At 35.7% G+C, this 57,671-nt stretch carries 62 protein-coding genes and 2 other annotated features (1 of these 64 only partly in view); all 62 genes read right to left on the minus strand.

Annotation, left to right across the window (positions count from 1 at the left end; genetic code table 11):
• A protein-coding gene (gene frr, locus EJN67_RS03480; RefSeq protein WP_129722443.1) for a ribosome recycling factor crosses the window boundary here: on the minus strand, window positions 1–531 show its 5' portion. Its footprint begins 27 nt before the window's first position; 531 of the gene's 558 nt are visible here — the first part of the coding sequence; its start codon is at window positions 529–531; its stop codon lies off the left edge, out of view.
• Window positions 532–568: 37 nt separating this feature from the next.
• Window positions 569–1,294, minus strand: coding sequence for a UMP kinase (gene pyrH, locus EJN67_RS03485; RefSeq protein WP_129722446.1), 726 nt, complete (start codon window positions 1,292–1,294; stop codon window positions 569–571).
• A 93-nt stretch (window positions 1,295–1,387) separates the two neighbouring features.
• Complete coding sequence (tsf, locus tag EJN67_RS03490; protein ID WP_129722449.1) at window positions 1,388–2,035, minus strand: translation elongation factor Ts; 648 nt, start codon at window positions 2,033–2,035, stop codon at window positions 1,388–1,390.
• Window positions 2,036–2,137: 102 nt separating this feature from the next.
• On the minus strand, window positions 2,138–2,839 hold the full coding sequence (gene rpsB, locus EJN67_RS03495) for a 30S ribosomal protein S2 (RefSeq protein ID WP_129722452.1): 702 nt from the start codon (window positions 2,837–2,839) through the stop codon (window positions 2,138–2,140).
• 142 nt (window positions 2,840–2,981) lie between these two features.
• Window positions 2,982–3,479 (minus strand): hypothetical protein, encoded by a 498-nt coding sequence (locus tag EJN67_RS03500; protein ID WP_129722455.1) that lies wholly within the window; start codon window positions 3,477–3,479, stop codon window positions 2,982–2,984.
• Between the two features lie 10 nt (window positions 3,480–3,489).
• A complete protein-coding gene (locus EJN67_RS03505) occupies window positions 3,490–3,825 on the minus strand; it encodes a hypothetical protein (RefSeq protein WP_129722458.1) in 336 nt (111 codons plus the stop codon).
• Window positions 3,826–3,838: 13 nt separating this feature from the next.
• Entirely contained in the window at window positions 3,839–5,395 is a 1,557-nt protein-coding gene (locus EJN67_RS03510; RefSeq protein WP_129722461.1) for a FapA family protein, read from the minus strand.
• Between the two features lie 101 nt (window positions 5,396–5,496).
• Window positions 5,497–6,261: a FliA/WhiG family RNA polymerase sigma factor gene (locus EJN67_RS03515; RefSeq protein ID WP_129722464.1), complete on the minus strand. Its 765-nt coding sequence runs from the start codon at window positions 6,259–6,261 to the stop codon at window positions 5,497–5,499.
• Window positions 6,262–6,285: 24 nt separating this feature from the next.
• Window positions 6,286–6,780 (minus strand): chemotaxis protein CheD, encoded by a 495-nt coding sequence (locus EJN67_RS03520; RefSeq protein WP_129722467.1) that lies wholly within the window; start codon window positions 6,778–6,780, stop codon window positions 6,286–6,288.
• On the minus strand, window positions 6,781–7,398 hold the full coding sequence (locus EJN67_RS03525; RefSeq protein ID WP_129722470.1) for a chemotaxis protein CheC: 618 nt from the start codon (window positions 7,396–7,398) through the stop codon (window positions 6,781–6,783). It lies immediately after the preceding gene.
• A 3-nt stretch (window positions 7,399–7,401) separates the two neighbouring features.
• Window positions 7,402–7,821 carry a chemotaxis protein CheW gene (locus EJN67_RS03530; protein ID WP_129722473.1) on the minus strand — a complete coding sequence of 140 codons (420 nt, stop codon included), beginning with the start codon at window positions 7,819–7,821 and terminating at the stop codon, window positions 7,402–7,404.
• Window positions 7,822–7,834: 13 nt separating this feature from the next.
• The gene (locus EJN67_RS03535; protein WP_129722475.1) at window positions 7,835–9,823 is read right to left on the minus strand and encodes a chemotaxis protein CheA; all 1,989 of its coding nucleotides are present in this window, start codon (window positions 9,821–9,823) and stop codon (window positions 7,835–7,837) included.
• A gap of 32 nt (window positions 9,824–9,855) precedes the next feature.
• Window positions 9,856–10,518, minus strand: a complete 663-nt coding sequence (locus EJN67_RS03540) for a flagellar brake protein (RefSeq protein ID WP_129722479.1) — start codon at window positions 10,516–10,518, stop codon at window positions 9,856–9,858.
• A gap of 22 nt (window positions 10,519–10,540) precedes the next feature.
• Window positions 10,541–11,416, minus strand: a complete 876-nt coding sequence (locus EJN67_RS03545; RefSeq protein ID WP_129722481.1) for a MinD/ParA family protein — start codon at window positions 11,414–11,416, stop codon at window positions 10,541–10,543.
• A gap of 3 nt (window positions 11,417–11,419) precedes the next feature.
• Window positions 11,420–12,490, minus strand: coding sequence for a flagellar biosynthesis protein FlhF (gene flhF, locus EJN67_RS03550; protein ID WP_129722484.1), 1,071 nt, complete (start codon window positions 12,488–12,490; stop codon window positions 11,420–11,422).
• A gap of 4 nt (window positions 12,491–12,494) precedes the next feature.
• Complete coding sequence (gene flhA, locus EJN67_RS03555) at window positions 12,495–14,519, minus strand: flagellar biosynthesis protein FlhA (protein ID WP_129722487.1); 2,025 nt, start codon at window positions 14,517–14,519, stop codon at window positions 12,495–12,497.
• A 34-nt stretch (window positions 14,520–14,553) separates the two neighbouring features.
• Complete coding sequence (gene flhB, locus EJN67_RS03560) at window positions 14,554–15,633, minus strand: flagellar biosynthesis protein FlhB (protein ID WP_207207957.1); 1,080 nt, start codon at window positions 15,631–15,633, stop codon at window positions 14,554–14,556.
• 17 nt (window positions 15,634–15,650) lie between these two features.
• The gene (gene fliR, locus EJN67_RS03565) at window positions 15,651–16,436 is read right to left on the minus strand and encodes a flagellar biosynthetic protein FliR (protein WP_129722490.1); all 786 of its coding nucleotides are present in this window, start codon (window positions 16,434–16,436) and stop codon (window positions 15,651–15,653) included.
• Window positions 16,437–16,443: 7 nt separating this feature from the next.
• Window positions 16,444–16,716, minus strand: a complete 273-nt coding sequence (gene fliQ / locus EJN67_RS03570) for a flagellar biosynthesis protein FliQ (RefSeq protein ID WP_129722493.1) — start codon at window positions 16,714–16,716, stop codon at window positions 16,444–16,446.
• A 15-nt stretch (window positions 16,717–16,731) separates the two neighbouring features.
• On the minus strand, window positions 16,732–17,505 hold the full coding sequence (gene fliP, locus EJN67_RS03575) for a flagellar type III secretion system pore protein FliP (protein ID WP_129722496.1): 774 nt from the start codon (window positions 17,503–17,505) through the stop codon (window positions 16,732–16,734).
• Entirely contained in the window at window positions 17,498–17,929 is a 432-nt protein-coding gene (gene fliO / locus EJN67_RS03580; RefSeq protein WP_129722499.1) for a flagellar biosynthetic protein FliO, read from the minus strand. The genes fliP and fliO overlap by 8 nt, the downstream gene beginning before the upstream one ends.
• A gap of 4 nt (window positions 17,930–17,933) precedes the next feature.
• Window positions 17,934–18,296, minus strand: a complete 363-nt coding sequence (locus EJN67_RS03585) for a response regulator (protein WP_129722502.1) — start codon at window positions 18,294–18,296, stop codon at window positions 17,934–17,936.
• A 24-nt stretch (window positions 18,297–18,320) separates the two neighbouring features.
• Window positions 18,321–19,487, minus strand: a complete 1,167-nt coding sequence (gene fliY, locus EJN67_RS03590) for a flagellar motor switch phosphatase FliY (protein ID WP_129722505.1) — start codon at window positions 19,485–19,487, stop codon at window positions 18,321–18,323.
• Entirely contained in the window at window positions 19,480–20,484 is a 1,005-nt protein-coding gene (fliM, locus tag EJN67_RS03595) for a flagellar motor switch protein FliM (RefSeq protein WP_129722507.1), read from the minus strand. Before fliM ends, fliY begins: the two co-directional genes overlap by 8 nt.
• Before the next feature lie 29 nt (window positions 20,485–20,513).
• A complete protein-coding gene (locus EJN67_RS03600; RefSeq protein WP_129722510.1) occupies window positions 20,514–20,948 on the minus strand; it encodes a flagellar basal body-associated FliL family protein in 435 nt (144 codons plus the stop codon).
• Window positions 20,949–20,958: 10 nt separating this feature from the next.
• A complete protein-coding gene (locus EJN67_RS03605; protein WP_129722513.1) occupies window positions 20,959–21,744 on the minus strand; it encodes an OmpA family protein in 786 nt (261 codons plus the stop codon).
• Window positions 21,737–22,534: a flagellar motor protein gene (locus tag EJN67_RS03610; protein WP_129722516.1), complete on the minus strand. Its 798-nt coding sequence runs from the start codon at window positions 22,532–22,534 to the stop codon at window positions 21,737–21,739. The genes EJN67_RS03605 and EJN67_RS03610 overlap by 8 nt, the downstream gene beginning before the upstream one ends.
• Before the next feature lie 12 nt (window positions 22,535–22,546).
• Entirely contained in the window at window positions 22,547–22,759 is a 213-nt protein-coding gene (locus EJN67_RS03615) for a flagellar FlbD family protein (RefSeq protein ID WP_129722519.1), read from the minus strand.
• 13 nt (window positions 22,760–22,772) lie between these two features.
• On the minus strand, window positions 22,773–23,996 hold the full coding sequence (locus EJN67_RS03620; RefSeq protein ID WP_129722522.1) for a flagellar hook protein FlgE: 1,224 nt from the start codon (window positions 23,994–23,996) through the stop codon (window positions 22,773–22,775).
• Window positions 23,997–24,021: 25 nt separating this feature from the next.
• The gene (locus EJN67_RS03625; protein WP_243641221.1) at window positions 24,022–24,453 is read right to left on the minus strand and encodes a flagellar hook capping FlgD N-terminal domain-containing protein; all 432 of its coding nucleotides are present in this window, start codon (window positions 24,451–24,453) and stop codon (window positions 24,022–24,024) included.
• A gap of 13 nt (window positions 24,454–24,466) precedes the next feature.
• Window positions 24,467–25,822: a flagellar hook-length control protein FliK gene (locus EJN67_RS03630; protein WP_129722525.1), complete on the minus strand. Its 1,356-nt coding sequence runs from the start codon at window positions 25,820–25,822 to the stop codon at window positions 24,467–24,469.
• A gap of 16 nt (window positions 25,823–25,838) precedes the next feature.
• Window positions 25,839–26,393, minus strand: a complete 555-nt coding sequence (locus EJN67_RS03635; RefSeq protein ID WP_129722528.1) for a magnesium transporter MgtE N-terminal domain-containing protein — start codon at window positions 26,391–26,393, stop codon at window positions 25,839–25,841.
• Entirely contained in the window at window positions 26,386–26,841 is a 456-nt protein-coding gene (gene fliJ / locus EJN67_RS03640) for a flagellar export protein FliJ (RefSeq protein ID WP_165000709.1), read from the minus strand. Before fliJ ends, EJN67_RS03635 begins: the two co-directional genes overlap by 8 nt.
• A gap of 19 nt (window positions 26,842–26,860) precedes the next feature.
• On the minus strand, window positions 26,861–28,180 hold the full coding sequence (gene fliI / locus EJN67_RS03645) for a flagellar protein export ATPase FliI (protein ID WP_129722535.1): 1,320 nt from the start codon (window positions 28,178–28,180) through the stop codon (window positions 26,861–26,863).
• A gap of 11 nt (window positions 28,181–28,191) precedes the next feature.
• On the minus strand, window positions 28,192–28,977 hold the full coding sequence (locus EJN67_RS03650; RefSeq protein WP_129722538.1) for a FliH/SctL family protein: 786 nt from the start codon (window positions 28,975–28,977) through the stop codon (window positions 28,192–28,194).
• On the minus strand, window positions 28,970–29,986 hold the full coding sequence (gene fliG, locus EJN67_RS03655) for a flagellar motor switch protein FliG (protein ID WP_129722541.1): 1,017 nt from the start codon (window positions 29,984–29,986) through the stop codon (window positions 28,970–28,972). Before fliG ends, EJN67_RS03650 begins: the two co-directional genes overlap by 8 nt.
• Before the next feature lie 18 nt (window positions 29,987–30,004).
• Complete coding sequence (gene fliF / locus EJN67_RS03660) at window positions 30,005–31,549, minus strand: flagellar basal-body MS-ring/collar protein FliF (protein WP_165000710.1); 1,545 nt, start codon at window positions 31,547–31,549, stop codon at window positions 30,005–30,007.
• A 141-nt stretch (window positions 31,550–31,690) separates the two neighbouring features.
• On the minus strand, window positions 31,691–31,984 hold the full coding sequence (gene fliE, locus EJN67_RS03665) for a flagellar hook-basal body complex protein FliE (protein ID WP_243641222.1): 294 nt from the start codon (window positions 31,982–31,984) through the stop codon (window positions 31,691–31,693).
• 13 nt (window positions 31,985–31,997) lie between these two features.
• Window positions 31,998–32,438, minus strand: a complete 441-nt coding sequence (gene flgC, locus EJN67_RS03670; RefSeq protein WP_129722547.1) for a flagellar basal body rod protein FlgC — start codon at window positions 32,436–32,438, stop codon at window positions 31,998–32,000.
• A 2-nt stretch (window positions 32,439–32,440) separates the two neighbouring features.
• Window positions 32,441–32,851, minus strand: coding sequence for a flagellar basal body rod protein FlgB (flgB, locus tag EJN67_RS03675; RefSeq protein WP_129722550.1), 411 nt, complete (start codon window positions 32,849–32,851; stop codon window positions 32,441–32,443).
• A gap of 140 nt (window positions 32,852–32,991) precedes the next feature.
• The gene (locus tag EJN67_RS03680) at window positions 32,992–33,255 is read right to left on the minus strand and encodes a DUF1292 domain-containing protein (RefSeq protein ID WP_129722553.1); all 264 of its coding nucleotides are present in this window, start codon (window positions 33,253–33,255) and stop codon (window positions 32,992–32,994) included.
• Between the two features lie 5 nt (window positions 33,256–33,260).
• Window positions 33,261–33,689, minus strand: coding sequence for a Holliday junction resolvase RuvX (ruvX, locus tag EJN67_RS03685; RefSeq protein WP_129722746.1), 429 nt, complete (start codon window positions 33,687–33,689; stop codon window positions 33,261–33,263).
• Between the two features lie 119 nt (window positions 33,690–33,808).
• Complete coding sequence (locus EJN67_RS03690; protein ID WP_129722556.1) at window positions 33,809–34,078, minus strand: IreB family regulatory phosphoprotein; 270 nt, start codon at window positions 34,076–34,078, stop codon at window positions 33,809–33,811.
• A 99-nt stretch (window positions 34,079–34,177) separates the two neighbouring features.
• Window positions 34,178–36,817: an alanine--tRNA ligase gene (gene alaS, locus EJN67_RS03695; protein WP_129722559.1), complete on the minus strand. Its 2,640-nt coding sequence runs from the start codon at window positions 36,815–36,817 to the stop codon at window positions 34,178–34,180.
• A gap of 232 nt (window positions 36,818–37,049) precedes the next feature.
• Window positions 37,050–38,093 carry an AI-2E family transporter gene (locus EJN67_RS03700; protein WP_129722562.1) on the minus strand — a complete coding sequence of 348 codons (1,044 nt, stop codon included), beginning with the start codon at window positions 38,091–38,093 and terminating at the stop codon, window positions 37,050–37,052.
• Window positions 38,094–38,141: 48 nt separating this feature from the next.
• Window positions 38,142–38,303 carry a hypothetical protein gene (locus EJN67_RS13980; protein ID WP_165000711.1) on the minus strand — a complete coding sequence of 54 codons (162 nt, stop codon included), beginning with the start codon at window positions 38,301–38,303 and terminating at the stop codon, window positions 38,142–38,144.
• A gap of 16 nt (window positions 38,304–38,319) precedes the next feature.
• Complete coding sequence (locus EJN67_RS03705) at window positions 38,320–38,853, minus strand: PRC-barrel domain-containing protein (RefSeq protein ID WP_165000712.1); 534 nt, start codon at window positions 38,851–38,853, stop codon at window positions 38,320–38,322.
• 133 nt (window positions 38,854–38,986) lie between these two features.
• A complete protein-coding gene (gene serA, locus EJN67_RS03710; protein WP_129722567.1) occupies window positions 38,987–40,570 on the minus strand; it encodes a phosphoglycerate dehydrogenase in 1,584 nt (527 codons plus the stop codon).
• Window positions 40,571–40,595: 25 nt separating this feature from the next.
• Window positions 40,596–41,750, minus strand: coding sequence for a pyridoxal-phosphate-dependent aminotransferase family protein (locus EJN67_RS03715; RefSeq protein WP_129722569.1), 1,155 nt, complete (start codon window positions 41,748–41,750; stop codon window positions 40,596–40,598).
• Between the two features lie 54 nt (window positions 41,751–41,804).
• Window positions 41,805–42,021, minus strand: a binding site (T-box leader).
• Window positions 42,022–42,142: 121 nt separating this feature from the next.
• Window positions 42,143–43,438 carry a replication-associated recombination protein A gene (locus tag EJN67_RS03720; protein ID WP_129722572.1) on the minus strand — a complete coding sequence of 432 codons (1,296 nt, stop codon included), beginning with the start codon at window positions 43,436–43,438 and terminating at the stop codon, window positions 42,143–42,145.
• On the minus strand, window positions 43,435–44,688 hold the full coding sequence (locus EJN67_RS03725; RefSeq protein WP_129722574.1) for a serine hydroxymethyltransferase: 1,254 nt from the start codon (window positions 44,686–44,688) through the stop codon (window positions 43,435–43,437). Before EJN67_RS03725 ends, EJN67_RS03720 begins: the two co-directional genes overlap by 4 nt.
• Window positions 44,689–44,839: 151 nt before the next feature.
• Window positions 44,840–45,169 (minus strand): thioredoxin, encoded by a 330-nt coding sequence (gene trxA / locus EJN67_RS03730; RefSeq protein WP_129722577.1) that lies wholly within the window; start codon window positions 45,167–45,169, stop codon window positions 44,840–44,842.
• Complete coding sequence (locus EJN67_RS03735; RefSeq protein WP_165000713.1) at window positions 45,159–45,611, minus strand: SoxR reducing system RseC family protein; 453 nt, start codon at window positions 45,609–45,611, stop codon at window positions 45,159–45,161. Before EJN67_RS03735 ends, trxA begins: the two co-directional genes overlap by 11 nt.
• Window positions 45,612–45,638: 27 nt before the next feature.
• Window positions 45,639–46,355, minus strand: a complete 717-nt coding sequence (locus EJN67_RS03740; RefSeq protein WP_129722583.1) for a tRNA threonylcarbamoyladenosine dehydratase — start codon at window positions 46,353–46,355, stop codon at window positions 45,639–45,641.
• 83 nt (window positions 46,356–46,438) lie between these two features.
• Window positions 46,439–48,220, minus strand: a complete 1,782-nt coding sequence (gene aspS, locus EJN67_RS03745; protein ID WP_129722586.1) for an aspartate--tRNA ligase — start codon at window positions 48,218–48,220, stop codon at window positions 46,439–46,441.
• 6 nt (window positions 48,221–48,226) lie between these two features.
• Window positions 48,227–49,498, minus strand: coding sequence for a histidine--tRNA ligase (gene hisS / locus EJN67_RS03750; RefSeq protein ID WP_129722589.1), 1,272 nt, complete (start codon window positions 49,496–49,498; stop codon window positions 48,227–48,229).
• A gap of 65 nt (window positions 49,499–49,563) precedes the next feature.
• Window positions 49,564–49,783: a binding site (T-box leader), on the minus strand.
• A gap of 34 nt (window positions 49,784–49,817) precedes the next feature.
• Window positions 49,818–51,299 carry a coproporphyrinogen dehydrogenase HemZ gene (hemZ, locus tag EJN67_RS03755; RefSeq protein WP_129722591.1) on the minus strand — a complete coding sequence of 494 codons (1,482 nt, stop codon included), beginning with the start codon at window positions 51,297–51,299 and terminating at the stop codon, window positions 49,818–49,820.
• A gap of 17 nt (window positions 51,300–51,316) precedes the next feature.
• Complete coding sequence (locus tag EJN67_RS03760; RefSeq protein WP_129722594.1) at window positions 51,317–51,937, minus strand: MBL fold metallo-hydrolase; 621 nt, start codon at window positions 51,935–51,937, stop codon at window positions 51,317–51,319.
• An 11-nt stretch (window positions 51,938–51,948) separates the two neighbouring features.
• Complete coding sequence (dtd, locus tag EJN67_RS03765) at window positions 51,949–52,398, minus strand: D-aminoacyl-tRNA deacylase (protein ID WP_129722597.1); 450 nt, start codon at window positions 52,396–52,398, stop codon at window positions 51,949–51,951.
• 11 nt (window positions 52,399–52,409) lie between these two features.
• Window positions 52,410–54,566, minus strand: a complete 2,157-nt coding sequence (locus EJN67_RS03770) for a RelA/SpoT family protein (protein WP_129722600.1) — start codon at window positions 54,564–54,566, stop codon at window positions 52,410–52,412.
• 42 nt (window positions 54,567–54,608) lie between these two features.
• Entirely contained in the window at window positions 54,609–55,121 is a 513-nt protein-coding gene (locus EJN67_RS03775) for an adenine phosphoribosyltransferase (protein ID WP_129722602.1), read from the minus strand.
• Between the two features lie 18 nt (window positions 55,122–55,139).
• Window positions 55,140–57,617 carry a single-stranded-DNA-specific exonuclease RecJ gene (recJ, locus tag EJN67_RS03780; protein WP_165000714.1) on the minus strand — a complete coding sequence of 826 codons (2,478 nt, stop codon included), beginning with the start codon at window positions 57,615–57,617 and terminating at the stop codon, window positions 55,140–55,142.
• Window positions 57,618–57,671: the final 54 nt, after the last annotated feature.

The following is a 57,671-nucleotide window of genomic DNA, read 5'->3' on the forward strand; positions in this document are numbered from 1 at the left end:
TTCCTTTAGCACATCGTCTATTTTATCTATGGCTTCATCCGTTATCTTTTGAACGTCTTTTTCAGCCACCTTTTGTTCGTCTTCTGATATCTCAGAACTCTTTTTCATTTTCTTCAATTGCTCCATAGTATCTCTTCTAATAGAACGAATAGAAATTTTACTTTCTTCTCCCATTTTATTTATAAGTTTTACCAATTCTTTCCTGCGTTCCTCTGTCAATTCTGGAAACACCAAGCGTATTATATGCCCATCATTGGTTGGCGTTATCCCCAAATCAGATTTAAGTATTTCCTTTTCTACTGCGGGTATTAACTTTGTATCCCATAAGGCGATAGTTAATAATCGAGGTTCTGGAGTACTTATATTTCCTAGCTGATTTAAAGGAGTCATCACCCCATAGTAATCAACCATAATCTTATCCAGTAGTTTTGAATTAGCCCTTCCTGCCCTTATACCAGCTAAATCGGATTTTAATACCTGTACAGTCTTATTCATCTTTTCCCTGGTTTCGTTTAATAAATCGCTAATCATTACCACAACCTCCTTTTATTATTTATGTTTATTAAAATCATTCTATTGTCGTTCCAATCTTTTTGCCTAAAACAGCATCTCTTATACTATGGTTATCGGCTAAGCCAAATACTATTATAGGTATCTTGTTGTCCATACATAGAGAAATAGCTGTAGTATCCATGACATTTAAACCTCTGTTTAAAACATCTATATAACTTATATAGTCTAGTTTTTTTGCATTTGGATTCTTTCTTGGATCATCATCATATACGCCATCTACATTCTTTGCAAGTAGTATTACCTCTGCATCTATCTCTGCTGCCCTCAAAGCCGCCGTTGTATCTGTCGAAAAATAAGGGTTACCAGTACCGCAGGCAAATATCACAACTCGACCTTTTTCCAAATGTCTCATTGCCTTCCTACGAATATAAGGTTCAGCTATCTGTCTCATCTCTATGGCTGTCTGTACCCGAGTCTGAATGTCTTTATTCTCCAAAGCATCTTGTAATGCCAGTGCATTTATAACAGTTGCCAACATCCCCATATAGTCAGCAGTACTTCTGTCCATTCCTATGCCGCTTCGTCCGCGCCATATATTTCCTCCACCTACTATTACTGCTACCTGTAATCCCATATTATATACTTCTATTATTTGGTCTGCCACCATATCCAACACATCATTATCTATTCCAAAACCTTTTGATCCTGCTAGCGCTTCCCCGCTTAACTTTATAACAACTCTATTATATACGGCTTTGCTATTTGAGTTATTATCGCCCATGTAGTTTACCTCCACATATATAAATATTTAATTCTACAAAAAAGACAAATATCCTGCCTTTTCAAAAAAAGAGAACACAAACGTGTTCCCTTTTTAGCCCTTAATCTGTTCCATAACCTCGCTGGCAAAATCACATTCACGCTTCTGCAAACCTTCACCTTTTTCATATCGTACAAAGCGTCTAATAGATATATTTTCTCCAATAGTAGCTATTTGTTCATTTACTATATCCTGAACTGATTTATCCGGATCCTTTATAAACGGTTGATCCAAGAGACAAATCTCCTTATAGTACTTTTCAATACGACCTTCTACCATCTTATCAACTATTTTTTCAGGTTTTCCTTCATTTAACGCCTGGGCCCGTAATACTTCTTTCTCCCTATCAATAATCTCTTGAGGAACTTCTTCCCGATTTACATATTGAGGATTAGATGCAGCTATTTGCATAGCAATATCCCTAACGAAATCCTTAAACTGATCTGTTTTAGCCACAAAATCCGTTTCACAATTTACCTCTACGAGTACGCCTATTCTTCCATTACCGTGAATATAGGAATCTACAATACCTTCTGCTGCAATTCGACTTGATTTTTTAGCAGCAGCGGCTAATCCTTTTTCTCTTAAAACATCAATTGCCTTTTCTAAATCGCCCTGAGTTTCTTCAAGCGCTCTTTTACAATCCATCATACCTGCACCGGTACGTTCCCTTAGTTCTTTTACCATCGATGCTGAAATCATATTGTATTCCTCCTTCTTATTTCTTGATTTATAATAACTACAAGATAGAAATCGTAAAATAAAGGGAAGAATGGGGTGCGCCCCCTTTCTTCCCCCTTTTTCTTACTCTTCGCTTAATTGCTCGCCTTGTTTGCCTTCAAGCACGGCATCTGCCATCTTAGACGTAATCAGTTTAACTGCCCTAATTGCATCGTCATTTCCAGGTATTACGTAATCAATTTCATCTGGATCACAATTAGTATCAACAATAGCAATAATCGGAATACCTAAAATCTTGGCTTCAGATACGGCTATACGCTCTTTCCTAGGATCAATTATAAATATAGCTGATGGTAAATTGTGCATATCCTTTATACCACCCAAGTTTTTCTCTAACTTTTCTTTTTCTAGTTTAAGCTGAATAACCTCTTTCTTGGGCAATACATCGAAAGATCCGTTTTCTTCCATTTCATTTAGCTCATTCAACCTGTTTATACGTGTACGTATTGTTGAAAAATTTGTCAACATACCACCCAACCATCTCTGGTTAACATAAAACATACCGCATCTTTTAGCTTCTTCCTCTATTGATTCCTGCGCCTGTTTCTTAGTACCTACAAAAAGTATGTCTTTACCATCCATAGATAGTTCACGCACAAAATCATATGCTTCTTCTATTTTCTTTACAGTCTGTTGTAAGTCTATTATATATATACCATTTCTTTCAGTAAATATATAAGGGGCCATTTTAGGATTCCATCGGCGAGTCTGATGTCCAAAATGTACTCCTGCTTCCAAAAGCTGCTTCATTGAAATAACTGACATATCTACACCTCCTTAGTTATTACCTCCCCTATCTTCATCTTGATATACCACCAATCTTGGCACCAGCATATCAATCAAAAAGGGTGTGTTTTCACCGTAAGTAGTATATCATACCTATTTTGTTTAAGCAACACATTGTTTATTATTTTTTCCCCTTAAATTTGCTTAATTCTGCAATAAATCTTACTTCTGCCATATTCATATCCATTTCTTTTGCAATATCTTTTAAATTCCAGCCCTTTTCAATAAGGTCTATAGCATAATCTTGCCTTGTAGCCGATATTTCTTTATTATCTTTAGCATTATCTTTTTCTTCAGGTGTACTAAATGTTTCAGTCTTCTGGTCAAAACATGGATTTTCATTATACACAACATCTAATTTTTCACGTGCACTTATTTTGCCATTACTGTTATGTTCTACATTTAACTGATTATATTGCTCAAGAATTTGATAATATATATTTTGCATCTGCTCCATTAGATTTTCTAAGTCGTCATACAGATTATAAGCATTATTTTCTTTCTCTTCCAGTCTTCTTTCAAACTCTAAAATACGCATACGGTCTATTATAGCTATAATTATACCTACAACTAATCCGATTAGCGTCAATATAAAAAAGATTAATATCTTATGTTCCATGTTGCACTCCTTAAACTCTAATATCTATATTATGACCTTTACCAGATAGACTTTTCTCTACCGTTTCCAATGACTTATTTTTGTTATTTTCCTCTTCTTTATCTTGGTTATTGTCTCTTTTTTTGTCTCCAAAACTTGTATTTCTACCCTGATCATGCTCTATTTTATTATAGATACTTTCATGAGTAGAAGTTACGTTTGTATCTTCCTTTTTTATCTGTTGTTGCAGTTGGTGTGCAAATTGTTGTTGCTCTATATCTGGCTTTAATTTAACTTTATATGCTTCCTGAATATATTCATTGCTTTTGTTTACCACAATTTGCAAATCTATCGGTTTTATAGACATATCAATCACCCCATTAACCTTCGAATGAAGTATGTACTATCTCCCCGTTTACATTTTTAAAGGTTACAAACTCTATATCATCTCGAACATGTAATGACGTATTCCCAATTGATATGATAACCCCAGGGTACACCATTTTTCTAACATTTATTTTGGCATTTCCAGTTCCAATCATTGCATCTTCTAATTTAGATAATTTGTATTTCAAATCATCGATCTTACTTTTGCTTTCGTTTTTTATATTTAATGCCTTTAGTTTTATAACTTGTTTTTTAGGAGGTAAACTGCCCTCCCCATTCATCTTTTCCAAGCTTTCTATAATCGATAAAGCTTGTTGCGCTTTATTATAACCAGTTATATTCTCATCTAGACTTTTTTTTATTAATAAATACTCTTCCTTTATAGATGGATCTACTCCAACTTCCATAACTGTAGACGTAGCCATTGGGGACCCTACAGTCATGGCTGTTATTCCACTAGTTGCTTTTACTTGTCCTCCTACTATTAATCCCTTTCTTCCTCCTACCTGTATCCGTCCCCCACTCTTTATATTACTATGCATTATGGCTTCAGATAGTACATTACCGCGGGATACTACAGTACCATTTTCAATGAATCTCGATACTACATTCCCTTCGGCCTGTATATATCCCTTTCCCATACCCTGCATACCATTTTTTAGTACAATATCACCTCTGGCAATCAACGTAGCACCTTCAACTACCCCGTTTACCTTTATATTTCCTCCCGCCTTTACGGAAAAACCCGAGAGTACATTGCCAGATATTATTACATTGCCTACAAAATCTATATCGCCTGTTGAATTGTCAACATTCCCTTTCACCTCATAAACACTATAGACATGCAGCTTATTATTGATAAGTTCAACTTTACCATCTATAGCAGCAAATAGACTAAGCTCATCGTCCGATGTATAGACGTTTTTACCCTTCGATAACCTAACTGGTTTGCCTGGTCTAGAATTTATGTCCTGTCCTAAAACATTTTTACCTGGTATCCCCGGAGTTGGCGGAATTATGGTCGCCAAAAGCTGCCCTTGATTCACATTTTCTATTAAATCAAGATGATAATAGTCTACACTCCCATCATCATTTATTTTTGGGGTAGCCTTTTTATCGATTTCTATATAATATTTTATATCTCCATCTTGTCCATTTTGCACAGGCTGACCTTGGGCTATCAGTATCTCCCTATTATATTCCCTATTATCTAACATTTGCTTAATCGCATCATAATCTATCCCAAATATTATGCCTTTTTTTTGTAGTATATCCAAAACATCCTTATAAGTTAAAGAATTTCCTCCAATTGCAGGGATCAATTTTCCATAAGCCTGCATCTTATTTTCAGTTACGTATATATCTAATACTTCATCTTGTTTAGCTTTAATAAGAAGCTTATATGGTTTTAGCACCACATCCATTACACATTGACCTTCTTCTATAACCTCTACTATTACATCATTCCGTGTAACGCCTAACAACTCAACCCCCTTCTCCAATGCTTGATCATAAGTATCACCATGCACCACAACACTCTTAATATCCATTTATATTCCCCCTCCTTTTATAGCTAGTAAAAGCTATAATTCAATAGCAAATTCCACCCTATTAATTCATAATTATATAGGATATTTTTATATAATACTAATTAATTATATAATAACTCATTTTTAAACCTTAGTAATCTATTTTTTAACTTCATAAGAGCTCTTGTGTGCAATTGTGATACTCTAGATTCTGAAATATTAAGTATGAGTCCTATTTCTTTCAATGTTAATTCTTCATAATAATATAGACTTACAATAGTTTTTTCCTTTTCGGTTAGTTGGTCAATAGCTTCTGAAAGTACCCTTCTTAAATCATTTAATTCAGCCATATCCTGTGGATTATCGCATTTATCTACTAGATGGTTATCAACTAATATAGTATCTGCTATATATTGATCTAATGATACTACCATAAAATAATGTAATTGTTCTAATACATGGTTTAATTGTCCTTTTGAAATATTCAGTTCCTTTGCTAATTCACTTTCCGTTGGCGAACGACCCAATCTTTCTTCTAGCCTCATCATTTCCTGTTCAATAATTTTCGACTTTTGCCTTAAGTTTCTGGGAATCCAATCCTGCTTTCTGATTTGATCTATTATAGAGCCCCTTATTCGAATAGTGGCATATGTTTCAAACTTTATGCCCCTGTTTTCATCAAACTTTTCAATTGCATCTATAAGACCGAAATTACCATAACTTATTAAATCTTCAACTGATATGTATGGAGCATAACTGGCGCTCATTCTACCAACAACCTGTTTTACTAAGCTGCTATAATGTACTATAAGTTCATTTCTCTTATTTATATCTCCGCTATATTTATAGCTCTTCCATAGATTATTAACTTTATCAGCACTCTCCATGTTTTAGCTGTCTCCTCCCATATCCTAAAGTTCTTTTATCCCATAAGCTATGGTTTTTATTATAAAAGCACCATTTTCAGCATATAGCTCCACAGTTCTACCATAGTTGCCCCCTGTATCCTGTGCCAATATGGGAATATTTAATTTATTTAAACACTCTATAGTGGATTCTACATTTCTTTGTCCAACCTTTAGGATATCGCTATTAGGCTTGTTTTTAAAGGAAAACATCTGAGCTCCACCTGCAATTTTAGCCGTGATATCTTCCTGCCTTGCCCCTAATCGCAGCATTTGTTCAATCAACGCATCAATGCCAGTATCAGCAAATTTAGCGTAATTTACATTTACATCCTTTTGTCTGTTATATGGTAACATTATGTGTGCCAAACCGGCTATTTTTCTTCTACTATCGTATAATCCTATACCAACACACGAACCTAGTCCTAATGTAGTTAAAACACCTGGGCTGATAGTAACATTTAAATCTGCCATTCCAACTTTTATTACCTGATAATCCATTTAAACAACTCCTAAAGATTTAAGCATTATGGGATAAGATTTTATATCTGGTATAAGGAAAAAATGACCTTTTATACTCTTTAAACCTTCAACAAAATCTGTTTCTATAAACAAAGATGTATCTCCCATCTCCCCAAACTCTATCATAGGCACACTTAATATGGCACCTACCATATCAAAAACCAGTTGTGGAACAGAATGCTTTATAGTAAGATTAGTTAACTTGGATAAAGCAGATAAATAGGCGCCTGCTAGAATATTACCTACTTCTTGAAGAGCCGATATTTCTATGTCTGAGAATGACTCGTTTTCTATATACATATCTTCTAACAAAAGCCTGGAAAGATTCTTAGCAGATTTAATATCCATAACAAATACAATAGTACCACTTATATCACCATAAAACTCCAGATATATACCAGCTACTAGGGTATCAGCACCTCCTATAACAGTTTCTATTTTATTGAATGGAATAATATTAACTTGGGGAACATTCATACCAATGGGCTTATTTATCAATTGATAAAGGGATGTAGCAGCACTTCCAGCCCCTATATTTGCAACTTCCTTCAAGATATCTATATACATATTACTTGGTTTGTCTATATTAAAAGGCATGTTCTATTTTACTCCCAATAAACTTTTTGTGTTTAATTTAAAAAATAGTTTGTCCTGCTGCTTTATAACACCGTCTATGAATGTTCCGTCATAATTTTCCAGCACATCGGAAGCTGGTTGGATAATATCGTCTGGGATATCTAAAACTTCCCTTACTCCATCAACTATAATCCCAATTTTATGTTCTTCATGCTGGGCGATTATAATACGGGTATCATCATCATATTCCTTGCTATCCATCTTTAATCGCTTACGCAGACTCATAACAGGAATAATTTCTCCCCTTAAGTTTATAACTCCTAATATATATGAAGTACTATAAGGCACCCTAGTTATATCTGCCATTCTTTCTATCGATTGAACATTCAAAACATTTAATGCATAGATCTTGTCATCTATATAAAAAATTATAAAGGTTCCCATATGAATACCTCCTTTAATTCAGATGGTTTATATCCAATATCAAGGCAACACTACCATCACCTAAAATAGTGGCACCGGAAAAGATATCTATATCGGATAGATATTTTCCCAAAGATTTTATAACTATTTCCTGCTGTCCTATTAAGTCGCTAACCGCTAAGGCTATAAACTTGTCGCCTTTAGTAGCTATAATAGTAGTTATATCCCCATCATATGAAATATCTTCACATAGTCCAAGTTTTTTGCTTAAGTCAATAAATGGTATTACTTTTCCCCTGTAGTTTATTATCTTTTGCCTATCAATTAACTTCAAATCATCAGATGAAAATTCTAAAACTTCTTTTACAGATGATAGAGGTATGGCATAGATTTCTCCTTCAATATCAACCAACAATGCCTGTATTATTGATAATGTAAGGGGCAATTTTAGAATAAAGCTAGTACCAAGACCCTTTTTTGTTTCAACCTGCACAATTCCTCCCAAAGATTCAATCTTTGTCTTTACTACATCCAATCCTACGCCTCTACCTGATATATCGGATACTTTTTGTGCCGTGCTAAACCCTGGATGAAACAAGTATTCTATAATTTGATTATCATTTAATTTTTCCAACTCTTCAGCAGTAATTAATCCTAGAGATAATATTTTTTCAGATACCTTTTCTGTATCTATACCCCTTCCATCATCCTTAACCTCTATAACTACATTATTTCCGTCATGATAAGCTTCTAAATATATATTCCCTTCTTCGGGTTTTCCTTGCTCTAACCGCTCCTCCGGAGTTTCCAAACCATGATCTACACAATTACGTATCAAATGAATAAGTGGATCTCCAATCTCATCAACTATGGTTCGGTCTACCTCGGTTTCCTCTCCTGAAATATTGAGTTTAATATTTTTATCTAGTTTTTTTGCAAGATCCCTTACTACCCTAGGAAATCTATTGAATACTGTAGATACTGGTATCATCCTAACTTTCATTACTGCATCATGCAAATCAGTAGTAACTCTACTGAGATACTCCATATGTTGAGACATATTTGGTGTTCTTGAAACTTCTTCTAAGCCTTGTATGCTATTTTTTACTATGATAAGCTCACTAACTAAATTCATAAGTGTATCTAGCCTGTCAACATCTACCTTTATACTTCTAGTTATGTGTTTATTGCTATTACCACTAGAGGTGCTAGTTGCCTTTTTCTGATTATTAGAAGTATTCTTTACCGATTTATTCGTAGATGTTGCTATTTTATCAGGGTCAAATTCAATTATTGATATATCGGAAATTTCAGATATGCTATTTATGCTACTTAAAACAATATCTTTTTTTGATTGTGTAAGCAGTATAACAGAAAACCAATCATCAAAATTTTCATTTTCCAAATCTTGAGCTGATGGAGTACTCTGAACAATTTCCCCAAGTTGCTCCAATGCTTTAAACACCATATATGCCCGTACAGTTTTCATAATACATGATTTATCCAAAGTTACTTTTATCAAATAGGAATTAAGTCCTTGTTCTTTGCCCTGGTTTATAATAGAAATCTGATATTGATCCAATTTAGGCATATATTTATCATCTTTAACTTTTATATTTCCATTTGAAGTACTAACAGCTTTGCCTCCTATGAAACTCTGAAGCCTACTTTGTACCTCTGATGTATCATTATCGCCTTCCTGGCCAGTTTGTATTATGTTTTGTACAAAATCTTCCAGGAGATCTAAGCATTTAAATAATGTATCCACTATGGCCGTATCGATAGATAGCTGACCATTGCGAACTTTATCTAAAACATTTTCCATTGTATGGGTTAACTCTGCCATAGTATTAAATCCCATAGTGGCAGCCATACCTTTTAATGTATGGGCAGAGCGAAAGATCTCATTTACTATATTAGTATCTTCTGGATTTTGCTCAAGCTCTAATATGTTCTGATTTAAATTCTGTAAATGTTCCTCCCCTTCTTCGATAAACACTTCTAGATATTGATTGTTATCCATATATGACACCCCCACCAAAAATTTTTCTAACTTTATGCTAAACCGCTCCTCCTAAGACGCATTTGCTGCTGAAATATATATTGTACTATGCTATCCCTGTTCATCTCAGAAATATTTAAAAAACATATGCCTATTTTATATTTTTCTATTGAATCTTCTATTACTTTATTACATCTTAATACCTTGCCTTTAACGACAATTTGTCTATCATCGTGTAAACTTATTTGGCAATTTATCAGTGAGCCTTTATTTATCTCTTGATTTAGTAAGACCTTTACCCCTCCACCGCTTATGTCGATAGTAGTTCCTTTTACAGGGCCATTATCCAGTGGCTCCCCATATTGGTCAAGTAAAAATATAGAAATAGGTGCTGTAGTTTTTAAACGATAGAAATTGCGCCTTTGTGATTTGATAATATTGGATTTTGGGCTTATCCGTACCAAATAGACTGCATCATGCTTGATAATTGCCTTTACCTCTGCTACAAATGAAAATTGTCCATTGGGACGGAAAAAAATTACTGTAATTACATCTCCCGCCTTCAATACAACAGGGTATCTATTTAAAACAGGCATATTGATAACTATATCGCCATCTTCCAGTATGTCCTGTATCATACTATAAGAAGTCTTTGAACCTGTATTTTGATTTATAACTACTTCTATTTTTTCTCCAATGTTAACAATTTTCTTCACCTTGATGCAACTCCTTTATAAGTTATTTGTTTCGGCTACCAAAAAGCCTTAGGAGATTATTGATATAAGAAAACATTCCTATATGCTGAGACTTGTAGCCTCCCTCTCCTTTTAATAATATACCTTCCGCAATCGCAATTATCTGTCTGGATATTTTACTATCAGGAGAGCTCAAAACAAAAGGGACCTGATGCTTAACCGCTTTTACTGCCAAGGAGTTGTATTCTATATAACCTAATTTTTTTATTTCAATATTTAAGAATCTATTTGCGGCATCGGAAAACTTATCCAAAACCTGTTTACCTTCCCGTGATGTCTCAGCTCTGTTTGAAATAAGTCCAAATTTCTTTGTTGCATCTATAGAACTTACAAGCTTAACAATGCTGTAGGCATCAGTTATGGATGTGGGCTCAGGTGTAGTTACCAATATAATTTCATTTGCTGCTAACACCATTTTTAAAGTGCTATGTGAAAGTCCTGCACCCGTGTCTATCAATACTATATCGGCCAAACTATCTAACTTAGATATCTTGTTTATAAAAATATTTATATGGTAGTCATCTAAATCCAAAAGCTCCCTAACTCCTGTACCTCCAGATATAAACATTACCCCACTAGGTCCTTTTGATATTACCTCATCAATCTCCTTATTTCCAAAAACCACATGGGACAAATTATATTTAGTTGACAGGCCCAGCATAATATCAACGTTAGAAAATCCGAAATCTGCATCTATTATAGCCACCCTATAGCCCATATTAGCTAATGCAATTGCCAAATTAATAGTTATGCTAGTTTTTCCCACGCCGCCTTTTCCACTAGTTATGGTAATTATACGCGCCATGGATTTATCGGTTTTGCTCATCATCTGTCTCAATTTATAAGCCTGATCTTTCATTGTTTACGGCCTTTCTAACAGATGTTTTGCTATTTCTTCCGGATAGGCTAACTGTATATCATCTGGGACATTTTGACCAGTAGTAATATAGCTTAAAGGTTGTCCAGCAGTAAAACAACAGTTTAATATAATGCCATATCGAGTCATATCGTCAAGTTTGGTGAATATAAGTTTATAACTAGGTAAAAAGCTGTAACTATCAATGGTGTCCAAACAATTCTTGTAGCTCACATTTCCACTTATTACAAGATGAATTTCGTCTACTTTTGCAGTACCTATTGTTTCTTTTAACTCCTGCTGGTGCTTACTATCATTTAATCCCCTACCTGCAGTATCTATAAGTACAACATCTTTATCTCGGTTATTTCTTAATGCCTGTAATATATCGTTAGGGGAACATACAACTTCTACTTTAATACCCAATATTTCACCATATAGATTCAGTTGATCCACCGCTCCTATTCTATAGGTATCTGTGGTTACAAGCCCCACATTTTTATGCTGTTCAATAGATAGAATAGCAGCTAGTTTAGCTATTGTAGTAGTTTTTCCTACTCCCGTTGGACCTACAAACAAAACTATCTTTTGTTGACCAGGATATACATTTATAGGCTTAGGTCTTCCTATAAAATATAATATAGAATTATATACGGATTCATATATTCCAATTTTGTCCCGATTATAAAGTTCCTCTGCCCGCTTTATAACAGATTTTGCCACATCTTTATCTACTTCATTATCAAGCATATTTTGATAATATGTAATATATTTTTTGTCTACTTCAGCTCCTTCAGCTCCATTTATCAAACTTTTAAGCATGGAGCCCATATACTGCATTTGATACTCAATATTCTCCAGACGTTTTATGTCTCTAGTATCTAAAGAACTTTTGTCTGTATAAGCCGCATCATCTATAGCAGCTACTACTTCAACAACAGGCTTTTGAAATAGTCCTTTGATACCTTTTTTACGCAACTTACGATTACTCACTATAACGGCCTCAGGACCCAGTTCTTCCTTTATTTTTTGCATGACCTCTTGGTTTGTGTTACCTATATATCTTTTTACCTTCATGAAATTATCCCCTCACTATTCCCACCGATTGTACTTCAACATTATTATCAAGTTCGTTATAGGATAATACCACGAGATCCGGCACCATTTGTTCTGTGAGCCTTTTAAAATACATTCTAACTATCGGTGCTGTAAGCACTATAGGCTGTATCCCTAAAGAAGCTGCATTATTCAATTCTTTATGCAGATTATTTAATATTTTTTGGCCTTCATTAGGTTCCATTGCTAAATACGAGCCATGTTCAGTTTGTTTTATACTATCCATAATTCTTTGCTCTAATTGATTATCTAAGGTGATTATCTTACCCTTTTTATCAGGCATAAATCTATAGGTAATAGTTCTATTTAAAGCCTGCCTAACATATTCAGTTAGCATATCAGTATCTCTCGTCAAAGGAGCGTAGTCAGCCAATGTCTCCAATATGGTAGACATATCCCTTATTGGTACATCCTCCTTTATAAGATTACAAAGCACCTTCTGTATCTCCCCTACGGTCATAAGCTTTGGTACCAGCTCATCAACTAAAGAAGGATATTTCTCCTTCATATTATCCAAAAGCACCTGTACTTCTTGTCTGCCCATCAATTCATGTCCATAGCGCTTTATGATCTGGGTAAGATGTGTAGCCATCACAGATGGAGGATCCACAACTGTATATCCCAATATCTCAGCCTTTTCCTTATCCTTTTCATCTATCCATTTAGCAGGCAAACCAAATGCAGGCTCTATCGTATCTATGCCTTCAATTTCGCCCTGTGCCGTACCTGGATCCATTGCTAAAAAATGGTCTATAAAAACCTGCCCACGAGTTACTTCTATACCTTTTATCTTTATAATATATTCATTTGGATCCAATTGAATATTGTCCCTTAATCGAATCATGGGTACTACCAATCCCAAATCCAGGGCCATTTGCCTCCTTATCATAACTACCCTATCTAAGAGATCTCCTCCTTGATTAACATCTGCTAATGGTATTATACCATATCCAAATTCTAATTCTATAGGATCGACCTGTAATAAACTTGCAATATTTTCTGGTTTTTTTATATCTTCTATCTGTTGTTCTACCGATTCCACCTCTTCTTGTTCTTCAAATCCTGTTTGTACCTTGTATATATTACGCCCCAAAATGGCAAAAATAGCAGCCATTATAAAAAGTATTGGTTTTGGAAATCCAGGAAAGAAAGCCATTATTACAAGCATAATACTTGCTAAAACAAGTACCATAGGCTGTCCAGTTGACTGTTTAAAAAGATCCTCACCAAAGCTCGATTCAGAAGCTGCCCTCGTTACTATTATACCTGATGCAGTAGAGATGAGAAGGGCCGGTATCTGGCTTACCAATCCATCACCCACTGTAAGCAATGTATATTTCTGCATTACTTCATTAAATCCGCCATCATTTCGCCCTATTATTACACCGCCTACGATATTTATGATAGTAATGATAATACCTACTACAGCATCACCTTTTACAAACTTACTTGCACCATCCATCGCACCATAAAAATCCGCTTCCCGTTGTATATCTTTTCGTTTTCTTTTGGCCGTTTGCTCATCGATAAGCCCTGAGTTTAGATCAGCATCTATAGCCATCTGTTTACCAGGCATGGCATCCAGAGTAAATCGTGCCCCTACTTCTGCAACACGTTCTGCACCTTTAGTAATTACCACAAACTGTACTATTATAATTATAAGAAATATTATAAAACCGACAACAGGATTACCTTGTATTACAAAATTACCAAATGTCTCTATTACCTTTCCTGCATAACCCTCATTTAATATTAACCTAGTTGACGATATATTAAGTCCCAATCTAAATAAAGTAGACAACAGTAGCAAAGATGGAAATATAGAAAACTCCAAGGGCTCCTTTATATATATTGTCATAAGCAAAATAACCAAAGATAGTGCGAGATTCAATGTTAAAAGTATGTCCAACAATAATGCAGGTAAAGGAAATATGATAAGTAGCACTATTGAAATGACAATAAAAGCTATAAATATATCTGCAAATTTCAAATCAACACCCCCTTATACTACTATCGTCCAGCTATTAAAAAACATTTTTCCCTTTTAAATTGTATACAAAAGCTAAAACCTCGGCTACTGCCCTAAACAATTCAGGTGGTATACTTTGCCCTATATCGGTAGATTTATAAAGCGCTTGAGCCAGCGGCTTGTTTTCTACTATTGTAATATCATTTTCTCTTGCTACATCCTTTATTTTTAATGCTACATAGTCTTGACCTTTTGCAAGCACAATAGGTGCATCGCCTGCTTTGGGATCATACTTTATAGCAACAGCATAATGGGTAGGATTTGTAATTATCACATCTGCATCAAGCATATCCTGCATCATTCTACGCATACTTATCTGGCGTTGCTTTTCCTTTATTTTAGACTTTACAAGGGGATCCCCTTCCGTCTGCTTGTATTCTTCTTTTATCTCCTGTTTTGTCATCATGATACTCTTTTCATACTCCCGCCACTGAAAGAAATAGTCAAATATGGCCAAACCGGCTAACGCCGCACCGCACTTAAGCCCAATATCTATCCCTAAGTCCCCTATGGCTTTTGCACCTGAAAAAATATCAGTTTTAGGTATTTCATTGATATAGCTCCATTTGCTCGATATTTCCTTATAGGATATGCTTCCTATCAAGGCAAGCTTTATAATCGATTTTAGAAGCTCCATCAATGAGCGTTTTGAAAAGATACGCTTAAAACCTTGTATAGGGTTTATTCTTGAAAAATCAGGCTTTAATGGATTCTCCGTAAAAACAACTCCTACTTGGGCATAATTTATAACTATACCCACTATTAATGCAACTCCTAAAATAGGTAAAATTATTGTAACCACATATATCATGGTTGATAAAAAAACTTCATATAACCCCTTAGGAGTAAAAAAACTATCAATTGGCTCCTCAATATAGAGAAATTTATTGTATACCTTTTCCAACTTATCTACCATATAGGGAGCCAATGCTTTAAGGGCAGCAAACATAGCTAATATAGTAGCTGCTGAATTCAGCTCCATACTCCTTACTACCTGCCCCTTCTTTCTGGCATCCTGCCTTCGCTTCGGAGTTGCTTTTTCAGTTTTCTCATCAGCAAATAGTTGTATATCCATATGAGCACTTGTATATATCACTTAGGCGCCATTCCTCCTATGATAGTTTTTATATCATGGAACATATTTGAAAATTCACCATTTAACATGCCTATATAAACGGGAATAAACAAGAATAATGCAATTAACCCTACTAGTATCTTTATAGGTATGCCTATTACAAATACATTCATTTGCGGTATAGTACGCACCATAATACCTAAAGCTACTTCTGTCAATAGAGCAGCCCCCACTACAGGTAAGGCTAGCTTAAGAGCAAATATAAAATAAGTTTTGAACATGGCAAATATCTGCCAAAATATATCAGCCGTTATACTTATCCTGCCAGGGGGTAAAACTTCAAAACTATCTACTAAAAGCTTTATAAGAGTATGATGGCCATCCACTACAAAAAACAATAACAAAGCCAATATATTGTTAAAATTGCCCAAAAGGGGCACCTGAATATTATTTTGTGGATCTAATACATTTACAATCCCAAACCCTATCTGAGTATCTATAAGCTGACCTCCTGTCAATATGGCTGAAAAAAATAGTGTAGTTACATATCCCATGGCAAAGCCTATAACCAGTTCCTTGGTAGAATAATATAGTATTTTAAAAAAACTATCCAGCTGTATTATCATATCCATAGATTCATATGTAGTAATAGCCAGTGATAGAATAACAGAAAAGCCTATTTTTAAGTAAAAAGGAATATTTTTTCTGCTAAAAATAGGCGACATAAGAAACATACCCGTAATTCTTGAAAATACCAACAAAAAAAGATCAAACCTAGTAAAAAGACCATCTACAAAATCCATAACATATTCACAATCCTATAAACGAATTAATGCTATCATAAAGCTTTAATGTATACTCAGTCATTGTTCTAAGCATCCAAGGCCCAAATATATATATAGCCAGCACAATAGCCAATATTTTAGGAATAAACACCATGGTCTGTTCATTTATTTGAGTAGTAGCTTGAAAAATTGCTACTAATAGTCCCATTACAAGCCCTAATATGAGCATAGGTGCGGCTATGGTGATACCAGTATATATTGCCTGTTGGGCAATTCCAATGACATCTCTTTGGGTCATATATATTCACCTCTATTATCTAAATCCCGTAATCAGAGTTTTGACCACTAAATTCCAACCATCTACCATCACAAACAATAGTATCTTAAATGGCAGAGAGATGATAGCCGGTGGTAGCATCATCATTCCCATCGACATTAGAGTGCTTGCAACTACCATATCTATTATTATAAATGGTATAAATATCAAGAAACCCATTTGAAACGCTGTTTTTAGCTCGCTTATTATAAAAGATGGTATAAGTACCCTGTTTGGAATATCCTCCAATTTTTCAGGAGCATCTTGTTTATCTAGACTTAAAAATAATTTTAAATCCTTATTCCTGGTCTGCTTTAACATAAATTCTCTAAGAGGCTCCATACCTTTTTTCAAAGCTTGCTCTTCGTTTATTTCACCTGCCAAATATGGTTGAATAGCATTATCATTTATCTTTGTACCAACAGGTGCCATTATAAAAAATGTTAGAAATAATGCTAAACCTATAAGCACTTGATTTGGAGGCATCTGCTGAGTACCTAAACCATTTCTGACAAATGATAATACCACTATTATTCTAGTAAAACTGGTCATCATTATAAGTATAGAAGGGGCTAAGGATAAAATCGTAAGTATAAACAGTATTTGTATGCTATTAAATACCTCCCTAGGCGTTTTTGCCTCATCTACATTTATACCGACCTTCGGAATAGGATATTCAGGTTGGGCGAAAGCAATATTATTGGTACAGTTTAAAAAGACCATGCATAAAAAAATAATGAAGGTTAATTTTAAAAAGGTTTTTCTATTCATTATGCCCCATCCCGTTATCATTTCTTTTTATTTTATCAAGTTGTTTTTCCCATCCCTTATCATCCATATCAATACTTGTTTTGTTTTTTTCTCCTTTCCTTTTGTTAAAATATTTATTTAGCAGACTGGAAAATTGACTTGGATTATCAAAAGCTATGGGTACAATATTTTTTTCATCTATCTGGCCTAAAAAATCTATATTATGATTAGTTACACCTATTAAATAATACAGACCACCAACCTGTATGATGCATACCCATTTGTCATTGCCCACCATTATCCTATCTACAACCTTCATGAACTTGCTATGATTCAATTGTCTACCTTTCATACCTATTAATCTGGTTGTAAAGTACGCGGCAAATATAATGGCGACAAACCCCAAAATAAGGATAAATGGCCTATAATCAACCTCTGGAAACATATTATTATCCAATAACCTTTTTTATAGCTTCTATAACTCTATCAGCTTGGAAAGGTTTAACAATAAAATCTTTAGCTCCAGATTGTATTGCTTCAATAACCATAGCTTGTTGACCCATAGCGGAACACATAATAACCTTTGCCGATTTATCCATATTAGTTATTTCCTTTACAGCTTGTATACCATCCATCTCAGGCATGGTTATATCCATTACCACTAGGTCTGGGGACAATTCCTTATACTTCTCTACTGCTTTTGCCCCATTTTCAGCTTCTCCTACTACTTCATAATCATTTTTTGTTAAAATGTCTTTAAGCATCATACGCATAAAAGCTGCATCATCTACGATCAAAACTTTTTTCCCCACGATAAATCTCCCTCCATTTTTGTTTTATCCTAATCTGGAAATACGCTTGTTAGGGCTTATTATATCTGTAATCCTCACACCAAAGCTATCTTCTATTACTACCACTTCGCCCTTTGCAATTAATTTGCCATTCACCAAGATATCTACTGGTTCTCCTGCCATTTTATCCAACTCAATTATCGAACCAGAATTTAAATCTAAAATATCTTTTATTAATTTTTTGGTTCTGCCTAATTCTACAGAAACCTGCAGGGGAACATCCAAAATTAGATCAATGTTCCCAGTATCCTGCGCCGAGGACGATGGTACAGACCCTTGTAATGGTTGAAAAGCAATTGGATGCACGTCTACAGGATTTTTTTCATTATATGTCATTTCCACATCAGGTGTAAGCACCTCCTCTTCGATCTGTTGCCCTTGGCTTTGCGGGGGTCGCATTTGCTTTTGCATCATTTGGGGCTTTTCTGTTTCCTGTTCTAGTTTAATATCCATTGCTGGTGTCTGGTTTACATTTAATAAACTATTTACTAGATCTTTAGCAAATTCTATAGGCAGTAACTGCATCATATAACTATTTATAAGATTGCCTACCTCCATTTTAAAATTGATCTTTACAATAGGTTCATCAACATCAAAATAATCATATTGCTCACTCTCTGCAAAATTTATCGCAAAAGCCTTTGGGGGTGAAATATTTATGCTTTTATTTAACATTGTAGCTAATGACGTAGACGATGAGCCTATCATTTGATTCATTACTTCACCTACAGCGCTAAGATGTAAATCGTTTAATTCCCCCTCTGTATTGGTACCATCCCCGCCCATCATCAAGTCTGTAATGATCTTTACGTCGTTTTCGTCTATTATAAGCAAATTAGTCCCTTCTAGACCGTTGGTATAGGACACTTCAACTGCAACAAAAGGAACTGGGTATTGGGAAGCTAATTCCTTTAGAGTAGTTATGGTAACTTCCGGCGTAGTAATAGTTACTTTTTTTTGTAATAATGTTGACAAGGTAGTAGCAGCTGTCCCCATGCTTATATTACCGATTTCACCCAAAGCATCCATTTCATCGAAACTCAATGTCTGTTCAGTCTGAATAGGCTCATTGTTATTGGAATTCTCCTCGGTTAAATTACCTGCCCCATTAAGCAATGCATCTATTTCTTCTTGAGATAGTATATCATTCATTGTCGTTTAATTCACCTCTTTCGATGCCCGTTATTTGCACAGCCAAGTTATTATCCTGGGTGCCTATTATTCCATCAAATTTTTTTATATTTTCCACAAACACTTCCGCATCTTCATTCATCTTTCTGTTAAGTTTGATTATATCTCCAGGTTGCAATTCTATAAAATCCCTGACTGTTATACAGGTCTGTCCTAATATTGCCTTTAAAGTTAACTGTGTATTAGCAATACGGCGGGTTACAACCGAAGACTTAGCATTATTGGTATCATGTGATGCGGCAGTTTTGGAAGAAAACCAAAATTTGGTGCTTAGTTGATTTATTATAGGCTCTATAACTATATGAGGAATACATATATTCATCATTCCCTCTATATCTCCTATCAGTATATTTAATGTAATAAGTGCTATAGTTTCATTAGGAGATATAATCTGTGCAAATTGGGCATTTGTTTCTACACGTTCTAGAAAAAAATTTGCCTTAAGCACATTTGCCCATGCATCACTCATCATTTTTAAGAGTTCTTTTAAAATTTTGCCTATTAAACTAATTTCGATTTCTGTAAAATCCCTCACCTTATCCATCGTTTCTCCCGGGCCTCCAAGCAGTTTATCAACTATTGCAAATGCAATGCTTGGAGACATGGTAACCATTATGGATCCTTCCAATGGTTTAAAACCTACTATACCTAGCATTACAGGATCCGGAAGAGAATTGTTAAATTCATAATACGTAAGGGGCTCTACAGATACCACATTCGCCTGACAATATGCCCTTAAGGTCCCTGATAAATAAGATGACATCAGTCTGCAAAAGTTCTCATATATAATTTGCATAGTTCGTAGTTGGTCTTTTGCAAATTTATTAGGACGTCTAAAATCATATACCCTTACCTTTTTTTCCTGCGTTTGCTCCTGTATTCCTTCTACATCAACTTCTCCTGAATTTAGAGCCCTGAGCAGTTCATCTATTTCCTGCTGGGATAGCACATCCGACATGGCCTTCCCCCCTTTTTGAGCCTGTGCTGTTATTGCTGAATTACAAATTCATTGAAGTATATATTAGTAATATTATCAATTTTTAATGTACTTTGTAAATCCTTTTTTATCATATTTTTAAGATTTTCCTGTATTTCCTGTTGATTTATATCCTTTTCCGTAACATCTCTTAAAATTGAAATTATTCTATCACGCACCTTCGGTATATTATCTTCCACTACCTTTTGTGATTGTTCATCAATTACCTCTATATATATCTCCGTCTTTAAAATAGCTCCACTATCTTTTAAATTAGTTATAAATGGTGCACCAGTACTAAGTACTATGTTTTTGCCTGTGTATTTTTTGCTACTTGCCTGTACATTAGCACTTTGCGGATTGTATAGTGCCTTTATAATAAAAACACCTATACAAATAAAAATTATAAGTAAACTTGTAAGTATTATCATCCATGATTTTTTCATAGCCTATACCTTACTCCTTTTTCGTATCTATGGTCTTAATATCACCGCTTGATCTAACTATGGTAATATCAACCCTTCTGTTTTGTGACATTCCTTCTTCCGTATCATTAGGTGATATTGGGTAATATTCTCCATATCCTGCAAAAGAAAGTTTATTACCTGGTATACCATACCCTTCTTGAAAATATCGTACTACCCTTGCTGCCCGCCCACCAGACAATTCCCAATTCGTGGGATATATATAAGTATTTATTGGCCGACTATCCGTATGTCCTTCTACCCTTATACGCTGTATCTGATTATCAAATTTTTTTAGAATTTGGGCAACACCATTTAATATTGATACAGCATCATCCTTTATGTCTGCCTTACCAGTATCAAACAGTACATATTCTCTAAATCTTACTAATATCTCAGTTTGGGTTTTTGATAGCTGTACTTCTGCTTGTATATCATTCTCCCTTAAATATTCATCCATATCTTTATATAGTTGTACAAATTGATCTTGAACATTTTTTTCTGTATTTCCGTCTTTTTTCCCATCCTTATCGCTTATTTTACGTTCCATTTCTGGCATATCTCCAAACTCAGCAGTAATAGTATCGGGGTTCCCATCTAAAACGCCTATACCACCTTGTAATGAAGAAACTAACGTTCGCCATTTTGCAGCATCTATTGTGGAAAAGGAAAATAACAACACGAAGAAGGTCAAGAGCAGAGTAACCAGATCACTATAGGTAGTTAGCCATTCAGCTTGATTACTACCACTATCACGTGTCTTTCGTTTCCTACTCAATGGTCATCCTCCCCTCGTCAAACTGCTGCTCTGTACCTCCCTTACGATACTTTGGAGATAAAAAAGCTTTTAGCTTTTCTTCAATGATTCTGGGGTTTTCTCCCGCCTGAATGGATAATATCCCTTCCAGTAAAATTTCCTTATATAAAATCTCCTGATCACTTTTATACTTGAGCTTTTCTGCTGTGGGATTAAAAAACAGATTGGCAAGCACCGAACCATAAAAAGTAGTAACAAGGGCTACTGCCATACCCGGTCCCAAGGTTGACGGATCATCAAGGGATTTTAGCATATTGATAAGTCCTATAAGAGTACCTATCATTCCGAAGGCGGGAGCAGATGCTCCCATGCTTCTGAAAAGATCCTGCCCTTGCCTGTGCCGTTCCTCAATAAATGTCAATTCAGTTTCCATAATATTTTTAACCAGTTCAGGATCTGTTCCATCCACTATAAGCAATATACCTTTTTCCAGATACTCATCATCCAACTCATGGGCAGCTTCTTCCAAAGCTAACAATCCTTCTCGCCTTGCTATATTCGCCAAATTTATGATCTTTTCTATAATCTCATTGGGATCATCCTCTTTGGTAAAAAAGGCATTCCTTGATATCTTAAAAACGTTGCCAACTGTTTTTAATGGATAGGAGATCAGTGTAGCGGCAAAAGTGCCTCCCAAAGTTATCATTATAGATGGCAAATCATAAAAGTTTGCTATATCTCCATCTAATCGTATACCTGTAATAATAAATGCTATTCCGGCTATCAAACCAGCTAAAGTTGCTACATCCATTCATGTTACACCTCACTTATCAAGCCCTTGACTTATTGACACCCCTGAAAAAACTTCCCTTTTAAATTTAATTATGCGATCTATTACCTCATGTACATTTTCATGTACAACTATCTTTTTACCCGTAGTCATGGTAATAACGGTATCTGGAGTACTCTCTACAAATTCAATAAGGTCAGAGTTTACATAAAACTCTTTTCCATTTAACCTAGTCACCTTGATCATAAAGCTCACCTACTTATCTCTTTAAGTTGACCAACTCCTGCAACAATTCGTCAGATGTGGTTATTATCCTGGAATTTGCCTGAAACCCCCTTTGAGCTACTATCATATCGGTGAATTCCTTAGCAAGATCAACATTTGACATTTCAAGCGTTCCAGGATTTATTACACCCCTTCCGGCTACTCCCGCCATATCCAAACTAGGCTCACCAGAGTTTGAAGACCTTTGGAACATATTGTTTCCAATCTTTGTAAGACCTGCCGGATTTGTAAACTTGCCTATCGCTATCTTCCATTCCAGCTGTGATTGTCCATTTGTGTATAGGCCTATTATATAACCATTTGCATCAATGCTTATGGAATCTATAACGCCTGCGGCATATCCCCCCTGCTGATCACCCTTTATATCAGTAGGTCCTCCATTTTGAGTCATATTGGAAAAATCCTGTTTTAAAGTTATTGACTCAGTACCTGCGTATTTACCTTTAAAAGTCAAACCAACATCTCCTAAAGATGCTGTGGTATCGTATTTACCATCGTTTTTAAACTTAAACTTTCCTGATGCATTTGATATTTCTATATTAATTGCATCATCAGTTGTAACTGTATATTCCCACTCATTAGGCGTTGCAGTTTTTTTAAACTCATATTTTAGCTTATGCTCACGCCCTAAGGAGTCAAAAACAGTAACAGTATATTCATAATTATCACTATTTATATCCAGATTACCTGAAAAATTCATACCCTTTGTTGCTGCAGGCGGCATACTCAAGTTAGCTACATTTATGGCCTTTGGAGGAGCAGATACATCTTCGTCAGGTTTCCAGCCTAATACCTTTAGCCCACCTGGTGCTACCATATTACCTGCCCTGTCCACATCAAAATTACCAGCCCTTGTATAGAAGCTATTTGTACCATCTGAAACAACAAAAAAACCATCTCCCTCAATGGATAGATCCGTAACCTTATCTGTACGCTGCACACCTGTTCTATTGTGAAGTACATCTATTGATCCTACAGATACCCCTAACCCTACTTGTTGGGCATTGGTACCGCCACGCATGCCATTGGCTGCCGGGGCAGATGAAGGCTTTAATGTCTGACTGAATATCTCTTGAAATGTAACACGGCTGGATTTATACCCTACAGTATTTACATTTGAAATGTTATTCCCTATTACATCCATTTGCATTTGATGGGCTCGCAACCCTGAAACGCCTGAAAACATAGATCTTAACATGAATAATCAACCTCCTAAACATTTTTTATGCTAATGATCCAATTTTGTTGTATTCTCCATTGTCTGAATAAATCATCTTAACGTCATCTAGCATTATAGTAGCATTATTGACAGTTAAATAAACATTTCCATTGGCTATCATGGCATTTTCCACCTTACCATGGATAGGAATAAATTCTCCGTTTATTCCACGAGTTTCAGCATATACAGTTCTACCTATTAGATTTAGCCCTTTTACTGTCAAAAAAGACGAATTTAAATTCTGCATCTGCTCTAAAGCACTAAATTGAGCCATTTGAGAAATAAATTCTTTATCTTCCATTGGCTTTAAAGGATCTTGATTTCGAAGTTGTGCTACAAGTATCTTCAAGAATTCATCTTTTCCTAGTTCTCCATTTACATTGCGAGAGGTATTTTGATTGGCAGAAGATACCTGACTCATTTGTTCTATTTTCACTTGGTTTCCTCCTTTACGCAAAATAGTCCACACCGCGTTTGCCTATTGGCAGGTGATAGGATTGAACAACCTGTGATAAAACATCCTCATATGTGCCATCTCTATACTTATTGATAGGCACTTTATGTTCAAAATCTGGATGTCTATGAGAAAAATTTGAATGCTGTTGCCCAACGTCCACATCGATATTAGTAAAACTATACCCTTGCTGTTCCAAGGCTATCTGCAGCTCGGCTATATTGTTTCTTATGAGATCTCTTATTTGCACTGAAGGTGCAGTAATTTGAGCAGATATTATGCCATCATTTAGCACAACTCGAAGCATTACCTTTCCTAAATACTCTGGCTTCAATTGTATGTTCATGCTAGATTCATGCTTGTCCAGTACAGCTATGGCGTTATCTACCATTTGATTTATTATATGACTATCGTCTATATACTGCTGATTGCGCAATACATTGGAAAACACCTGTTGAACATTATCCTGTGCTTTTTCACGTATAATAACATTTGAGATAGTCCCTTGAACCTGCGTTAAATCATCATTTGATCTTTGGTCATCCACACTTTCTTCCAAAGTGCCTTCTCTTCCCTCTTCTGGAGCAATTTTTAAAACAATACCCTCACTAGATTGTACGCTGTTATTATTAGATGTACTATAATCATCAGCAAATACTTGAGTTTGATCTGGAGTATTAGTCGGTATCGCTTCTTCATTAGGAAATAGGGATTTTAGAGACGTAACTGCTACATTTTCATCAGTATTTTTTATACCACTAGCATTTAATTGATCTAAAACCCTATTTGACTTTTTATCACTATTTCCATTATTAACAATCATGTTTATATTTTTATCATTAAGTATAACTTCATGTGCTGCCGTTTCCATGCTAGAAAGTACATTTTTATTATCTATGTTTCTATTTTGTAGATTCTTATCATTTAAGGGACTACCTTCTTTTATATTTACATAACCTGATAACTTGGATATTAGCTCATCGAATCCATCGATATTCTCTTCCAACTTGATCAGCTTATCCATTAAATCAGGTGGTAAAGCTTCTACATCTATATCTTTTAGTATATTCTCTAAGACAAATACCTTATCATCAAATGTGTTATCAGGTATTGACATCTGATATGATTCCATCCCTTTAGATAATATTAAGCTTATATATTCAGCCATAGCCTGAAGAACAATATCTACATCATCTTTGTGCTCATCCCTATCTTTTTGATCCATAAGCTGATCAAAAATCTTTTCGAAATCATCAGATAAATTGCTTGACTTAGATACATTATGGATGGGTTGCCCTTGAGTTTTTGATACTTCGAAGCAATTAAATAGGTTTTGAGCTACTTCAATCATTTCTTTCACCTCCTTTTTAGTTAAGCATCTTTTTAATAATTACAGCTGCCTTTTTAGAATCCATGGCCTCTAAAATTTCTGCACTTTTCTGACTGTTTATGTTTTTTAATATGGTAACTACTAAATCAATATCTGAAGTATTAGATAGTATATCTGCAGCTTTATCGCTGTCCATGTTTTGATATAATTTTGCAATCTCCTTTATATCCTTTACCTCAGATGATAGTTGCTCGTGTAACTCCTGTACTTCTTTTTCCTTCTCCAAAAGATTTTGTTCCCTATCTTTTAATGCCTCTTCCCTTTGCTCCATCTCTGCTTGCGTCTCTTCAAGCTGCCTTTGTAGCAAGTTGAGCTTATCTTGCTTTGCCTGCAGATCTTCAAACTGCTGAGCTAATTGGGCGTCTTTCTTTTCTTCCTTTGACTCAGTTTGTATAAAATTAAAAACTTTTGCAGTCTTCTTTTTTATACCACCTATATCAAGTGCAAATAGTGCATAAAATACTGCCACCAGCAAAATTACTGATATAATAACAATCCATATTTTTCGTTTTTTCGGTACACTGCTATTCATATGTTCTTCCACCTTGACCTACCTTATAGGTTAATAATTCATCGATTATAGCCGCTTCTCTCTTATCCATCTGCTGACAAAACTCCACATACTGTCGATCTTTTAAATCTTTAAGCATATCTATCTCTTTAAATAGATCTATTAACTTTTCCCGTATTGCTTTTATCTGTCCTTCTGTATGCTCTATTTTTTCATACTGCACAGATATATCTTTTTCTATCATGGCATTAAAATCGCTATATGCCCTTAGGAGATTTATAGTAGCCCCATCTGATGCAAATTCATACATATTTTGTACTGACTCTTGCTTTTTTCTATTTAATCCATCTAATACATTTTGCTGCTGTTCAAGATATTCAAGCTGAATGGAAAGTTCGAAGAGCAACTGCTTTTTTTTAGCCAATTTTACATCCATTAAAGTCTGGAGAGTAAACTTAAACTTTTTCATAAATACACATCCTCTAAGACTAATTCTTACATAATTCAGCCATCTTATGAATTGTAATATCCATTTCCTGTGTTTCATCTACTTTCTGCTGCAGAAATTCATTTATGGCATTAATCTTATCCATAGCCTCGTCTACTTCCCTATTAGTTCCTCTGTGATAAGCACCTATGTTTATAAGGTCTCTAGCCTCATTATAAGCTGCCATCAATCGCTTTATATGGGATGCATCAGATAAAACTATATCAGACACTATATCCGGCATAACTCTGCTGACACTAGATAGTACATCTATGGCAGGATAGTGATTACGGTTAGCTAATGACCTGGATAATATTATATGGCCATCTAAAATTCCCCTTACTGTATCAGATATGGGTTCATTAAAGTCATCGCCATCGACTAGTACCGTATAAAGCCCGGTAATAGATCCTTTATCCGAATTACCTGCCCTCTCTAACAGTTTAGGTAGCATTGCAAATACTGAAGGAGTATACCCTCGCGCTACAGGTGGTTCCCCTATAGCCATACCTACTTCCCTTTGAGCCATAGCCAATCGAGTAAGAGAATCCATCATAAGCATAGTGTTTTTACCCTGATCTCTGAAATATTCTGCTATAGCAGTTGCTACCAATGCCCCTTTTATCCTTATAAGAGCAGGTTGATCAGATGTTGCAACTACTATTACTGATTTTTTAAGACCTTCTTCTTTTAGATCCTTTTCGATGAACTCCCTAACCTCTCGTCCACGCTCCCCTATAAGAGCTATTACATTTATATCTGCATCGGCATTCCTTGCAATCATACCCAATAGGGTACTCTTACCTACTCCACTTCCTGCAAAAATGCCCATCCTTTGACCTTGGCCACAAGTCAACAATCCATCTATTGCACGTATGCCAAATCTCAATGGTTTATGAATCCTTTGCCTCTTTAATGGATTAGGAGGTGAGTTTGAGATAGATATCCAGTCTTTAGCTTTTATTATCCCCTTCCCATCTATCGGATTGCCAAGTCCATCCAGGACTCTGCCCAATAGTTCTTTTCCTACCGGCAGCATAAATGGTTGATTGGTGGATATTACCAAACTACCTGGACCTATGCCTTTAAGTTCACCTAAAGGCATAAGAAGCACACGCTCATTTGAGAACCCTACAACTTCCGCATTTACATAGTCTTTCTGATCTAAACTATATAAATGGCATACCTCACCTAATTTAACAGCCGGTCCCCTTGACTCAACAGTAAGACCTACTACCTGCGTTACTTGACCACTAAATTCTATTGTCTGAACTTTTTTTAAGATATTACTATATTCATTAAATGAAATATGCCCATTCATATCTTATTCCCCTATTCATCCTTTTCTTGTACAGACATAATCGATAAAAAAGCTTTTTGTATCTTTGATATCTGTTTCTCAATGCTGCCATCTATGATACCTAAATCGGTATCAGCTATACAACTGCCCCTTTTTAAAAATTTATCTTCTACTATTTCCATATCTTTAACGCCGGGAACCACTGATAATAGATAATCCTTTTTAGATATAACTATAGGGTAATCATAACTACTTACCCTAAGCTTTATACAACTTGAGTTTTTGCTTTCCTCTAGTATTTTTTGAGCAAGCTTTAAAAACAGAGTCTGATCCCCTTCTAATGCACTATTTAAAACTTTTGTTGCTATATCTATAGACAGTCGCACCATATCATTCTCGCATGTCTTATATAATGCTCGCTTTTCCTGTTGGAAATCTTCATAGAGTTTATCTAACTTATTAAATTTATTCTGGAACTGTGCCTCTGCCTCAGCTTTTCCCTTTTCATAACCTGCTTTATAACCATCTTCAAGCCCTTCATTATATCCCTTTTCATAACCTTCTCTTTTGCTTGTTTTCATAATATCATGTGCTTGTTTGGCAGCATCAACCAGTATAGCATCGGCATTTCGATTTGCTTTGTCTAACATATTTTTAATTTTGATTTCAGCTGCCCTATAGCTAAAATCAGATATGGAATCATCCTTATCTACTTTTTCATCATTTAGATCTGTATATAAAGGCATATATTGATTTTTTAGCAATACTGTTTCTCCATTATTTATAACAGCATTTTTATATTTTAATACATTAGACAATTACCTCATCTCCTCCCCCGCGGGCTATTACAATTTCGCCTGCATCTTCAAGCCGCCTTATTATATTAACAATCCTCTGTTGTGCTTCCTCTACATCGCGAAGCCTCACAGGGCCCATAAATTCAATATCTTCTTTAATCATCTCTTGCAGACGTTTTGACATATTAGAAAATATAACCTTACTTACATCGGAACTAGAACCCTTGAGGGCAAGCGCTAAATCATTGTTATCAACTTCCCGAAGGAACCTTTGTATGGATCTATTATCCAGGGTAACAATATCTTCAAATACAAACATACGCTTTTTAATCTCTTCGGCCAATTCGCTATTTTTTATCTCTAAAGTCTCCATTATATGCTTTTCAGTACCCCTATCTACAGACAAGAGTATATCAACTACGCTTTGTACTCCTCCTGCAGTAGTAAAATCAGATGTTACCATAGAAGATAACTTTTTCTCTAGCACTCTCTCCACATCCTTTACTACATCAGGAGATGTACGATCCATAAGGGCAATCCTCGACGCAACATCTGATTGTTTTTCAGGTGGTAGAGCAGACAATATAGCTGCTGACTGCTGAGGACTAAGATATGCCAATATAAGAGCAATTGTTTGAGGATGTTCATCTTGAATAAAATTCAAAAGTTGAGAAGGATCTGCCTTTCTGGCAAAGTCAAAAGGCCTTACCTGCAAAGAAGATGTTAGCTTGTTTATAAGCTCTACAGCCTTTTCATTGCCAAGAGCCCTCTCCAATACTTCTTTAGCATATCCTATACCACCTTCAGCTATATAGTTTTGAGCCAGACACATATCATAAAACTCCTCTAATACCGTATCCTTTGTTTCAGGCTCTACCTTCCTCATATTAGCTATTTCAAGTGTTAATTGTTCTATCTCATCTTCGTTTAAATATTTATATATTTCAGATGCACTGTTTGATCCTAATGTAATCAACAGTATGGCTGCCTTTTCTCTACCACTCAATTCTCCCTTATTTCTAACTGACATATCAAGTATCCCTCACTTTTAATCCTCATTAAGCCAATTTCTAAGCAGCTGAGCCACTGCATCCGGACGTTGGGATGCAAGCTTTTCCAGCTGAACCTTTACCTGATTTTGTTCAGTAGCTTCTAGATCAATCTCAGGCACCTGCTGCTCTTCATCTTGCTCCTTCTGCTCTGCTTCCTGTTCCATCTGTTGTTCTATAAGCTCTTCCTCAACCCTTTTTCTTCTTCTCATTATTATAATTAATGCCATTATTAATACAGCTGCAATTGTAGCTATAATACCTAGCATCATTGGACTAAGGGTCTTGTTAGACTGTTCTTTTTGATTAAAGGCATCTAATATATCCTGCTTCATAGAATCATCAAATTTCATACTATACACTGTCACCCGTTCTGGATCTGTGCCTACAGCATTGGTAACCAGCTCTTTTACCTGATTCAATGTCTGCATATTTAATTGCTCATTATCAATAATAACTGAAATAGACAAATCCTCAATTTTACCCTGCTGTTCTTCAATCTTTTCTTTTATTTCATTTACTTCATAATTGGTAGTTACTTGGTTTTTATCATATGTACCTTGTTCACCTTCCTGAAGCTCAGGATATTGAGTTGTATTATTGGTCTCCCCTGCAACTCCACCAGCAGCTCCATTTTGAACCTTTTCCTTTAGCTCTTCTCTGCTAACTACTATCCCTTGATCATCTATAACTGGTTGAAAAGTAACAGATTCGGTAGTTTTTTTATCAAAATTTAATTTAACATTTACTGTAGCAGCTACTTTCTTATATCCAAATACAGGTTCTAGTAAATCCGTAACCTGCTTTTTTAATTCTTGTTGCAATTGCTTTTGTAAATCAAAATTACTACCTAGAATATTGTAGTCTTCATTACCTTCATGATTTAGTACATTTGCATTCGTATCAAGTATTGTGATATCCTCTTCTTTTAATCCTGGTACGCTTTTGGCCACTAAGTGTTCAATATTTTTCGCCTGTTCCAGGGTTATTTCACTTCTAGGATCTAACTTTACTATGACTGAAGCAGTAACTGGAATCTGCTCACTTTTAAGAACAAATGAATCGGTTTTCGGCATACTTATGGTCACTATGGCATCTTCAACGCCTTTAAGCATTTTTATTGAACTTGCAAGCCTTTCTTGCAGTTGAAATGTCAAAATAGCCTGCCTATCTTCGTCCGTCTGTCCGAAATTACCTTTTGAAAAAAAGAGGTCATAATTAAAACCTGATTTAGGATAACCCTGCTGCGTCAGCTCCATCCTAATATCTGCCTCTTTTTCTTTTGGAACCATTATAGTTGACGTTCCTTCTATCTTTGGTTCAACCTTCATTTCTTTTAATTTTTCATATACCTCTGCCGATTCTTGTGCATCTAGCTGGCTGTATAACACCACATATTCTGTTCTATTAAGCATTATAATTGCAATTATTACTATAGTGATGCATATAGCGACCGTAATTATAAAATTTCTTTTTTGATTTTTTTCTAGTTTTGTCCAAAATTCGTTTAACTGTCTTTTTATAGAACCCAATCCCTCTGGCATCTTATCCCCACTTTCACACGACAAAAGTACCCAAAAATGTGGGAAAACCCCACAAATCCGAATATCAAACATTTTTATTATATAATATTTAAATTTCCAGCGGAATGAGCCTTTCGACCTATTTAGCCATTAAACTCGGTTTTACAACTGCATTCGCATAATTTCCTGGTAAGCCTCTATTACCTTGTTCCGCACCTGCACTGTAAACTGCAATGCTATATCGGCCTTTTCAGCATCAATCATCACCTTATGTAAACTATCTATTTGACCAGTAGATAATAAATTGTTATTTTGATAATCTGTAGACTGCAAAGCTTTAAGTTCACCAACAGCTTGTCCAAGCATATCTTTAAAACTAGTAATGTTAGCAATTTTCTCTCCTCTGCCTACAGACCATTTTGTAGAATTTTGTAGAGATATATCATCAATCCTCAAAGCTACTACCTCCTTATCTGCCTATTTCCAGTGCCTTCATAGCCATCGTCTTTGTAGCATTAAATGCTGTTACATTGGCCTCAAACGATCTTGTAGCGGACATCATATCCACCATCTCCTTTAATGTATCCACGTTTGGAAGCTCTACATATCCGTCTTCATTGGCATCTGGATGACTTGGGTTATATACCCTTTTAAACGGTGTAGGATCTTTTGAAATGTGCACTGCCTTGACACCAGTACCTGAAAATTGCTGGCTAGTTTCATTTAGGTATTCTCCAAATGACTTTGTTTTTGATCGTTCCTGTACTACTACTAAATTTCTACGATATGGTGTTCCTTCCTCAGTTCTGGTAGTATTTGCATTTGCAATATTTTGGGAAATTACGTCCATGCGAAGTCTCTCAACTGTAAGCCCTGAAGCACTTATATCAAATGGTTGTAAAAAATTCATCGTCACCGTCTCCCTTCACTTATTACCATCTTTAGCCTTTGAAACTCTTTAGATGCTTTTAATCTAAGAGCATCGTAGTATATGGTGTTTTTAGCAAGTTCACTCATCTCCACATCTATATCCACATTGTTCCCGTCCATTCTCATCTTTGTACCATAGGTATTTTTTATTTTAGGAGCTGAATGTTGTATATCCATATGGCCAATATCCATATGCTTTTCCCGTGTTTTTATCCCCTTTATACCTTGTACATCCAGTGCCTGCTTTAACTCATCGGCAAAGGCAACATCTTTTCTTTTGTACATTGGGGTATCTTCATTAGCTATATTATTTGCTATTATCTGATTTCTCAGCCATGAGCCATCTAGAGCCTTTTCCAAAGTAGCCGTTCTAAAAAACATACCATTTTCCATATTAATATACTACCTCCTTTCTTTATGTATAAAAAATATCATTTTCAACATATATCGACTACATTTTACCTTTTATATATAATTAAAACATATTTTCCACCAAAAAGCAATGAATAAAAATAGAACCCCGAAGGGTTCTATTATTCTAAATCAGATTCCATTATTTCACTTATGGCTTCAAATACGCTATCAAGCTCATCATCATCATCTATAGTAACATATATATCCTCATCATTTTCATCTTGCTCTATCCTAAGAATTACTATGCCATCATCGTCTTCTTCATCAACTGGCCCTAAAACTATATAATCATGTGCCCCATACTCAAGAGTCATAATATATTCAAACTGTACTATATCATCATTTTCATCTACAAGCTCTATTATGTTATCCTGCTCTACCATGATAATTATTCTTCCTTTCTCTTATTATTTAAATAATCAAGGTATCCCTGAAGAATAAGCATAGCCGCCATTTTATCAACTTTTTTTTTGCGCTTCCTTCTACTCATATCGGCTTCAATCATAATCTTGTGAGCGGATACTGTAGTAAGTCTCTCATCCCAATAGACAATTTCTGTTTCTAGATTGTCTTTTAACATATTCCCAAATTGAATTACTTTCTCACTTTGGGGACCAAGCGTGCCATTCATATTTTTAGGGAGACCTAGAACTATACTTTCCGGCTTATACATCTCAACCATTTTAGATATCTTCTTTATGTCAGTCTCATCATCCTTACGTTCTATGGTTCCGATACCCTGAGCTGTCCAGCCCAGTTGGTCGCTTACAGCCACTCCAATCCATCTATCTCCTACATCCATGGACAAAATCCTCAACAACTTTTCCTCCTAAACTAATATAACCGTGCAGCCGATTATTTATGAATAAAACTACAATAGCCATACAATACTTACCCTTAAATATATCAAGTAGTAAAGATAGGATATCTGTAGTATTATAAATCTTTAATATTTTGCTCCATATAATACCGTATTAATTCTTCCAGAAGCTCGTCCCGTTCCAAACGTCTAATTAATGAACGTGCATTGTTATGGCTAGTAATATAAGTAGGATCACCAGATATAAAATATCCTACCAGCTGATTAATAGGATCATATCCCTTTTCCCTCAGTGCATCGAATACCTTTAGGAGTATATCATGTGGCGTATCTGATATATCTTTTGCAATTCTAAACTGCACAGTTTCCTGACGATCACGATCCATAAAACATACCTACTTTCCAATATCTACTTAATATCTATAATACTTCATTTATTGGTTTTTTTCAAACATTAAATTTAATTATTATTGTTTTTGTTTTTATTAAGCTAACTGGGTTGCCAATATTTTTTCTACATATTCCAATGCTTTATCAACCTTACTTGGATCTTTGCCTCCCGCCTGAGCCATATCGGGTCTTCCACCCCCGCCTCCTCCGGCCACTTTTGCAACTTCCCTTATGAGATTACCAGCATGAATACCTTGTTTGACAACATCCTTTGTAGCTGCGGCAACAAAAAACACCTTGGATCCTTGAGTTGAAGCCAATACCACAATACCTGAACCTAATTTATCCCGCAAAACATCCGCCATTTTTCTTAGCCCATCCATATCCTGTTCATCAAGTTTAACTGCTATATAACTTATACCGTTTACCTCTTTCTTATGCTTCAGTATATCATCCAAAGAATTGATGGCAAGCTTACTCCTAAGCATATCTATCTCCCTTTGCTTATCCTTTATCTGCCCAATTAGCATATCGATTCTTTTAGGTAAGTCCTGTGTGCTAGTCTTTAATTCTACAGTCATCTCTTTAAGTATATCATCAAGCCTTACCATATGCATATAGGCATTCATGCCTGTTATTGCTTCTATCCTTCTAATACCTGCAGCAACACCAGACTCACCTAATATCTTAAATACTCCCGCCTGGGCAGTATTTTTAAGGTGTGTACCACCACATAATTCTATGCTAAAATCATCTATTTTAACTACCCTTACTATATCGCCATATTTTTCGCCAAATAATGCTGTAGCCCCCATATGCTTTGCATCATCAAAAGATGTTTCAATTGTCTCTACATCCATAGATTCCAGTATTTTTTCATTTACTATCTTCTCTACCTTTGCCAATTCCTCGTCGCTAAGGGGTGCAAAATGAGAAAAATCAAATCTAAGTTTATCTGGAGCAACAAAGGACCCTGACTGCTCTACATGATTCCCTAGCACCTCTCTTAAAGCTTTATGCAAAAGATGGGTACATGTATGATTTCTAGTAGCTGCCATTCGTAGATTCTTATCTACTTTTGCCGTTACTTCTTCACAAGTAGATATGGTACCTTCTACTACTTTACCTTTGTGAATAATACGATTCCCATATATCTTTTGTGTATCTTCAACAACTATTTTCCCATTATCACCTTTTATTATGCCCTTATCTCCTACCTGGCCTCCACTTTCTCCATAAAAAGGTGTTTTATCTAACAATAGAATCACATTGTCATCTTTTTCAGCCTTTTCGCAAAGTTCATTATCCTTTATTATATTAATCACTTTACTTTTAGTTTCAAGAACATCATAACCCTTAAAAGCAGTAGAAATATCAGTATCTATTACATCATATAAATTATCTTCTGTTCCCATATAATTAGTCTCATGCCTAGCAGACCTCGCCCGTTCACGTTGAATTTCCATTTCTTTTTTAAAACTTGACTCATCAACGTCCATGTTATGCTCTGCAAGTATCTCCTTTGTTAGATCCAATGGGAAACCATAGGTATCATATAATCTAAATGCCCTTTCTCCGTCTAATTGATGTATATTATTTTTATCCATATCTTCTATAAATGTCTGTAGTATGGATAAACCTTGATCTATGGTTTGATCAAAGCGCTCCTCTTCCATCTCGATTACCTTTAATATATAATCTCTTTTTTCCTTAAGCTCAGGATACGCCTTATGTGACTCCCTTATTGCAATATCAGCTATCTGACTCAAAAAGGGCCTATCTATACCAAGCAATTTGCCATGCCTTGCCGCACGTCTAAGCAGTCTTCTAAGTACATAGCCTCTTCCTTCATTAGAAGGAAGAATACCATCTGATATCATAAAAATAGTCCCACGAATATGATCAGTTATTACTCTTAAGGAAATATCTGTCTTTTTGTTCTGCCCATATTGTACTCTTGCTATGTCACTAACTCCCTCCATGATCTTCCTTATAGTGTCTACTTCAAATAGAGAATCTACCCCCTGCATAATTGCAGCGATCCTCTCCAATCCCATACCCGTATCTATATTGGGATGTGACAGTCTAGTATAATTGCCTTCTTCATCCTTGTTAAATTGTGTAAAAACCAGATTCCAAAATTCTACAAATCTATCACAATCGCATCCTATAGCACAATCTTCCTTGCCGCATCCCTTATCTGGCCCCCTATCAAAGTATATCTCAGAACATGGACCACAAGGGCCTACGCCTATTTCCCAAAAATTATCCTCCTTACCCATACGCACAATACGCTCAGCAGGAACACCTATTTTATCATGCCAAATATCAAATGCTTCGTCATCGTCTTGGTAAATTGTAACCCATAATTTGTCTACAGGTAGTTTCAAATCTTCAGTAATGAACTCCCATGCCCAACTAATAGCCTCTTCCTTAAAATAATCTCCAAAAGAGAAATTACCTAGCATTTCAAAGAATGTACCATGTCTAGCAGTTATACCTACTCTTTCAATGTCTGGAGTTCGAATACATTTTTGGCATGTAGTAACTCGCTTCTTTGGAGGTACTTCCTGCCCCGTAAAATATGGTTTAAGAGGCGCCATACCTGCGTTTATCAATAATAAACTTTTATCGCTTTTAGGTACAAGCGAAAAACTAGGAAGTACCAAATGTTCCTTACCCTCAAAAAATCTTAAAAATCTCTCTCTTACCTCGTTTAATCCCAGTTGTTCCATAAGAATTCCCTCCGTTTTTTGCTGCCAATTTTAAAGAATAAGCGCCCCATTCCTATTTGGAAGGGACGCACACATATGTGCTAATTGATTTTACCGAAACACTCACTCTAAACTGAATTATATAAAAGCTAGTTATATTTGTCAATATAAATAAAAATGATCTACAATTCACAATATGGACTATATTGGTATAAAACTTAAGTAGGCTTATGCTATACTCCTAGAAATTATTTTAACCTATAGAAACAATACTCCTATATAAATTTTTAAGTATTATTCTAAGTGTAAGCATAACAGGTATAGCTAGGAACATGCCCCCTATCCCAAAGAATAAACCACCTATCCACAAACCTAATATTATATATACGGGATGTATCTCCATATGATGCCCCATCATCTTAGGCGTTATTACATTACCCTCTAGCTGTTGCACTATAATAACTACTATAATAGTCCATACAAATTTCTGGGGACTGCTTAACAATGACATTATAGCCGCAGGAATAGCCCCTAAGACCGGTCCAAAATATGGTATTATCTCAAATATTCCGCAAATAAGACCTAGCACCAGCGCATATGGAAGCCTTATTATCAAAAACCCTATAGTGGAAAATATACCTATTATCAATGATATAAAGAGCTGTACCCTTATAAACTGTCTAAGTACCATATGTATCTCTGATACCATTTGTATAATATTCGGTCTCCATTTATATGGAAGAATATTTATGCTAATTTCCTTAAAATGCTCTCTATCCTTTAAAAAATAATAGCTTATAATAGGTACCATAAATAATTCACCGATATGCATTATCCTGTCTATTATGTTACTTACAAATGAGGTAATCCCTCCAATGATTTTTGCTTGTAGCTTTTGTATATACTGATGTATGCTAAGCATTAAAGTATCTGGTAAATCTATTTTTTCAAATTTAAGCTGCAAGTTTTCTATAAAATCTTGTATTTGCAATGTAAACTTAGGAAGATTCTTTATAAATGTGTTAAACTCTCGCCCTAGAATGGGCATGAACAATAAGATAAACAATATAAATACAAGTGCTATGGTAATAAATAATACAAGTGCTGCCAAATATGAAGGCATCTTTTTCTCTAATGGCTCAACTAACGGTACTAGAATATACGCTAATGCAGCAGAATAAAAGATTATCTTAAGTACACTTATAACCTTCGTCCATTTCCATATTATTATACTGCCTAAAATTATTATTACCAATAAGAACAATACAATATTTCCCCATTTAATTTTCCTTTGCATATTTTATTTCCTTTATCTTAACAAATTGAAAAGGGACATAAGTCCCTTCTATTTTTTTAACGTTATACGATAAAATCCATCTACTATATTTCTCCCGCCATCAAGTATCCTTCTCCTTGTTCTTTTATCCAAACGGGGCATTATAAACATACTAGCAGCCAAACCAAACATGCTTCCTCTTATAAAACCCCTTATATACCTATTTTTCAAAATATCACATCCCTTCCTATTCTAGTTTGTTAAAAAAAATATTTTTTATTCCCTTATTATAGGGTTTTATATCATCCTGCTGATTATAACCTATTATAAGAGCTTCCATATCATTATTGTATGGCAATCTACAGGATATAAAGCTTCGCCCTTGTACAAAATCATCGAAAAAGCCCTTAGATATTTCATAGCCTTCTACTCTGCCCGTTTCACTATCTATTAATATATCACTTACCTTTCCAATCTCATACCCATCTTCCCTAAGTACCCTTGCACCAATCATAGATACACCTATATTATCCGTATTTATAATACGAGAATCTTCATTGGGATAACTTACTATAACCGCATATCTTCCCAAAGATATTATATCTTTGTTTGATATTAAAGCACCTTTCGTGTTCAAACCCTTTGTGTTTATTACGATTCCAGATATTCTATAATTATCCGGGGTAAAAATAACATTTATAATATACCCTAGCTGTTCACCTGTATAGTTGGATAAAACAGGCAATCCCATCAAATTTTCTCGCCTTATTAAGTCACCCATATCAATCATTCCCCTATTTTTAGTATAAAGTCTCATACTATATTTTTTGTATTTAGCAAAAAAAGATGCGGTACATAAATTGGATAATATAAAAAATCCCCCGATAACTCTTGTCATCGGGGTGCAAAATTAATTATAAATTTATTTGACATACCTTTAAAATACCATCTACATTCTCCATCATCTTAATATTCTCTTTAGATAGGGCATTATCTACGTTCAAGATCATTAGAGCTTCTTCATTTCCTTTTATCCTGCTCACCTTCATAGAAGCAATATTAATGCCGCTAAGTCCTATAATAGTACCTATCTGGCCTATAACTCCCGGTTTATCTATGTTCTTTATGACCAGTATATGGGGTGTAGGTACAATATCCACATCATATCCAAAGAAATTGACAATCCTTATCTCTTCTTTTCCGAATATGGTGCCAGCAAATGTAGTACAACCTTTCTTGGTATATATCTTGAGACTAACAAGATTTGTATAATGTTCAAGCTTTCTAGTTACACCCTCTACCACTTCGATACCCATATTTTTTACAATAAACTCAGCATTTACGAAATTAACCCGTTCTTCCACTATGCCATTTAAAAGTCCAGATAGATAGGATAACGTTATAAGTTTCGTTTCCTGTTCTATTATATCTCCACTATAGGTAATCTCAACTTTTTTAATAGGTTCATCATCTATGGCATAATATAATTTACCCAAAATCTCTGCCATCTTAAGATAAGGAGATAATATATCCATATCATGTACCCTCAAACCCGATAGATTTACTGCACTTACAATATTGCCCTTAAGAGCCTGTGATACCTGTTCAGCAATGGCAATACCTACATTTTCCTGAGCTTCCATTGTAGAAGCACCCAAATGGGGAGTAAGCACTATATTATCAAGCTGTAAAAACGGGTGGTCAAATGAACCATCTTTAGGTTCAGTTTTGTATACATCCATGGCAGCACCGGCTATTTTCTTTTCCTTCAACGCATCAAAAAGGCCCTCTTCATCCACAAGTCCACCACGTGCACAGTTTACAATCATCAAATTGGGTTTTGCCATATCCAATTCCTCTTTTCCTATAATCCCCAAAGTCTGATCAGTCTTTGGAAGATGTAGAGTTATAAAATCCGCCCTCTTCATTATCTCTTCTACTTTGGTAACCTTTTCTACCCCTATTTTTTCAAAGCGTTCATCATTTATATATGGATCATAGCCAATAACCTTCATACCAAATGCCCTTAATCTAGTGGCTACTATAGATCCAATACGACCTAGTCCCATAACTGCTACCGTTTTTCCAAATAACTCCGTGCCTTTATATTTACCTCTATCCCATCTATTTTCCTTAAGACTCATGTTTGCTTGGGGTATTTTTCTAGCTAACGCCAGCATAAGGGCTATTGTATGCTCTGCAGTAGAGATATTGTTACTCGTAGGAGTATTTACTACTATTATACCCTTCAAAGTAGCCGCTTCCAAATCGATATTATCAACTCCATTACCAGCCCGACCTACTACCTTTAAATTTACTCCCCTATCCAGTACCTCTTTTGTAACTTTGGTTGCACTTCTAACTATAATAGCATCATAATCACCTATGCATTCGAGGAGCGAGTCGGGAGTAAGATCCGTTTTGATATCCACATCAAATTGGTCTTTCAAGAGATCTATACCACTCTGAGCTATCTTTTCTGCCACAAGTACCTTCATATTAGTTCCCTCCTATTATTTAATACTATTTTATATCATTCATTGCCTTTTGTGCTGCTGATAAAGCTGAACCCGGTTCAACCTCATATCCAACTTCCAGCAAAGCCATCTCCAATGCAGAAAGGGTTTTTAGTACATCAAACTCATCTACATAGCCCATATGACCTATGCGCATTATCTTGCCTTTTAGATGCTGTTGACCCCCGGCCACCATAATATCGTATTTAATATTTAAAATCTTTCTTACCTTCTCTATATCTATACCTTCTGGTGCTTTTATAGAGGTAATAAGGTCAGACATGTATTTCTCATCGGCAAAAAACTCAAGTCCTAATGCCTCTACACCTGCTCTACAAATATTCGCAAGCCTTTTATGTCTTTTAAATGTATTTTCCAATCCTTCGTCCAATATCATATTGAGCGACTCAGTAGCTGCTATTATAAGGGCTACTGCCGGTGTATATGGAGTAGTGTTTTTATCAAGGGATTTTCTATATGCTAAAAAATCAAAATAAAATTTAGGCATCTTAGACTTTTCTATTGCCGCCCACGCTTTATCGCTAACGCTTACAAATGCCAATCCAGGCGGGAGCATAAGTGCCTTCTGCGAGCCGGCTATTAATATATCGATTCCCCATTCATCAGTCTTTATCTCCAAACCACCTAAAGAGCTTATGGCATCTACTACAAATATACAATCTCTATTTTTTAATATCTCTCCGATGCCCTGTATATCATTTGCTACACCAGTTGATGTTTCATTATGGGTAGCCAACACACCTTTTATATCCTTACCCTTTTCACTATTCAATATCTTTTCTATTTCCTTTGCATCTACACCATTACCCCATGAAATATCCATAGTAATAACATTTAATCCATAAGCCTTTGCTATCTTTACAAATCGATCACCAAATACCCCTGTATTAGCCACCAACACCTTGTCGCCAGGTGAAAATGCATTTATAATAGCAGCCTCCATACCACCTGTTCCAGATGATGCAAGGGTAAGCACATAATTGGATGTTTGAAATACCTTCTTTAATCCGTCGTTCATTTGAGAAAAGAAATACTCAAACTCTTTGGTTCTATGGTGAATAATTGGCCTTTCCATGGCTTCTCTCACCGCATAAGGTACATTTGTGGGACCAGGTGTCATAAGCAACTTATCCCTTTTCATATCAATTCCTCCTCATTTTAAATATTAATTTTGAATATAAAAATCCCGTCCTTTTTCAAGGACGGGATTATAATCGCGTGGTGCCACCTTGTTTTGTCTGTCCATCAAATATCAATGAAGAACAGACCTCAAAAGATATAACGGTCTTACCCGATCATGGTTATTTCCCATGCGGTTCCAAGGTGGATTCAATAAATACTTTAGCAGTTTCCACTCACCACTGCCTCTCTTATAAAAGCATTTATCTACTATTCCTTATCATTACCAGTTTTAACTTAATATTTATTTATAAATAATTGTATATTATGCAAATACTTTTGTCAATACCTTTATGTCCTTTTTTGCAAGTTCCTTTTATTGAACTTGCAACACGTTTTATTGAACAAATATGTTCAGGCTTTATCTCCTAAAATTTCGTCTAATCTTTTCTTTATATTTGCTTCAATGCCAGAATTTTTGGGATAATAATATCTTGCTCCTTCAAGCTCATCTGGCATATATTGCTGTACTGCCCTGCCAGAAGGATAATCATGAGAATATTTATAACCTATTCCATGCCCCATCTCTGCTGCGCCCTTATAATGTGCATCCCTAAGATTCGTTGGAACTTGACCAATTTTCTTCGTTCGTACATCTTTTAATGCCTTTTCTATACCCATATATGCAGAATTTGATTTTGGTGAGCATGCCACCATAAGTGCTGCTTCTGCTAAGATTATGCGACTCTCAGGCCATCCTATAATATGCACCGCCTGTGCAGCTGCTACAGCTACCTGCAAGGCTGCAGGATTTGCAAGACCCACATCCTCAGCTGCCGCTATTATAATACGCCTGGCTATAAACTCCGGACTTTCACCACTCTCTATAAGTCGTGCTAACCAATGGAGCACTGCATCAGGCTCCATATAGTTGCGCATACTTTTTATAAAAGCACTTGCAACATCGTAATGGTTATCTCCATCCTTATCATATTTCAAGGCCTTTTGTTGAATACATTCTTGAGCAACATCCAAATCTATTGTAATATTACCTTCATGATCCTTGTCCGTAGTTAATACAGCTATCTCTATAGCATTTAAGGCTATTCTAGCATCCCCATCGCTCATCATTACAATATGATTGATTGCATCTTCAGAGATATTCACGCTGTAGTTTCCTAGGCCTTTTTCTCTATCCTTTAAAGCTCTACATATGAGTTCCTTTATGTCTCCATCATCCAAAGGTTCAAATTTGAACAAAGTTGTCCTAGATAACAAAGCCTTATTTACTTCAAAATAGGGGTTCTCTGTAGTTGCACCAATGAGTATAATATCTCCATTCTCCACATAGGGCAACAGTACATCCTGCTGAGACTTATTCAATCTATGAATTTCATCAAAAAATAGTATAGTTTTACCTTTGGGATTTAAAAAGTAATTCTGAGACTCTGCTGTAACTTCCCTTATATCCTTTACTCCCGCCGTTACCGCATTTAACTGTTTGAATGGATATTTTGTTTCGTTTGCTATAATCTTTGCCAGGGTAGTCTTGCCAGTTCCTGGTGGGCCATAAAATATCATTGAGGATAGTCTATCGGCCTTTATAGCCCTATATAAAAGTTTACCCTTTCCTACTATATCCTTTTGACCAACAAATTGTTCCAACGTGGTAGCTCGCATTCGAGCAGCAAGGGGGATATTTTGACTCATTTTATCACTGTCCCATCATATAGTGGATATTTTAAGCATAGATTATTTACTATATTGAGTATTTCCTGCCTATTACCTTCTATATCAGAGATAGAAAGGGCTATGGCTCTGGCGATATCTATCATATCATTTTCTTGCATCCCTCTAGTTGTTACAGCAGGTGTACCTAAGCGTATACCACTAGTTACGAATGGACTCTGGGGATCAAATGGTATAGTGTTTTTATTGGCTGTTATTCTAACAGAATCTAAATTCTTTTCAGCATCTTTCCCCGTTATATCTTTATTCCGCAAATCTACCAACATGAGATGATTATCCGTACCACCAGATACTAGATCAAAACCTTCATCTATTAAAGCTTTAGATAGCGCTCCTGCATTTTTTATAATTTGATTTTGGTATTGCTTAAATTGTTCTGTTAATGCTTCCTTGAAACAAACAGCCTTGGCAGCAATTATATGCATAAGAGGACCACCTTGTGTACCTGGAAATATAGCCTTATCTATTGCCTTTGCATATTTTCCCTTGCACAATATCATACCGCCCCTAGGACCCCTTAAAGTTTTATGAGTAGTTGTAGTAACAAAATCTGCATAGGGTACTGGATTAGGATGAAGACCAGCTGCTACCAACCCTGCTATATGTGCCATATCCACCATTAAATATGCTCCTACTTCATCTGCTATTTCCCTGAATTTTTTGAAATCTATGATCCTTGGATAAGCACTAGCACCTGCTACTATCATACGCGGTTTGTGCAATAATGCCAGCTTTTCAACTTCATCATAGTCTATGAGATTTGTTTTTTCATCTACCCCATATGGCACTATTTTAAAATATTTTCCTGATATATTCACAGGACTACCATGAGTAAGGTGTCCTCCATGGGATAAGTTCATACCCATTATTGTATCACCCGGATTTAGCATAGCAAAATAAACTGCCGTATTGGCTTGTGCCCCTGAATGTGGTTGTACATTTGCATGTTCAGCACCAAATAGCTGTTTGGCTCGTTCTATAGCAAGACTCTCCACTATGTCAACATACTCACAGCCACCATAATATCTCCTACCTGGATATCCTTCTGCATACTTATTAGTAAGATGCGTACCCATAGCAGCCATAACAGGGAGGCTCACGAAGTTTTCTGATGCAATGAGTTCTATATGGTTTTGCTGCCTTAAAAGCTCCTGTTCCATGGCATGCGCTAGCTCTGGATCTGCAGTATATATTTCTTTCAAATCTATCATAGCTGATCTCCTTCCGTATATTTTTCTAGCATTTTTGGTTATTGTTCGTATTTTTATTATACTGGCAATACTTTTCTTTTACAAGCTTTTTTTGTAGAATCATGCAAAAGGGACCAGAATTTGATTCTGATCCCTTTTTGATGTATATTTCTTACAATACCTTCTCTATCATTTCCTCCAAATCTGCTTTAGGTCTTGCACCTATTAGCTGACCAGCAATTTTTCCGTCTTTAAATATAAACAGAGTAGGTATGCTCATCACTCTATATTGAGCAGCTAGTTCGTTCTGTTCATCTACATTGACCTTGCCTACTTTGATCTTACCATCATATTCCTCTGCAAGCTGTTCCACGATAGGCCCGATCATCCTACAGGGCCCACACCAGGCAGCCCAGAAATCGACCAATACCGGAATATCGGATTTGAGTACCTCATCATCAAAATTATTTTGAGTAAGAGTAAGCAATTTATCACTTGCCATTTTTTCTATCTCCCTTCTTTTTGCTACTAACTATTCCCACCATTTGGGGTAAAAATTTATTTGTTTTTCTAAACACAGGATCCATCATCTTTATAACCAGATATGTTACTGCTGTTAATATTATACCCAAGATAGCTCCTGTAAGTTCTCCATTTATCCCCAAATTATTACCTATGGCATATCCTGAAAAGACACCTATAAGTAAGGCAACTAACGGAATAAGATACAAAATGGCTGAAGCCTTTAAAAACTGCTGAGCCGGCAATTCTATTTCTACCATATCACCTACGGTACCCTTTAAATCATTTTGTATTTTTAATCTAGTTTCTTTATCGGTTGTGCCCATCTCACAGGCACCACACTTACTACAAGCTTCTGACCGCTTTACACTAACAATGGCATATGATCCTTCTATGTCTACAATCCTGCCCAGTTCTTTCACTATGCCCAGTCCTCCTTGGTATCATATCTATAGACTTTGCCAATCTATCAAATCCTTTACCACTTCACCGGCAATTATAAGTCCCACGACTGATGGTATAAATGATATACTGCCAGGACTTATTTTTCCTCCTTCACTCCGAATAATCCTATTAGGCTTTATTGGAGTTTCAGTAGAATATACCACCTTAAGAGAATCAACTTTTCGCTTTTTTAATTCTTTTCTTAGAACCTTTGCTATTGGATCTGTCGAAGTTTTATATATATCGCTTACATTAAACTTTGTAGGATCCAACTTATTACCTGCTCCCATACTGGATATTATGGGGAGCTGCAGCTGTTTACACGTTGTTATGAGGTCAATCTTTGAACTTATTGTATCTATAGCATCAACTACATAGTCATATGAGCACCACTCAAAAGAACATGAAGACGCTTTATCATAGAATATCTCATATGTTGTGACTTTAGCATCTGGATTTATATCCAATATCCTATCTTTCATCACTTTTACCTTTGGGTATCCTACAGTCTTAGTATTGGCATGTATTTGCCTATTTATATTAGTAATATCCACCTTATCAGCATCTACCAATACTAAATGTCCTATACCGCATCGTGCCAGTCCTTCTGCTACAAAGCTGCCTACTCCGCCTACACCAAATACAGCCACTTTACTACAGTTCAGCTTTTTCATAGCTGAGCTGCCCAACAATATCTCCGTTCTTGAAAATGCCTCATCCATTTTAAATCACCATTTCATCCCGTACTATTATATTTAACCACTTTATTGTTAGTCAAACACAAAGTATATTTTTTTCTAATAAATTATATATCGGCTTTTATATTAAGCTCTTTAAGCTGCTTTTTGTCCACATCCGATGGTGCATCAGTCATAAGATCGGAAGCGTTTTGTACCTTCGGGAAAGCTATAACATCCCTTATGGAATCTTCTCCCGCCAAGAGCATTACAAATCTATCCAGACCATAAGCCATTCCACCATGGGGTGGTGTACCATATTTAAATGCTTCAAGCAGGAATCCAAATCTATCCCAAGCCTGTTCCTTTGTAAAGCCCAATGCTTCAAACATCTGTTCCTGTAGTTTTGTGCTATGGATCCTTATACTGCCACCGCCTATTTCGTTACCATTTAACACGATATCATATGCCTTTGATCTAACCTTCTCGGGCGCAGTTAGTAAATACTCTATATCTTCATCCATAGGAGATGTAAAAGGATGGTGTTTTGCCTCATAACGCTTTTCATCCTCATTATATTCAAATAGTGGAAATTCCGTTATCCAAAGTAAGTTGTATTTTGAATCATCCATAAGGTCCAAACGTCTTCCTAACTCCAGTCTAAGCTGTCCTAATGACTGGAATACTATCCCATCCTTATCTGCTACAAAAAGAAGCAAATCTCCCACTTCCGCATCTAAATGCTTCATTATTCCTTGTAACTCTTCTTCACTCAAGAATTTAGTTATAGGTGATTTAAGACCATCCTCTGCCACATTTATCCATGCAAGGCCCTTAGCCTTATATATTTTTACAAAATCTACTAGCGAATCTATTTCACGGCGGGCAAATTTAGCACCACATCCCTTTGCATTTATAGCTCTTACGCTACCTCCACCTTTTATAGCGTTGCTAAACACCTTAAATTGACAATTCTTTACAATAGGGCTTATATCCTTAATCTCTAATCCAAACCTTGTATCCGGTTTATCGCTTCCATAACGCTCCATAGCCTCTTTGTATGTCATTCTAGGAATAGGCAGAGTTATATCTATTCCCAATGCATTCTTAAATATTTTAGCTATTAATTTTTCATTTATGCCTATAACATCATCAACGTCTACAAAGGACATCTCTATATCTATCTGGGTAAATTCAGGCTGTCTATCTGCCCTAAGATCCTCATCCCTAAAACAGCGTGCAATTTGATAATATCTGTCATATCCTGATAGCATCAAAATTTGCTTAAACAACTGTGGTGACTGGGGGAGAGCATAAAACTGCCCTGGATGCACTCTACTAGGCACCAAATAGTCACGTGCACCTTCAGGAGTACTCTTTGTTAGCATGGGTGTTTCAATTTCAATAAAACCTGCCTCATCCAAATACTCCCTAGCCCATTTGCACACATTATGTCTGAGCATAAGATTTCTTTGCATCCTAGGTCTCCTAAGATCTAGATATCTATGTTTTAACCTTACAGCCTCAGATACGTTTATATCATCTTCGATGCTAAACGGTGGAGTAGCGGCTGTAGACAATATTTTGAGTGTTTTAGCTGTAATTTCAATATAGCCAGTATCTATCTTTGGATTTATGGTATCTTCGGATCTCCTCACCACATCTCCCACCACTGCAATAACATATTCACTGCGTAAAGTTTCTGCCTTTTTAAAATCATCTGAACATTTTTCTGCATCAAATACTACTTGGATAATGCCTGTTCGATCTCTAAGGTCTATAAATATAAGTCCTCCTAAATCTCTTCTACGCTGTACCCAGCCCATTAAAACTACATTTTCACCTGCATTTTTTTCCCTAAGATCCCCACACATATGGGTTCGTTTAAGTCCTCCTAATAGTTCCTCCATGAAAACTCATTCCCTTCCATCTAAATTTGACATTATATATTGATCAACTTTTTCTATAGGTATAAGCATCTCCTGCCCGCTGTCCATATGCCTTATAGTGATCTTATCCTGTTTTAATTCGTCTTCACCTAAAACACAGACCAATGGGGCATTTTGCTTGTCTGCATATTTAAACTGAGCCTTTACACTCCTGTTTGTATGATCCATATCGGCTTTTACTCCCAACTTTCTAAGCCTGTCTACCAATTCAAATGCCTTCAATCTGGCATTAACACCCATTGTGACAAAAAAAGCATCATATCTGTTGCTATCCTGAATCTGTATACCCTGATTCTCCATAACAAGCAAAAGCCTTTCAATTCCCATACCAAATCCTACACCTGGAGTACTAGGCCCACCACATTCTCCTACTAATCCATCGTATCTGCCGCCACCACATACCGTACCTTGAGATCCTATGTTATTAGATATTATTTCAAATACAGTCTTCGTATAATAATCCAAGCCCCTAACTATCATTGGATTTACTTTAAAATCTAATTTCAAGGCCTTTAAATAGGATTTAAGCGCTTCAAAATGGGCTTTACAATCATCACATAGGTAGTCAAGCATTATGGGAGCACCACTTACTACCTTTTTACATCCCTCTTCCTTACAATCCAATATCCTAAGGGGGTTCTTAGAAAAACGCTCATTACATGTAGGACATAGTTTATCTAAACTGCCACCTAGATATTCCTTAAGGGCTTTGTGATATACAGGCCTACAGTTAGGGCATCCTATGCTATTTATGTTTAATTCAAGATTTTTTATATCTAGCTCTCTAAAAAGTGTAATGGCCAGATTGATAATCTCTGCATCCATTGATGCATCATCTGCACCGAATACCTCCACTCCAAACTGATGATGTTCCCTAAGTCTTCCTGCCTGCGGCCTTTCGTATCTAAATACAGGGGTTAGATAGTACATTTTTATAGGTTGGGGCTTGCTGTACAATTTATTCTCTATGTATGCACGGGCAGCTCCCGCCGTACCTTCTGGCTTTAAAGTTATACTTCTCCCGCCCTTATCCTCGAAAGTATACATTTCCTTTTGTACGATATCAGTAGTTCCACCTACTCCTCGCTCAAAAAGTTCAGTATGTTCAAAAATCGGAGTTCTCACTTCCCTAAATCCAAACTGCGCAGTAATATATCTTATTTTATTCTCTATATACTGCCATTTATATGAATCATAGGGTAAAATATCCTTCGTACCTTTAGGTGCTTTCGTAAGCACAGCTTCTCCTCCTTTATACTTATAATATTTTCATATTAAAAAAACCTCCCTATCCCATTACAATAAAAAGGGACGAGAGGTAATACCCGCGATGCCACCCTTGTTGGAGAAAAAATCCCCCACTCGGCTCATTGTAACGCCAAAGGCGGACATGCCTACTATTAAAGTTCAGCACGTCAGCTCCGGAGTGTCCTTCCTTAAGAGCATGGGTAAGATATGCTTACAGCCATGGCATATCATCTCTGATACCTGCAATCTAAGTACTCTCTCCATCATAGCTTTTAAATCTATATTTTATATTAATAATAAACTGATTATACTAAAAAGTCAACATGCCCTCTGTTTTTCTTTTTATCATCTCATCTATTCTTGATATGTACTGATTTATATTCTTTACATTTGGTACTCGCATTATTCTATTCTGATCTCTAAAATACAGTTTTGTTATGCCATTTGCACCAAATGCTACTATGCTCTGTTTTTCTTCCATCATTTGAATATTATATATACATTCATTCCCTGGAAGCCCATACCCAACATTTTCTGCATTACCCAGCATATATTTTTGCCTGTATAGGTAATAGGGTATATATCCGTTGCTATTTAGTAAATCATAGCAAATGTTTAGCATATCATCTGCCATTTCACTATCTATAAGGCTATAATCATTCATATGTTCTTTAAGCCTAGATGCCCGCTTTATGGCCAAGGTATGAACTGTTATATTTTCAGGCTTAAGTCTGCATATTTCACTCATAGTGCTATAAATATCCTCTTTCCCTTCGCCAGGCAGGCCTACTATAACATCCATATTGATAGATTTAAAACCTACAGCTCTAGCCATTTGAAAACAGTCTAGTATATCTTTTGCCGTATGGGCTCTCCCTATTTTTAGTAGGGTATGTTCATTCATAGTTTGGGGATTTATGCTTATTCGCCCGACCCCATACCGTTTCATTATGGACAGCTTATCCATATCCATGCTATCTGGTCTACCACCTTCTATGGTATATTCCTCTAAACACTCAACATCAATTATATGATCAATAGCTTCTAATAATATACCAAGCTGTTTTGAAGAAATTGAGGTGGGCGTACCACCACCTATATATAGACTTTGGATATTATATCCTTCTTTTTTTAAACTTCCAATAACCATTTCTAATTCATAAATAAGTGCCTGTATATACGAATCTACATTATCCCTGCAAGAGTCTATAGTATCTGATGGAAAAGAACAATATAGACATTTAGTTGTACAAAATGGTATATTTATATATATGGATATCTTTTTATCATCATTGTCTTTGAGTATAGGACGCTGTATATATGCAGTTCGTGTTAAAAGATGAGCCTTTTCCGAGGATACAAGATAATCATCCTTAAGGATCTTTAAAATATATTCCCGGTTTTCCCCTTCGTCAAGCATTTGATGTACTATCTTTGTAGGTCTTATTCCCGTTAATATGCCCCAATCCAAATCCTTACCCGTAATCTGCTCTAATATATTATATACACTGCGTTTTAATGCATTTTTGATAGACAGCCTACGCTTCTTAAATGAGGCATCTGTGCGTGTTCTCTGCATATCGGCATGCACTATATTCCCATCCATTTTAAGCTCCGAAATAGCTATTACTTCTCTCAATCTATATATATATTTACATTCCAACATGTAATCATTTTTGCCTAACATTATACAACTATCGGTTGCTCTTACCATATTTGCAGGCAAAAAAGCTCTGACCAAATCCGATATTTCAGTTGTAAATTCATATGGATATACCTTAATATAAAACATAAACACCTTCCGCCTCTTTATATAAAAGAATTATTCTGCCTTTCCTTACCTATAGTAGTAACACCACCATGACCGGGATATACTATTATATCATCATCTAGCACCATTAATTTTTGTTCTATAGAATTTATGAGTAAATCTTGATCTCCACCTACAAAATCAGTTCTGCCGATTGAACCAGCAAATAGTGTATCTCCTGTAAATATCGCTTTATCTGGTATCAATATACATATGCCACCTGGTGAATGACCAGGAGTATATAATACTTTAGCCTTAATATCTCCTATAGATAATTCATCCCCGTCCTGAAGCATCATATCCGGTTTTATCTGTATACATTCATTCCCCATAGAATAGGATAAATTTTTATATACATCCATAAGATTTGGGGCATCATCTCCATGTATTAATACCTTTGCACGTGTTTTTGCCTTTAGATATTTTACTGCTCCTATATGATCAAAATGTCCATGGGTAATCAATATATATTTTAATTTTAAATTATTATCTAGAATTTGTTTTAATATGCTCTCACCTTCACCACCAGGATCTATTACTGCGGCCTCAAGCGTTTTTTTGCAAAATAAGATATAACAGTTGGCATCAAATATACCTACCGGCATTTGTATGATTTTCATTTAACAACCTCCTAAAATAATTTTTTGCTATCAAGAAGGATTGTAACAGGCCCATCATTTACTATTTCTACCTTCATACATGCCTGAAACATGCCCGTTGCTACATATAGTTTTTCACATTTCAAACGCTCTATAAACTTTTCATAGTATTCCTTAGCCATTTGTGGAGTGGCTGCCTTAGTAAAACTAGGACGTCTTCCCTTCCTACAATCTCCATATAGTGTAAATTGAGACACTACAAGTACTTCTCCTTCTATCTCTTTTATTGATAAATTCATCTTACCTTGTTCATCTTCAAAAATACGCAAATTTATTATTTTATCAACCAGATACTTCAGATCCTTTTCTGTATCATCATTTTCAACACCTAAAAAAACCAGCAATCCTCTATTTATACTACCTATTAACTCTTCATCCACCTTTACACTTGCTTTGCAAACCCTTTGTACTACTGCTCGCATATTTTCACCTCTCATGTATTCATTCTGTGAACATCTAACACATCGGGCAGTTTTTTAAATTGCTTCATTACCTTGTCCAATTGGTTTATATTGTTTATCTCCAAATCAAGATTTATTATTACCTGTTTATTTTTATTAGTTCTAGCGCTTATGGCGTTTACATTTATATTCATCTCTGAAATAGCACGTGTTATATCAGTAAGAAGCGATTGTCTATCAATGGCAATTATCTGTATCTTAGCGCTATAGGAAGCCTTGTTTTGATCCACCCAGCTCACTTCTATAAGTCTATGATCCTCTAAAGAATCATCCTTCAGATTTATACAATCAGATCTATGGATGGAAATGCCACGTCCCCTTGTTATATAACCCACTATATCATCACCTGGAACAGGATTGCAACATTTTGCAAACCTTACAAGTACATTATCTATTCCCTTTACCCTTACACCTTTATCAGAGGAGGTAATAGGCTTTTCCACTTTTGCTGCCTTGGTTTCTAAAACAGCAGGCTCGTTCGGCTTAGTCTTTTTATATTCTTCTATAAGCCTTGATAATATCTGGTTTGTAGTTATGCCCCCATACCCTATTGCAGAATATATATCATCTATACCATGAAACCCATATTTTTTTAATATAGGCTCTAGCCATTCGCTATTCATAAGATCCGACAATACATAGCCCTGGCGCTTACATTCCCGCTCAAGCATCTCCTTGCCCTTTATTATATTTTCCTCACGTCGCTCTTTCTTAAACCACTGCTTTATTTTATTTTTAGCTTGGTTCGTCTTAACTATTTTTAGCCAATCTCTACTGGGTCCATGACTATTCGAGCTTGTCAATATTTCTATGATGTCTCCTGTCTGCAGTTTATAATCAAGGGTTACTAATTTCCCATTTACCTTTGCCCCTACACATTTGTTTCCTATATCACTATGGATATCATAGGCAAAATCTAATGGTACAGAACCTTTGGGCAAGTCTATAACATCACCCTTAGGTGTAAATACAAATACTTCATCAGCAAAAAGGTCTATCTTTAGAGTTTCCATAAAATCCTTTGGATCTTTTAAATCGCTTTGCCATTCCATCAATTCCCTAAGCCAAGCCAATTTATTATCCAGATCATCATTTGATCTACGCCCCTCTTTATATTTCCAATGGGCGGCTATTCCATACTCTGCAGTACGATGCATCTCCCATGTCCTTATCTGTATCTCAAAAATTTCACCCCGGGGACCTATAACCGTAGTATGCAGAGACTGATACATATTCGGCTTGGGCACAGCAATATAATCCTTAAATCGACCAGGAATAGGCTTCCATAAAGTATGAACAATACCAAGTACTCCGTAACAGTCCTTCACAGTATTTACAATCACACGTATAGCCAAAAGATCATATATTTGTTCAAAATCCTTATGCTGCATATACATCTTCTTATATATGCTGTAAAAATGCTTTGGTCTTCCAGCTATTTCCGCATCTATCTTCATCTCATTAAGCTTTTCTTGCAATGTTGTTATTATCTCGTCAATATCTTGCTCGCGCTCTTTCCGCTTTTTGGCTACCTTGTCTACTAAATCATAATAACCTTTTGGATCTATATAACGAAGGGAAATGTCTTCGAGTTCCCATTTTATTTTGGATATACCCAACCTATGTGCCAATGGTGCATAGATTTCCAGAGTTTCATAGGCCTTTTCCCTTTGCTTTTCTTCATTTACATATTCTAATGTTCTTAAATTATGCAGTCTATCAGCTAATTTTATAATTATAACCCTAATATCCCTGGCCATTGCAAGAAACATCTTGCGCAAGCTTTCCGCCTGCTGCTCTTCTTTGGTCTTATATTCTATGCGACCAAGTTTTGTAACTCCATCTACCAATTTCGCTATCTCCGGGCCAAATTCATCGGTTAACTCTTCTAATGTCACCCCTGTATCCTCTATCACATCATGGAGCAATCCTGCGGCAACCGTATCTGCATCTAGTCTTAAATCCATTAGAATGTGAGCCACTTGAACAGGATGAACTATATAGGGCTCGCCAGATGATCTGGTTTGCCCAGTATGGGCTTTTTCTGCAAAAGTATAGGCTTTTATTATTTTATCTACATTTTCTTCATTATATATCTGCATTGCTCTAGATTTTAATTCTTCCAACATGGCTCACACCCTCTCCACAGACAAGATATTTTATTAATTTACTCAATACTGGACTGAAGCCTTTACATCATATCCTTCCAGCATTTTTCTCCCATCCAAATAAGTAAGTTCTATTATAAATACAATTCCAACTACAATTCCACCTAATTTTTCAACCAATTTAGCAGTAGCTAGTGCAGTTCCTCCGGTTGCCAGCAAATCATCTGCTACTATGACCCTTTGTCCTGGTTTTATGGCATCCTTATGTATTTCCAAAGAATCTGTACCATACTCTAGCTGGTATTCATATTTAACAGTTTCTCCAGGTAATTTGCCAGGTTTGCGAACAGGAACAAATCCTACTCCCAAGCCATATGCCAAAGGAGCTCCTATTACAAATCCCCTAGCTTCAGGGCCTACAACTATATCGGCATTCTTATCCCTACAATATCCCACAAGTGTATCTATAGCACAATTATAGGCCTCCTTGTCCTTGAGAAGAGTAGTAATATCCTTAAAACTAACACCTTTCTTTGGAAAATCTGGAATTTCTCTTATCGTTTCTTTTAAATCCATGGCTAATCCTCCTTATAACTATGAGCTTTTTTGAAGCCCTGTCATCCAACCTATATAATATTTATATAATATACTTTCAGTCAACGGTCTGCTTGAAGGACAGGGATTGCAAACTATTTTTAAACATTGGGGCTTATCTAAAATATTTATAAAATTGAGTTCTTTAAATACTTCAAGCATTAGTCTAATCTGAAAACCATTTAATTTATACTTAAGCCCTGTGTTAATTTTCTGTGTAAAATGTTTATAGTCTTTCCATATATTATGATCGCTATAGGTTCTAAGCCATTTATACAAATATACAAAATGCTTTCGTTCTACAAAAAAGCAATCCTTCAAATCAGTCTGTGGAGCGGAAGATGATTTTACCACATATAAAACATCTTCCATATCATACCTAGTATCTAAGTTATAATAGGTTTTTATATCCTGCTCCAGCACAAATATCCTTGAATAGTAATGTAGCTGTACCCTATTAATATCTGGAGCCAATACTATGCTATTTATCCCAATTCCATCAGATTCATCAATTTCACCATATGATACATTAACATAATCTATTATATTATCATTTATAAATAGATTAAGTATCCTACCGCCATCTTGGGCATTATTTACTAGAAAAATATTACCTAATTTAGATTTTTTAAAATAATCTATGCATTCATCTAGTGTTATATCTCTATATATAGCATTATGCTGACGTTTTGAAGTATTATGATTATTATACAAGAAATTCGAATAAAAAGCATCAAAAAATTTAAAATAAAAGGAAGCAAGTATACCATCAACATAGCTTTCTCCCCCTATAAGGGGCTTTATAGACTTCACCTGAAATTGCAGCTTGGTCAAACCTCTCCATTCATTTTTTTCTAATATAACCAATATATCATTCTTTACATCTGTCTTTAACATATCATTTAGATGTCCCATTCCGAACGCTATCCCATCCCAGCATCTTTGTCCAAGCTGAATATTGAGTTTTAAATGCCTATTATCCTTCCCTACCATCCAACAATTGTCAATATCAGCATTTTCCAATAAGAAAACTGGGCAAGGATTACCTACACCAAATGGTGCCATCTTTTCTATCTCATTAACCAATCCAAAATTAACATCTCCATTTGACAAGGTCATATCATACGTATATCTTGGGATAAGCATATCATCTGAGATAGCCTCATCAGCATAACGATTAAGCCGCTCCCTTAACAAATCTATATTACGCTCTGATAAAGAAAAACCAGCCGCAAATTCATGGCCTCCAAACCTGTCAAAAAGATCATTACATGTTTTTAATGCTTCATATATATTAAAGCCTTTTATACTCCTAGCTGAACCTACTCCTGATTCACCATCAGTAGATATAAGTAATGTAGGTCTATTATAAAATTCGCTTATTTTAGATGCTGCAATACCTATAACTCCAGGATGCCAATCTCTGCCACCTATGACTATAACATTATCCAATCCCCATTTTTGCATAGTATCTATACTGTTTTTTGCTTCTCTGATTACCTTCTCCTCTATTTCTTGTCTATCCTTGTTATACTGATCTAACATAGTCGCAATTTCAACTGCGTTCTTCATATCATCTGAAGTTATAAGATGAAAACCATGGATTGCTGTATCCATTCTGCCAGCAGCATTCAGTCTTGGAGCCAGGCCAAAAGCTACCTGACCTGCAGAAATATCCTTATCCTTTAAACCACATACCTCTGCTAAAGCTGCTAAACCTATACATGGCATAGTATTTAATTTTTGCAGTCCTTTTGATACTAGTATCCTATTTTCATCTACTAACGGCACTACATCGGCTATTGTACCTACAGCAACAATATCTATATATTGCTCTACAGCCTCTTTTCCCCCCAAAGCATATATAATTTTTGAAGCTACACCTACACCGGCTAATTGATCAAATACACTACCACTGTCCCGTTTAGGATTGATAACTGCATATGCTTCAGGTAATTTATTATCATCTATATTATGATGATCTGTTACTATAATATCAAGATATAGTTCATTTGCATATACAACCTCTTCAAATGCATTTATACCGCAATCCACTGTAATAATAAGATCAGATCCTATTTCTGCTATATGCTCTATGGCATTTTTATTAAGACCATATCCTTCATCATAACGATTTGGAATATATACGTCGACATTTGCTCCTAAACTCTTCAGAAACAAGTACAAGATCGACGTAGATGTTATACCATCAACATCGTAATCACCATATATGGTAATATGCTCATGATTTTTTATAGCTTCATCTATTCTCTTTGTAGCCTTTTCCATATCAGATAATTTAAAAGGATCATCTAGATCATCTAGGGATGGATACAAAAAACATTTGGCTTCATCTATCTCTAATATACCCCTATTAACAAGCAGTCTGGCCATAGTATTTGTTATATTTAATTTCTCGCTTAAATTACATACCAAGTTTTCATTATCTTCTGAACAAACCGGTTCAAAAATAGCCATATGCATCCCCTTATACATAAGTTATATGTACAAAAGCTCCCATTCTCTATGGAA

The sequence above is a fragment of the Xylanivirga thermophila genome, from assembly GCF_004138105.1.
Taxonomy (GTDB): domain Bacteria; phylum Bacillota; class Clostridia; order Caldicoprobacterales; family Xylanivirgaceae; genus Xylanivirga; species Xylanivirga thermophila.

What these genes read in the sequence shown, in the direction of transcription:
- fliY (WP_129722505.1), bottom strand. Translation starts at nt 19,487, where the DNA reads ATGAATGATATACTATCTCAAGAAGAAATAGATGCATTGCTTAATGGG.
- rpsB (WP_129722452.1), bottom strand. Translation starts at nt 2,839, where the DNA reads ATGTCAGTTATTTCAATGAAGCAGCTTTTGGAAGCAGGAGTACATTTT.
- fliJ (WP_165000709.1), bottom strand. Translation starts at nt 26,841, where the DNA reads ATGAAAAAGTTTAAGTTTACTCTCCAGACTTTAATGGATGTAAAATTG.
- EJN67_RS03610 (WP_129722516.1), bottom strand. Translation starts at nt 22,534, where the DNA reads ATGGATGTAGCAACTTTAGCTGGTTTGATAGCCGGAATAGCATTTATT.
- EJN67_RS03760 (WP_129722594.1), bottom strand. Translation starts at nt 51,937, where the DNA reads ATGAAAATCATACAAATGCCGGTAGGTATATTTGATGCCAACTGTTAT.
- EJN67_RS03520 (WP_129722467.1), bottom strand. Translation starts at nt 6,780, where the DNA reads ATGGATTATCAGGTAATAAAAGTTGGAATGGCAGATTTAAATGTTACT.
- pyrH (WP_129722446.1), bottom strand. Translation starts at nt 1,294, where the DNA reads ATGGGCGATAATAACTCAAATAGCAAAGCCGTATATAATAGAGTTGTT.
- alaS (WP_129722559.1), bottom strand. Translation starts at nt 36,817, where the DNA reads ATGGAACAACTGGGATTAAACGAGGTAAGAGAGAGATTTTTAAGATTT.
- fliM (WP_129722507.1), bottom strand. Translation starts at nt 20,484, where the DNA reads ATGTCGGATGTGCTATCCCAGCAGGAAATAGATGAACTGCTCAGGGCT.
- fliQ (WP_129722493.1), bottom strand. Translation starts at nt 16,716, where the DNA reads ATGACCCAAAGAGATGTCATTGGAATTGCCCAACAGGCAATATATACT.
- fliF (WP_165000710.1), bottom strand. Translation starts at nt 31,549, where the DNA reads ATGCCAGAGGGATTGGGTTCTATAAAAAGACAGTTAAACGAATTTTGG.
- EJN67_RS03775 (WP_129722602.1), bottom strand. Translation starts at nt 55,121, where the DNA reads ATGGATTTAAAAGAAACGATAAGAGAAATTCCAGATTTTCCAAAGAAA.
- EJN67_RS03615 (WP_129722519.1), bottom strand. Translation starts at nt 22,759, where the DNA reads ATGATCAAGGTGACTAGGTTAAATGGAAAAGAGTTTTATGTAAACTCT.
- EJN67_RS03715 (WP_129722569.1), bottom strand. Translation starts at nt 41,750, where the DNA reads ATGAAAAGGGATAAGTTGCTTATGACACCTGGTCCCACAAATGTACCT.
- serA (WP_129722567.1), bottom strand. Translation starts at nt 40,570, where the DNA reads ATGAAGGTACTTGTGGCAGAAAAGATAGCTCAGAGTGGTATAGATCTC.
- EJN67_RS03635 (WP_129722528.1), bottom strand. Translation starts at nt 26,393, where the DNA reads ATGAATAGCAGTGTACCGAAAAAACGAAAAATATGGATTGTTATTATA.
- EJN67_RS03690 (WP_129722556.1), bottom strand. Translation starts at nt 34,078, where the DNA reads ATGGATCGTGATCGTCAGGAAACTGTGCAGTTTAGAATTGCAAAAGAT.
- flgC (WP_129722547.1), bottom strand. Translation starts at nt 32,438, where the DNA reads ATGAATTTTTTACAACCATTTGATATAAGTGCTTCAGGGCTTACAGTT.
- EJN67_RS03525 (WP_129722470.1), bottom strand. Translation starts at nt 7,398, where the DNA reads ATGCCTTTTAATATAGACAAACCAAGTAATATGTATATAGATATCTTG.
- fliR (WP_129722490.1), bottom strand. Translation starts at nt 16,436, where the DNA reads ATGGATTTTGTAGATGGTCTTTTTACTAGGTTTGATCTTTTTTTGTTG.
- EJN67_RS03535 (WP_129722475.1), bottom strand. Translation starts at nt 9,823, where the DNA reads ATGGATAACAATCAATATCTAGAAGTGTTTATCGAAGAAGGGGAGGAA.
- tsf (WP_129722449.1), bottom strand. Translation starts at nt 2,035, where the DNA reads ATGATTTCAGCATCGATGGTAAAAGAACTAAGGGAACGTACCGGTGCA.
- hemZ (WP_129722591.1), bottom strand. Translation starts at nt 51,299, where the DNA reads ATGTTTTATATTAAGGTATATCCATATGAATTTACAACTGAAATATCG.
- flgB (WP_129722550.1), bottom strand. Translation starts at nt 32,851, where the DNA reads ATGGAAAATGGTATGTTTTTTAGAACGGCTACTTTGGAAAAGGCTCTA.
- flhF (WP_129722484.1), bottom strand. Translation starts at nt 12,490, where the DNA reads ATGAAGGTAAAAAGATATATAGGTAACACAAACCAAGAGGTCATGCAA.
- EJN67_RS03700 (WP_129722562.1), bottom strand. Translation starts at nt 38,093, where the DNA reads ATGCAAAGGAAAATTAAATGGGGAAATATTGTATTGTTCTTATTGGTA.
- EJN67_RS03500 (WP_129722455.1), bottom strand. Translation starts at nt 3,479, where the DNA reads ATGGAACATAAGATATTAATCTTTTTTATATTGACGCTAATCGGATTA.
- EJN67_RS03630 (WP_129722525.1), bottom strand. Translation starts at nt 25,822, where the DNA reads ATGATTGAAGTAGCTCAAAACCTATTTAATTGCTTCGAAGTATCAAAA.
- EJN67_RS03620 (WP_129722522.1), bottom strand. Translation starts at nt 23,996, where the DNA reads ATGTTAAGATCTATGTTTTCAGGCGTTTCAGGGTTGCGAGCCCATCAA.
- EJN67_RS03545 (WP_129722481.1), bottom strand. Translation starts at nt 11,416, where the DNA reads ATGAAAGATCAGGCTTATAAATTGAGACAGATGATGAGCAAAACCGAT.
- EJN67_RS03530 (WP_129722473.1), bottom strand. Translation starts at nt 7,821, where the DNA reads ATGGGAACCTTTATAATTTTTTATATAGATGACAAGATCTATGCATTA.
- EJN67_RS03740 (WP_129722583.1), bottom strand. Translation starts at nt 46,355, where the DNA reads ATGGATGAGGCATTTTCAAGAACGGAGATATTGTTGGGCAGCTCAGCT.
- flhB (WP_207207957.1), bottom strand. Translation starts at nt 15,633, where the DNA reads ATGGATATACAACTATTTGCTGATGAGAAAACTGAAAAAGCAACTCCG.
- fliG (WP_129722541.1), bottom strand. Translation starts at nt 29,986, where the DNA reads ATGTCAGTTAGAAATAAGGGAGAATTGAGTGGTAGAGAAAAGGCAGCC.
- EJN67_RS03705 (WP_165000712.1), bottom strand. Translation starts at nt 38,853, where the DNA reads ATGGGTGACTTAATAAGGCGAGAAAATTTGATGGGATTGCCTGTTTTA.
- trxA (WP_129722577.1), bottom strand. Translation starts at nt 45,169, where the DNA reads ATGGCAAGTGATAAATTGCTTACTCTTACTCAAAATAATTTTGATGAT.
- EJN67_RS03515 (WP_129722464.1), bottom strand. Translation starts at nt 6,261, where the DNA reads ATGGAGAGTGCTGATAAAGTTAATAATCTATGGAAGAGCTATAAATAT.
- dtd (WP_129722597.1), bottom strand. Translation starts at nt 52,398, where the DNA reads ATGCGAGCAGTAGTACAAAGGGTTTGCAAAGCAAGTGTAAAGGTGGAT.
- fliO (WP_129722499.1), bottom strand. Translation starts at nt 17,929, where the DNA reads ATGTTTCCAGAGGTTGATTATAGGCCATTTATCCTTATTTTGGGGTTT.
- EJN67_RS03505 (WP_129722458.1), bottom strand. Translation starts at nt 3,825, where the DNA reads ATGTCTATAAAACCGATAGATTTGCAAATTGTGGTAAACAAAAGCAAT.
- fliP (WP_129722496.1), bottom strand. Translation starts at nt 17,505, where the DNA reads ATGAATAGAAAAACCTTTTTAAAATTAACCTTCATTATTTTTTTATGC.
- EJN67_RS03510 (WP_129722461.1), bottom strand. Translation starts at nt 5,395, where the DNA reads ATGGATATTAAGAGTGTTGTGGTGCATGGTGATACTTATGATCAAGCA.
- EJN67_RS03720 (WP_129722572.1), bottom strand. Translation starts at nt 43,438, where the DNA reads ATGAGTCAAAATATCCCCCTTGCTGCTCGAATGCGAGCTACCACGTTG.
- EJN67_RS03680 (WP_129722553.1), bottom strand. Translation starts at nt 33,255, where the DNA reads ATGGTAGAGCAGGATAACATAATAGAGCTTGTAGATGAAAATGATGAT.
- fliI (WP_129722535.1), bottom strand. Translation starts at nt 28,180, where the DNA reads ATGAATGGGCATATTTCATTTAATGAATATAGTAATATCTTAAAAAAA.
- aspS (WP_129722586.1), bottom strand. Translation starts at nt 48,220, where the DNA reads ATGGAGGAACTATTAGGAGGACTTAAACGAACCCATATGTGTGGGGAT.
- EJN67_RS03725 (WP_129722574.1), bottom strand. Translation starts at nt 44,688, where the DNA reads ATGATAGATTTGAAAGAAATATATACTGCAGATCCAGAGCTAGCGCAT.
- EJN67_RS03770 (WP_129722600.1), bottom strand. Translation starts at nt 54,566, where the DNA reads ATGTTGGAAGAATTAAAATCTAGAGCAATGCAGATATATAATGAAGAA.
- EJN67_RS03600 (WP_129722510.1), bottom strand. Translation starts at nt 20,948, where the DNA reads ATGAAAAAATCATGGATGATAATACTTACAAGTTTACTTATAATTTTT.
- recJ (WP_165000714.1), bottom strand. Translation starts at nt 57,617, where the DNA reads ATGGCTATTTTTGAACCGGTTTGTTCAGAAGATAATGAAAACTTGGTA.